Source organism: Aequorivita vitellina (genome assembly GCF_022008365.1).
Lineage (GTDB): Bacteria > Bacteroidota > Bacteroidia > Flavobacteriales > Flavobacteriaceae > Aequorivita > Aequorivita vitellina.
Genome location: NZ_JAIRBA010000032.1, coordinates 1 through 42,020, shown reverse-complemented (window position 1 = coordinate 42,020; position 42,020 = coordinate 1). Strand labels below are relative to the sequence as shown.

Annotated in this window: 26 protein-coding genes; 1 reads left to right on the top strand and 25 read right to left on the bottom strand. The window is 35.2% G+C overall.

Features of this window, described 5'->3' with window-relative positions; genetic code table 11:
- Window positions 1-221: 221 nt before the first annotated feature.
- The 7 genes from K8089_RS13790 to K8089_RS13760 form a co-directional block, all read right to left on the bottom strand.
- On the bottom strand, window positions 222-1,043 hold the full coding sequence (locus K8089_RS13790) for a CPBP family intramembrane glutamic endopeptidase (RefSeq protein ID WP_237603883.1): 822 nt from the start codon (window positions 1,041-1,043) through the stop codon (window positions 222-224).
- Between the two features lie 500 nt (window positions 1,044-1,543).
- Complete coding sequence (locus tag K8089_RS13785; RefSeq protein ID WP_237603882.1) at window positions 1,544-1,897, bottom strand: hypothetical protein; 354 nt, start codon at window positions 1,895-1,897, stop codon at window positions 1,544-1,546.
- A complete protein-coding gene (locus K8089_RS13780; RefSeq protein ID WP_237603881.1) occupies window positions 1,897-2,556 on the bottom strand; it encodes an 8-oxoguanine DNA glycosylase OGG fold protein in 660 nt (219 codons plus the stop codon). The genes K8089_RS13785 and K8089_RS13780 overlap by 1 nt, the downstream gene beginning before the upstream one ends.
- Window positions 2,557-2,729: 173 nt before the next feature.
- Complete coding sequence (locus K8089_RS13775) at window positions 2,730-3,491, bottom strand: HNH endonuclease (protein ID WP_237603880.1); 762 nt, start codon at window positions 3,489-3,491, stop codon at window positions 2,730-2,732.
- A 448-nt stretch (window positions 3,492-3,939) separates the two neighbouring features.
- Window positions 3,940-5,055, bottom strand: coding sequence for an FG-GAP repeat domain-containing protein (locus tag K8089_RS13770; RefSeq protein WP_237603879.1), 1,116 nt, complete (start codon window positions 5,053-5,055; stop codon window positions 3,940-3,942).
- 489 nt (window positions 5,056-5,544) lie between these two features.
- Entirely contained in the window at window positions 5,545-8,817 is a 3,273-nt protein-coding gene (locus tag K8089_RS13765; RefSeq protein WP_237603878.1) for an Eco57I restriction-modification methylase domain-containing protein, read from the bottom strand.
- Window positions 8,818-9,034: 217 nt separating this feature from the next.
- Window positions 9,035-10,246: an OmpH family outer membrane protein gene (locus tag K8089_RS13760; RefSeq protein WP_237603877.1), complete on the bottom strand. Its 1,212-nt coding sequence runs from the start codon at window positions 10,244-10,246 to the stop codon at window positions 9,035-9,037.
- Window positions 10,247-10,793: 547 nt separating this feature from the next.
- Between K8089_RS13760 and K8089_RS13755 the strand changes: the two genes are divergently transcribed.
- Complete coding sequence (locus K8089_RS13755; protein ID WP_237603876.1) at window positions 10,794-11,438, top strand: DUF6266 family protein; 645 nt, start codon at window positions 10,794-10,796, stop codon at window positions 11,436-11,438.
- A gap of 127 nt (window positions 11,439-11,565) precedes the next feature.
- Here the strand turns inward: K8089_RS13755 and K8089_RS13750 are convergent, their stop codons facing one another.
- The 18 genes from K8089_RS13750 to K8089_RS13665 form a co-directional block, all read right to left on the bottom strand.
- The gene (locus tag K8089_RS13750; protein WP_237603875.1) at window positions 11,566-11,802 is read right to left on the bottom strand and encodes a helix-turn-helix transcriptional regulator; all 237 of its coding nucleotides are present in this window, start codon (window positions 11,800-11,802) and stop codon (window positions 11,566-11,568) included.
- 249 nt (window positions 11,803-12,051) lie between these two features.
- A complete protein-coding gene (locus tag K8089_RS13745; protein WP_237603874.1) occupies window positions 12,052-12,750 on the bottom strand; it encodes a M48 family metallopeptidase in 699 nt (232 codons plus the stop codon).
- Window positions 12,750-15,881 carry a type I restriction endonuclease subunit R gene (locus K8089_RS13740; protein WP_237603873.1) on the bottom strand — a complete coding sequence of 1,044 codons (3,132 nt, stop codon included), beginning with the start codon at window positions 15,879-15,881 and terminating at the stop codon, window positions 12,750-12,752. The genes K8089_RS13745 and K8089_RS13740 overlap by 1 nt, the downstream gene beginning before the upstream one ends.
- A 146-nt stretch (window positions 15,882-16,027) precedes the next feature.
- Window positions 16,028-17,989, bottom strand: a complete 1,962-nt coding sequence (locus K8089_RS13735) for a hypothetical protein (protein WP_237603872.1) — start codon at window positions 17,987-17,989, stop codon at window positions 16,028-16,030.
- A gap of 305 nt (window positions 17,990-18,294) precedes the next feature.
- Window positions 18,295-19,662, bottom strand: a complete 1,368-nt coding sequence (locus K8089_RS13730; protein WP_237603871.1) for a restriction endonuclease subunit S — start codon at window positions 19,660-19,662, stop codon at window positions 18,295-18,297.
- Window positions 19,652-21,013: a Fic family protein gene (locus tag K8089_RS13725; RefSeq protein WP_237603870.1), complete on the bottom strand. Its 1,362-nt coding sequence runs from the start codon at window positions 21,011-21,013 to the stop codon at window positions 19,652-19,654. Before K8089_RS13725 ends, K8089_RS13730 begins: the two co-directional genes overlap by 11 nt.
- 81 nt (window positions 21,014-21,094) lie before the next feature.
- Window positions 21,095-22,636, bottom strand: coding sequence for a nucleotidyltransferase (locus K8089_RS13720; protein WP_237603869.1), 1,542 nt, complete (start codon window positions 22,634-22,636; stop codon window positions 21,095-21,097).
- Between the two features lie 12 nt (window positions 22,637-22,648).
- Window positions 22,649-23,797: an SAVED domain-containing protein gene (locus tag K8089_RS13715; RefSeq protein WP_237603868.1), complete on the bottom strand. Its 1,149-nt coding sequence runs from the start codon at window positions 23,795-23,797 to the stop codon at window positions 22,649-22,651.
- A complete protein-coding gene (locus tag K8089_RS13710; protein ID WP_237603867.1) occupies window positions 23,794-25,302 on the bottom strand; it encodes a type I restriction-modification system subunit M in 1,509 nt (502 codons plus the stop codon). Before K8089_RS13710 ends, K8089_RS13715 begins: the two co-directional genes overlap by 4 nt.
- An 11-nt stretch (window positions 25,303-25,313) precedes the next feature.
- Window positions 25,314-25,904: a restriction endonuclease subunit S gene (locus K8089_RS13705; protein ID WP_237603866.1), complete on the bottom strand. Its 591-nt coding sequence runs from the start codon at window positions 25,902-25,904 to the stop codon at window positions 25,314-25,316.
- 276 nt (window positions 25,905-26,180) lie between these two features.
- Complete coding sequence (locus K8089_RS13700) at window positions 26,181-27,902, bottom strand: T9SS type A sorting domain-containing protein (RefSeq protein WP_237603865.1); 1,722 nt, start codon at window positions 27,900-27,902, stop codon at window positions 26,181-26,183.
- A gap of 313 nt (window positions 27,903-28,215) precedes the next feature.
- Window positions 28,216-31,785: a T9SS type A sorting domain-containing protein gene (locus tag K8089_RS13695; protein WP_237603864.1), complete on the bottom strand. Its 3,570-nt coding sequence runs from the start codon at window positions 31,783-31,785 to the stop codon at window positions 28,216-28,218.
- 494 nt (window positions 31,786-32,279) lie between these two features.
- On the bottom strand, window positions 32,280-34,307 hold the full coding sequence (locus tag K8089_RS13690; protein ID WP_237603863.1) for a DUF3857 domain-containing protein: 2,028 nt from the start codon (window positions 34,305-34,307) through the stop codon (window positions 32,280-32,282).
- Window positions 34,273-36,102, bottom strand: coding sequence for a transglutaminase-like domain-containing protein (locus K8089_RS13685; protein WP_237603862.1), 1,830 nt, complete (start codon window positions 36,100-36,102; stop codon window positions 34,273-34,275). The genes K8089_RS13690 and K8089_RS13685 overlap by 35 nt, the downstream gene beginning before the upstream one ends.
- A gap of 326 nt (window positions 36,103-36,428) precedes the next feature.
- Window positions 36,429-38,195: an adenylate/guanylate cyclase domain-containing protein gene (locus K8089_RS13680; protein ID WP_237603861.1), complete on the bottom strand. Its 1,767-nt coding sequence runs from the start codon at window positions 38,193-38,195 to the stop codon at window positions 36,429-36,431.
- Window positions 38,196-38,205: 10 nt separating this feature from the next.
- Window positions 38,206-38,703, bottom strand: coding sequence for a hypothetical protein (locus tag K8089_RS13675; RefSeq protein ID WP_237603860.1), 498 nt, complete (start codon window positions 38,701-38,703; stop codon window positions 38,206-38,208).
- Window positions 38,704-39,410: 707 nt separating this feature from the next.
- On the bottom strand, window positions 39,411-40,040 hold the full coding sequence (locus K8089_RS13670; RefSeq protein ID WP_237603859.1) for a hypothetical protein: 630 nt from the start codon (window positions 40,038-40,040) through the stop codon (window positions 39,411-39,413).
- 645 nt (window positions 40,041-40,685) lie between these two features.
- A complete protein-coding gene (locus K8089_RS13665) occupies window positions 40,686-41,546 on the bottom strand; it encodes an alpha/beta fold hydrolase (RefSeq protein WP_237603858.1) in 861 nt (286 codons plus the stop codon).
- Window positions 41,547-42,020: the final 474 nt, after the last annotated feature.

Genomic DNA, 42,020 nt, shown 5'->3' with positions numbered 1-42,020 from the left:
AACTGTAAATTTGTCACGTTCTTATCTTTTTGACCAATAAATCTAAGGGGGGTCAATATGCCCGGAATGGGGGGTCAGTATCACCGGAATATCCACCCAGTGCAGATAAGGTTCCAATTATAAATTTTCTTCTTGTTGATTTTGCCATTTTCTAGGTTGTTTTTGGCTTGTGTACAACGTCCCATGTATCGTGTCGTAGCATCCCGCAGGCTTATGTACTGTTATCCATTGTTTGCACTCGTTTTTAATTTGTTTTTCGCAATTAATATTCCAGTAAATAATATCATTCCAATACTGGATAATAAATGTACTTTCTTAAAATCAACATTTAATTCAGGAAAAAACAACAAGGCTATTCCTGCATTAATGGACAAGTGAAATAAGATTGCAACTAGAACGCTTCCTTTAGAATTAATCACTAACCATGTTATTATTATTGATAAACACATGAGCATAATAAAATATGTAATCACGGGTAATAAAGAAATTGATTCTCCACTAACTAAAGTGCCAAATGGTGCCCACCAAAGTGGAATATGCCAAATAAACCATATAACTCCAATTATGATTGCACTTTTTAAGTTCGAATGTTTTTTTTGTAATTCGGGTAATAAAAATCCTCTCCATCCAATTTCCTCCCCTAAAGGTCCTGCATATAGCCCAGCCCCTAGTACAGTTGGAATTGAAAGAAAAGCTGCTATATTAAAACTCCCAATATCTCCAATAAATATTTTATATAATCCAATACCAATAAGTATAAAAAATATAGGCAATAGTATTATGTATAAATAGTTTTTAAAGGGGATGTTCCAAATAAACACTTTCTTAAATAAATTCAACACACCGTTCAGTCCGTCAAAAATAAGTGCTGTTACAATTGCGCTGATTGTAGGTCCATATAAGCCAGTAAAAAAGAATATTAAAAATCTTCCTATTGATTTTTGGTTAATTCCATCTGTAAGATAATTTAGACCGATAACCCAAAAAGTCCAAGACCAAATAATGGTAATTAATAAAAATATATAAGTCTTTTTATTATTCATATTTTTCTCACATAAGTGCCAACAAGTGAATATAAAACATAGCTATTACCATTGCCCGCACATATAGACCTCAGTTTTCCATGTTTTTTAAAAACAACCCCCAGCAAGCCATAGCCTGCGCAGCGGTTTAAATTAAGCGGGAAGAATAAAGCCGAGGCTTACTTTCAAATATAAAAATATAGATTATTTATTTAATATATTGAGCCTGACAAAATTAGACATTTATAAACTCAGCAAATTGTAGTCCGAACAATAGGCACTGCTACCCTAGCCCAAAGTCCGATTTTAAAAACTATCATAACCATTTACAGACTCAAACGAAAAGGCTATAAACCGCTAGGAGATTACATCGATAGCGCACAGACTTTAATCTGGTGAACCACCGTATACGAGACCCGCTGGGTTTATCCTGAGCGGAGCCGAAGGGTACGGTGGTGTGAGAGGCGCACCGTGGGCTTACTGCTTACGGGCGTCTACTCGATTGGCCTTCGTTTTTTTATTTAGGATTTAGAAAAATCCGAATAGTATTGTCCTATTGATGATAGATAATCCAATATCAAATCCACACACTCATCAACTTTATTTTGGGGAATATAAGTTTTTATTGTTTGCTTCTCAATTTCTTTTTCAATATAACGATAAACATCATTCTTAAATTCTGCATCTCCAACCAATTTTCCTGAATTCCTGTTCCACGACTCTCTGAAACCATTTTCAATTACAAAAAATTCAGTAAGTTCCATTTCGATTTTTTTATTTTTTACTACAAACTCGAAGAGGTCAAGATAATCAAAACTATTCTCCGAATCTTGGTTTAAAAAACCGTCTAAGTACGCAAACTCCTCATTTTCCATTAGTTAGCTGTGTTTTTTATTTCTGAAAGTGAACGCCCAAAAAGAAAAAGAAAATTTTCAATTTGGTCCGGTGTAGAGTTAATCTTTTTTGAAATTGTTCCAATAATTGATAAATACTCAGGATAATACTTAATAGCGTTATCATAATTTATTCTTTCGAGATTTTTGAATTCTTCAAAAACTCCTCGATTAATCGCGCTAATAATTTGTAAATCAAGTATAACTGCTTTATTTCCGTTAATAGTTGTGTTTAAAAAATTTGTGAATTTTGTCATTGTTGATAATCCTAAACCATCAATTTCTTTAATATCAGATTTTAATAGTTCGATAGATATATCACGGTCTGAATAATTTTGAAGTTTGGAAATTAAATTAGTTAAAGATTCTTTTGATAATAACTTGTCAATATTTTTTCCTCTTCCTTTTGTTGGATAGCCCCACATTAAAGTTTTGACGATAAATATGGGTAAATTATTCTTTGAATTTTCTATGTCAAATCGATTTATTGTGATTTTCTTATCCTTATCTGAATTTTTGAAGATTTCATTAATATTGTCTTCTTGTGATTCTACAAACCAATTTTTTCTGTAAATATCAAAACCTTGATTTTGACAAGGTAATTCTCGAATTAAATTTCCATAGTCTAAAATTTTCATCATAGATTGAATTTTGTGTTAAATGAAGGCTAACGTTGTTGTGTATGGTTAGTTGCGTGGTTAAGCAACTAATTTAGTAAACAAATACGAACCCGAGAAAATTCCGAAGGAATTTTCCAAATAAGCACTTGCCAAAGCAATGAATTATAGGACACGTTGTTCTACGCAGTTTTTTTTCAGCTGTTCATAATTCGCAAGCTTAAATCTACATCAGTTAATTTGTCTATTACTTTTGCTTCTTTAAAAAATCCTTGTTTTTCTTTTAATGACTTTTCTATATAATTGTCAAAATCCGATTTCGAGAATAGTGTAATCGGAAATCCGAAAACGTGTCCAAGAAATTCAATTTCCACAAACTGTTCATTAGAATACAAATATTTCATTCTGTCGAAATATAAAATTGGCGTTTCTGCTTCTCTCGCAAACATCATCATCATTCCAGCTACTCGGTTAAAATACAGAACAGTTGCAGTTCCTTTTCCATATCTCGCAAAACTTCTTATAACATCATATTTAGGTTCAAATCCTTTGTCAGTTTGTCTATTTAATTCCTCTAAATACATTTTGTAAAGACCTCTTTTAAAGTAATAACTTAATTCTCTTTGGTAAGTTGAGTTCAGACGAAAAGAGGGTTTTACTACAAGTCTTGGTTTTCCATTTCTTTCTCTAATATCAAAAAAGCGTGATTTAAATTTTCCGACTTGACGCTTTTGTTTGGTTCCCATCAACAATCTTCTCCGAGTAATGTTGAAAGTTTCCTTTAAAGCTTCTTCAATCGAATAATTTACTTCTTGTTTATTTCCAAAAAACGAATTGCATTCGTCACAAACATTTTTGTTGTAATTCTGTCCACCTAAAGATTTAGGAATAGTATGAGCTTTTTTCTCAAAGGTTACTTTCGGCTCTTCATTAAGACACCAAAGACATTTTAATTTCATTCAGTTTGTTGGTTTGGTCAAATTGCGTAGAACAAGTGAATATACAACATAGCTATTACATATCGCCCGCACAAATACACCTCAATTTTCTAAGTTTTTTAAAAATAACCCCCAGCAAGCCATAGCCTGCGCAGCGGTTTAAATTAAGAGGAGAGAATAAAGCCGAGGCTTAGTTTCAAATATAAAAATAAAGATTATTTATTTAATATATTGAGCCTGAAAAAATTAGACATTTATAAACTCAGCAAATTGTAGCCCGTACAAAAGGCACTGCTACCCTAGCTCAAAGTCCTATAGGAGATTATATCGATAAAGCTCAGACTTTAATCTGGTGAACCGGCATATACGTGACCCGCTGGGTTTATCCTGAGCGGAGCCGAAGGGTACGGTGGGGTGAGAGGCGCACCGTGGGCTTACTGCTCACGGCCGTCTACTCGATTGCCCACAGTTATTTCTTCCGAGTTCTGTAATATAGATTCCAAGTTCCAGAATTTGATTCCACAATATCGGGAAACCCATCGTTATTTACATCTCCTATTTCTATGTTATAAGTATCGTCTTTTAAGTCCTCTCGTAAACCTATTTCGACAAATTCGCCATTTTCTTGACCTAAATAAACATAATTTCGCTCTTCTGAATTTCCTTCAACAATGTCTAAATATCCGTCCATATTCAAGTCGGCTACTTTAATCGAAGAAGTTGAACGCTCTGTTTTGAAATAATAAACACTATTAAATTTCAAATCTTTGTCGCCATAATAAATACTGTTTTTCGAGCCTAAATTTCCAACTATTATATCTAAAAATCCGTCTTTGTCGAAATCTCCCAGGTCAATAGAACGAGATTCATCATCTTCATTACCAAATTCAATTACTTTTAAAAATTTCTGTTTACCGTCATTTATATAAACTTTATTTTCACTCTGTCTTTCTGCTGTAATCAAGTCCAAAAATCCGTCTTTGTTTATGTCTACAATTTTAGTTTGAATTGTTTGGTCAGATTGGTTACCATAATTTATGATATTTTTGAAGTTGCCCTTTCCATCGTTTAAGCAAATTTCGTTTTGAGCTTTTCTGTTTGAGATTATTAGGTCAAAATCTCCGTCATTGTCAATATCCGCAATTTCAAGATTTCGTGAAGGCGATATTGAACCAAAAGAAATTTCTTTATCAAAATTTTGATTGGCTGAACCAAAATATATTTTATTCTCAATATTGTCATTGGCTACTGCAATATCCATAAATCCATCATTGTTTAAATCGGCACTTTTCACAGAATAGGAAGCGTCAAGAAACTTTCCAATAGGTTGGGCTAATTTGAAACCCCCATTTCCGTCATTGTAGTAAATATAATTTTGTTCCGCCCAATGTCTTCCATTCGCTACAAGTGCATCTAAATCTCCGTCTTGGTCAACGTCTGATAACGTTATTGAAGCAGTTCGATTTGATTGTGTTCCGATTGAAAAAAATCCGTCAGCATTAAAAAATGACACTTCTTGAGCAAATCCATTTAACGAAATTGTCAAAAAAGCAAGGAATGTAAATTGTGTTCGGATTTTTTTCATAATTGTGGGCAACAAGTGTATATACATCATAACTATTGCATTAGCCCACACACATACACCTCAATTTTCTAAGTTTTTTAAAAACAACCCCCAGCAAGCCATAGTCTGCACAGCGGTTTAAATTAAGAGGGGAGAATAAAGCCGAGGCTTACTTTCAAATATAATAATAATGGTTATTTATTTAACATATTGAGCTTGAAAAAATTAAACATTTACAAACTCAGCAAATTGTAGTCTGTATAAAAAGCACTGCTGCCCTAGCTCAAAGTCCTATTTTTAAAAACTACCATAACCATTTACAGACTCAAACGAAGAGGCTACAAACCGCTAGGAGATTACATCGATAGCGCACAGACATTAATTTGGTGAACTGCCATATATGAGACCCGCTGGGTTTATCCTGAGCGGAGCCGAAGGGTACGGTGGTGTGAGAGGCGCACTCCGTTCCTAGTTAGGGGCGGAGCCGTCTACTCGATTGTGTGTAGTGTTTTATTCAGTTCCAAATATTTTCGGTGTTAATTTTTCAATTTTAACTTCCGTTGAATCAATATTTTTTTTGTCTTTTGCTATATAAAATTTATGAGCTTCTTTTGATAATTCAGACATTTTAATATGATCTTTATTAAATTCATCAAATTCAGGAATATTGATGTTTTTTACTATATCCACTCCTTTTTGTATATCTATTGTATATGCCTCAATTATTTCCCCAATCACTCTAGAATTTAAAATACCACATAAATAATGAGCTTCTTTTTCTGTTTCGAATGAAACATATAAAACTTTGGAATCAGATAAAACAAGTTTATTTCCTAAATATTCATCGTCAACTGAAGATACCACAGTAGCAGTCATTTCCTTGCTTTGTTCTCTCCATAATACTTTATAAGGCATATATGTGTAGTCGCCAACATTATCAAGTCTATACCAAGGAAACTGGTCTTTGTCGAAAAATTTCCCACTTCTTATTCTTGTTTCAAGTAATAAATCTTTAAAGTAAAATAACCAATCGTAGGTTTTTTTATACTTTACTTTTAAAACTTTATCATCAATGCCTCTATATTTTGACTTTCCCGTAGAATTATGAGGAACTACTATATATAAATAAGAATTTAAACCCCATTTATCTATGTTTCTTCCTCCAGCCATTGGATATATCAAATCTTTCTCTACAACACCAGGAAAGACACCTAAATCTTTTGCTTTTTGTAATCTTGATCTTTCAATTAAGTTTTCAATATGAATATTTTCGCCAACTGTTTTTTTAATATCAACTAGGTAAATACCTTTTGCACCACAAGGCTCTATGCCTTTTCTTCCTTTATAAGGCGACTTGCCTAAATACTTACCAAGTTTTACGAATAATGAATTTTTAATAGTCAGCCAAGGACTTCTTAAGTTATCATTGATTGGTTGTGCAGAAAGTTTTTCAAATCCCATTTTCCTTTTTACTGTTGAATAGCTATCTTCAAATGCAACCTTATCAGATGAAATATTATAGCATTCAAAATAGTTCTCCATAGGATATGTCATTTTTTTATTTTTTTCAAAAACATATACAGATGTTCTATTCGAAGCTTCACCTTTAAAAGGATTTACTTTGAGCATATCATAGACTTCTATAATTGAGAAAGGAATATTTAATCCATCTCTAGATATATTAAACTTTCTAAAACCTTCACCACCTTTTAGAGATTTGACAAATGTTTGCGGTAAAACAAATGAAGTTAAGCCATTATCTTTCAAATAGTGGTCTATACAAACATAAGTTACTGCCATTGCAAAATCATCGTGACTTGTGATTTTATCATAGGCACTTTTTTCGAATATACCGTAACTTAACCATATATCTAAAGTAGCTTTTCTATATGTGTCTGACATTGCCTTCCAAGTAATCCAAGGTGGATTTCCTATTATTACGTCAAATTTACTTTGTGAAAAAAGTGGTGCAAATGAGTTTTTTAAAATAATTGGCCAGAAACCGTTTTTACCGCTTAAATGTAAATTATATAATTTGTCGTAAAATACTTTCGCATATTCTATCTGCTCTGAATTTAAGTTGATTTTATTTTCTGAAACTAATAATTTATGAAATTCATCAAATGATGTGTAGTCTTTTAAAATACAAGAAGAAGTGGTTTTTAAAAAGTAATCATTTTCTTCTCGAGTATTAAAAACTGGAATTTCAAATTCTCCAACAACTGTATTAATGTCTATTGAGTGTTTCTTTTCTTTTTGTTTGGCGTGAACAGTAGGCACGAGAATAGAATCACACATATATACTGGAATTGTAATTTCCTTTTCTAGTTGTGTTATATCACCCAAAGCTAGAATGTAATTTGCTTTTGCTGAAATAACAGCTATCGGATTTATATCAAAGCCTACAATGTTCTTTGTGATATTATCTATTAAATCTGTTTGATTAACTTGTCCTTTGTGTTTTTCAGAAAATTGTTTTACTAAATGCGTTAGAAAAGCTCCTGAACCACAAGTTGGATCTAAAATAGATGTATTGAGTTCGCAATCGTATTTAGATTTCTCAATTGTAAAATCAACTAGCCAATCTGGTGTATAGTATTCTCCAAGTAAGTGTCTTAAACCTCTTGGTATTAAATCTGAATATATTTTTTTTAATACATCTCCAACTACTTCTGGTTTAATTACGGAAGCAGTAGTTTCAAAAGTATCTAACTCTGTTATTATATCATTTATAAAATCCATTTCTAAATCTTCTGCTAATGCAAACCATTCGAAAAAATGAATTTCAAAAAAATTGTCTATATAATAATTGGTATAATGATTTCCTGAAAATAAAGAAGTTAATTCGTTTTTATACTTTGGTTGTTTTGCTTTGCCAGTTGGATTAGTTAATGATTCAAGTAAATTATGTACTAAAAGTTTAATAACGATACTATAATATGTTTGTAAAACAAATAAAGTATGTCTGATTTCCATATTCTTTGGTAAAGAATACATTTTGATTAAATCATCCTTGTATTTAGTGAAATCTGTTTCTTCCTTACCATAAATGTCACCAAAAATCCTATTCCATTCCTGAAATAAAGTATCAATTCTTGTATTAGAATCTTTGTTATTATTCAGTAATTCATATAAATAAAGAATACTATTTTTTGAGATATCTGAACTCGATGAGAATGATTGCAAAAGATTTTCTGATGATAATCTTTTTCTTTTCGTAGATCTTATAAAAAGAAGTAGTTTTTTTACTCCTAAATCGAAATCAGTAATTTTTTCAATTTCGTAAGTAAGCTCCCTTTTATTTTGGATATGTTTTGGGAATTTCTTTGTCTTCTTGTTTACAAGTAAATCAATTAATTCAGAACCTTTTTTATATCTAAAAAAAATAAACGTTTTACCGTCAAAAGCAACACCTACTTTTGAAAGCAGTATTTGTTCAAAATATTCGTCATCTCCTTTTCCTAACTCGTCTAAACTAAAATTTACCAAATAAGAGTATAAACCTCTATCTTTTTCGTCTCTTCCATAAATAGCTTCATCTTCACCAACTTGGGACTTGAATTTTTTTGGCTTTTTAAATTCAAAAATAACATCTGAATAGATGCTATCAGCTCTACCTCCTTGAAGTGAAGAAACTTCGCTTGTAAACGTTTTGTTTAATCCATAAAAATCAGAAATACTGTCTAGAAAAATATTTGTATTTATTCTTACATCTTCTTCGTTTTGTGAACTTAAACTATTGTCTTTAAACTTGGTAATTATTTTATCTATGTCAATTTTCATTTATGGTCAATCTTAATTTGAGACAAAGATAAATTTTTAAATTCTGCTGTCTAATTTTAGTTCTGTTTTTCACATTACACACAACGTTTGGTATAAGCGCAGTAGCGGGATTTACGCAGTTACTTTTCAATTTATAACTGACCTTCAATTTATAAAATTAACTTTGGTTAAACACTAAATCCGCTATTGCGTTTATACTCGTGTTGTGCATAGTGCTTTATCCTTTAAGTTTAGAAATTGCACTCAATATTTTTTCAAAAGCAGGAATTGATAAACCTTCTTCTTTTGTGTCTAAAAAATCGTTATTCCTATTGTTTCCAAAGTATTTTTCTACTAACTTTTCCTTTATAATCTGCTTTTTGTCATCTGAAAGACCTTCAATAAATGGATTAATTGAGGCTAACTCTAGTTCTGCATTTCGGTTTATAGTTTCTAATTTCCGATGCTTGGATGACTCACGTGCTGCATAGGTGGCTGGATAAGATAATGCAGCTGCCGCAATAAGTCTTATAAGTGATTTGGTCCAATTAAATCCTTCTGAACTTAAATCAATAATGGTCCATACCAATAGAATGGAGAAAATTGACATAAATACAATTGCCGTAACTCGCCAAAAGTTAGCACTCTTTTTGTGACTGTTTGCTATATTCTGATAATTGCCTGTAATTCCAACGTTTCCAATTAGATTAACTAATTTTTTTGCCTCTGAAAGTTTGGTTTCCAATTTTGAAATTAAAGTTGAAGTATCTGTATCGATACTGTTTTTTAATTCGTCAATTTCTTTTTTAAATTGTTCTTTGGATTTATCTATTTCGGCACGATATGTTTTTTTGTCGTTTTCAAAATTTTGATTGTGTTCTGATTTGATGTTATTAAAATCAGTTTGAAAAGTAGAATTCAGATTTTGGATCTCTGTTTCTTTACCTTCAATAAGTTTAATCAATCTTTGAATTTCAGTTTCTTTGGTTGTTAAATCTGTTTTGAAATTAGTGAGTTCAGCTTGAAGTTCGTCTTTTTCTTTTTCTAAAGATTTGTATTTACTTTTAGCTATTTTTTCAAATTCCGCAATTTTACGTGAAAAATTAAAATCAGCTTTCGCTACTGGGATTGGAAAATTTTTAATTCTATTTATTGCAGCAATAAAATTATTTGTCGCATTTGTAAGATGTCCAGCATTAGTGTTCCCTAAAAAGCTATTGATTTGAGAAATTCCTGCGTCTAATTCTGTACTTAAAGAGTCTAATTCGGTCTGTTGTATTAAATCAGGAATTGTTAATTTAACTCGTTGATTTATATATGAAAATACAGTTTGAAAATAAGATAGCTTTTCAAGGTCAATTTTTTCTTTTACTTCCTCATTCTCCAAAATTTCTTTTAATGAATTCAGTCTGTCAAAAATAGTATGATTATCGAAATTTTCTGATGTCATTTTATTGATTTTGGTTAGTTTTTTGCATTTTGCACAACTAGTGAATATACAACATAACTATTACAATAGCCCACACATATACACCTCAGTTTTCTAAGTTTTTTAAAACAACCCCCAGCAAGCCATAGCCTGCGCAGCGGTTTAAATTAAGAGGGGAGAATAAAGCCGAAGCTTCAATCAAATATATTAAAACTTTTTATTTCTTTAACAAATTTCATATAGAAAAATTAACATTTACACTATAATCAATCCGAAAGCCTAATAAAATGGATCCACTTCACCACCCTTTCCCCAAATGCTACCCCCCTCCTACTCATCTTCGCAAAAACCCTCGTTTTGGAGAGCACAGCTGAACAGGAACAAAACAACACCCGAAGAAAACCTCATTAAAACTGCGTTAATGTGTTGATTGGTGTTAATTCGTTTTAATTGGGTTTAATTTGTGTTAATCTGTTTTGATTTGTGCTATCTATTTGGATAACAACGTATTACATAATACTTTAGCCTTGACGTTTTTAACTGAATATTAATTTAAATCTTTAAAACTATGGGAAGCTATAGAAAAGGTATCCTAGGTCCCTTTAGAGGGAAGGTTGGTAATGTAATCGGGTATTCCTGGAGAGGGAAAGACCTAATGCGAGGCCTACCAAAAGAGAGCTCAGTTGCTGCAACGGAAGCGCAACTGGAACAACGTGCAAAATTTAGCACGGTTATTAAATTTTTAAGACCTATTAAAAACATAGTAGGTACTTATTTTGGGAAGGAACAAGGCACAAAGTCGCCGTTTAACTTGGCAACGGGTTATCACCTTAAGGAGGCACTATTACCAGGTACAGATGACACTTGGTTAATAGACTACCCCAAAGTGTTGATAAGCCGTGGCGTGCTGCGCGGGGTTGACAACCCGGCTGTAGCCGCTGGCGGGGCAGGCGAAATTAACCTAAGCTGGACCGACAACAGCGGACAAGGCTCTGCAGACGCTACCGATAAAATGATAGCGGTAGTGTTTTGTACCGAAATGGCGGAGTTTGTGGAGTTTAATCCGCAAGGTACCCGTGCCGATGGCGCGGCTGTACTTAAAGTTCCGCTTTATTTAAGTGGCACTCTTGCAGAAGTCTGGATGACTTTTGTAACGGAAAATGGGAAGCAGGTTGCCATTAGCAGCTATGCCGGTTCAGTTACCGTGCCTTAAAGTTCGCTTTAAGCAATAAGCGACTTTCTTTAAGCTATAGGTATATAGTTTAAAGCGATGCCAAAAAACCGATTGTAGTGTTTCACACGCTATGGTTGGTTTTTTTTATGGAAGTTACTTTACAGTTTTATTCCGCACCATCAAGTTCTGGAAGCCTGCCCGCAGTACGGTATAGCATTTCTACAATTACTTCTTTGATGTAGAAATTGATACTTCCCATTTTTTTAAATGGAATTATACCCTTCTGGCGCCATCGATAGAGGCAAGATCTGCTGATCCCAAATAACTTCATAACATCTTCATCTCTTAATAAATGAATGTCCGCTAGGTCTTTTGACCTATTTTTCTTAGGTTTTTTAGACATTTTGGATAATTTAAAGGTTAAAGGTTACTGGGGAGATAATTTAGACTACTAATATAAAAAAACATTGAAAAAAATGAAACTTTTTTTTTGGGGGTAGTTGAAGTGGCGGGGTTTGGAGGGTTTCTTTTTAGTGAGGTGGATTATTGGCTGGACACGAGCGGAACGACCGCGTCAACGGGTGTAGTACAGACGATATAGCCTATGCCTCTTTTACAGAGCATTATTAGTTTTAATTTCTAAACGTTTACACTACGCCATCAACCTTTCTAACCGCTCCTTCCACCGTTCCCATCTAGGCATCTTCTCTGCCAGCAATTTGTAAAACTCCTTGTTATGGGCGGGAATAAGTAAATGACACAACTCATGGGTTATTACGTATTCAATACATTTGGTATTGGCTTTAATCAACTCTGGATTTAAGATAATCTTCCCTTCTGGGGTACAGCTCCCCCATCGTTTCTTCATTCGTTTTATTTCAAAAGAACTAGCTTCGATCTTTTCCTGTTTAAATTTTTGAACAGTCAACTCCATAAGCTGTTCAAATTTCCGTTTGGCGAGCCTGTAATACCAAGAAGCCAACATCTTTTTAACCTTGTCTTGACTAGGCGAAATAAGTGTAACCACTATTTTACCCCCCGTAAGCTTGACGGTGTTTTTAACACCTTGTTCAACCTTTAGCAAATAGCGTTTTCCAAGATAATAATGTGTTTCTCCAGATACATATTCCCGTATAGGAGTAGCGGGAAGGAAAGTCTCAAAATATGCCTGCTGTTTAACAATCCATTTACCACGGTGCACTACCCTACCCTTCAGCTCCTTTAAAGTGGAGTCTTTGGGGGCTATTAATTGAACACTGCTATCTGGATGGACTTCAATAGCCAAGGTTTTTCGAGTGGTCCTGGTTATTTTAAAGTTAATGGTCTTAGACCCGTATTCCACACTCTCCATTAAAAATTATTTTTAGCAACTTTTAAACATTTGGCGAGGATGCTATCTATTTCATCAAAATTAATGGAAACCCCTAAGTCTTTACGATGCTCCATTAAATAATCTTCTATTGCATTTTCCATTTTGTTCTGGATGTCTAAATTCTTTTTCCAATCCCGTATCGTCAATTTTTCAATAATCTTGGTGATATCGATTCCTGCAATTGCCAGTTTTTCCTGAATCCCATCAGTAACCTCCTTACCGTGTCTTTCATTTATTACTTGTGCAATAGCCCCAAAAATTGCTCTTGCTTCTGGGCGGTCTTTTACTAAGACCGGAATACCTTCTTGATAGCCTTTATCAAAATCATTGCGAATTTTATTGATACTTTCTAAGTAATCTTTTTCACTTAATCGGCCTTCATGGAAATCATTTATAGTCTGTTCAATAAGGTCTGAGAATTTTTTATAATACGCCTCGTCCTTTTCCATGTTTTCGGTAATCACCTTTTTCATGCGGTGGGCAATAAAATCTGCTTTTGATGCCGGGGTTTTACCATAGGTTTCCAAAGCTTCTTCAACCATATTCTTATCGAATATATTAACGTCTTTGGTAATTTCCATTATCTCATAGGCGTTTACGTAGTTGTCTAATAATTTCTTTACTCTAGGTTCGTACTCTCTATAAGAAACGGCTTCGGCATAGCGATACATTACTGAAACCCGCAAACTTTGCAGTTTTTTAAGCTCGGCTTTATAAAAGGCTATTTGTTGGGTAGTGAATTCTTCATAAAATGTATCTGAAGCCATAGCTACTTGTAGCGTTCTTGCAAATTGCGACAGGGCTTCATAAAATTGATCACGCACGTCTTTTTGTGCAATGCAACGTTCAAGTGCCTCTATATCTTCTTTATTTTTAACCTCTTTAAAAATATCCCAAACCTCAGCGTGGTGGATGGGTACTTTGCGCACCTCTTCGCTCATATCTTCCACGGCATTCAACAAATCATCTTCCTCAAAATCTTCCAAGGCGCTGTATTCGGTCAAGGCTTCGTCCAGTTTTCCCAATACGCCCACATAATCAATAATATAACCGTATTCCTTTCCTTTAAACAAACGGTTCACCCTCGCTATGGCCTGTAACAGATTATGGCCTTTTAGAGGTTTTGCCAAATAGAGCAAGGTGTTAACCGGTGCATCAAAACCAGTTAATAGTTTGCTTACCACAATAATCATTTCCACTTCGGTATCTTCGGGGTCGATAAACTTGTTCACTACATAATTTTCGTATGTATCTTGATCGCGGAACTGTTTCATCAGTCCCTCCCAATAATTTCTGGAATCTGAACTCGACTCCTGCCATACATCTTCGTTGTCCTTGCGGCTGTCCGGTGGGGTAAAAACCACACGAGTATTTATTTTTAACGCGGGATCTGTTTGGGTTTCAAAATACTTTTGGTATTTAATGGCTACATCAATCTTTGGCACTGCCAACTGTGCTTTTGCCATTGTGCCCTGCCAGTTTGCTGTGTAGTGTTTTGATATATCGTACCCTATTTCCTCTACTACGCTATCTGATTCATAGATTTTTGAGATGGAGGAGAACTTCCTTTTTAAATCTTTTTGCGCTTCTTCGCCCAATGGCTTTGCCAAACGCTCAAAACCTTTGTCTATTTGTTCTTTATTTATTTTCAATTTGGCGGAACGGCCTTCATATAACAATGGTAAAACCGCACCATCTTTTACAGCTTGGTCTATGGTGTATTTATGGATAAAGCCGCCAAACTTACGCGCGGTGCTTTTCTCGGTTTTCATCAACGGTGTACCCGTAAACCCAATGTAGGAGGCGTTGGGCAAAATCTTTTTCATACTGGCGTGGGCAGTTCCGTAATTGCTACGGTGACTTTCGTCCACCAGCACAAAGATGTTTTGGGAGTCTTTTAATTTTACCCTGTTTGAAGCAACCTGAAACTTATCTATAATAGTTGTTATTACTTCATTACCCCTGTCTTTTAAAAGTTCGGTTAAGTGGTTGCCGCTTTGGGCTTTTTGTACTTTTTTGCCGCAATTTTGAAAGGTTTTGTATATCTGCTTGTCCAAGCTTATTCTATCCGTAACTATTACTACACGCGGATTTGGTATTTCAGAGTCCAGTGCCAAGGCTTTTGAGAGCATTACCATAGTTAGGGACTTGCCGCTACCTGTGGTATGCCAGATTACTCCCCCTTTTCGGTTGTGGTTGCTGTCCTTTTGTTTTACCCGCTCCATAGTGTCCTGCACGGCAAAATACTGTTGGTACCTGCCTATTTTTTTTATGGGGCCATCAAAGACTATGTATTTATAGGCGAGTTCCATCACTCTTTTAGGGCTGCAAAGCGAAACCAAACTTTTATCTTGTTGGGTGGGTAATCTGTCTTCGGCAGGAAGGTTCTCTAATGCTGTTTTAAGTAGTTTTTTTACTTTTTTCTCATTGTCCTCTTTCCACACGCTCCAAAACTTGGCAGGGGTGCCCGTGGTGGCGTATTTTACTTCGTTTGGCTGAACTGCCATCAACAGTTGCGAAAAGTAAAACAAACGTGGAATACCGCCCTCCTTGCGTTGGTTGCGCAGCATTTGGGAGATAGCTTCGTCTATGGATTCGTTTTTGTCCCTGCGTTTGTTTTCAATGATTACAAAGGGAATGCCGTTTACAAACAGCACCAAGTCTGGGCGGCGTTTGCCTTTTATGCCCTCCACCTCAAACTCCTCGGTAACGTGGAAACTGTTGTTTTCTATATTTTCCCAATCAATGTATTTAAGTGTAAAACCTTTGCTGTCGCCTTGTATGGTTTCGGTAAAGCTTTTGCCTAAGGTGAGCAGGTCGTACACTTTTTCGTTGGTGCGGGAAAGGCCTTCGTCTGGCACCGACTTTAGGGCATTGATGGCCGCTTGTATGTTGCCCGTGGAAAATTTATAGTTGTCGCCTTTATATTCAAAACTGTTTATTTTGCTCAGTTGGTCTGCCAATATGTTTTCCAGCAACACCCCTGTAAACAGCCCATCCCGTTCCGCAATGGTTTGGTCTGGAGCAATATAATGCCAGCCCATTTTTTGGAGGAGGTTTAGGGCTGGGGTTTGGGAGTCTTGGGATTCGGTGTAGTTTGATACGGCCATGTGTTCTGTGTTATTTTTCGTTTTGGGATATTTAATATGTTTTTGAGGAAACTCTTATCCGCTCTGATTTCTTAAACTGGCACCGCACTTTTATTTATGTTTATTCTTTCGTTCCATTGGTTATAACCACGGTTAGCCGCTCGCTCTTAGTTTCTGTTTTTTATTGCATTCGAAATCTGTAAATCATCGTCTATTTTCAGCAAAGTCAAAACAACCAACTTTAAGTACGTGAAATACGCATACTCATGTTTCTGAATTTCCTCTGGGTCCGCTTGTGTTCCGTGTAAGTAACTGTTTCTTAAATCCAGTCCATTGGTAAACTCACTTTTGTTTAAAAAATAGTTGAAATAGGATTGTTCAGTTTTTGAAAATAATGAACTCTCAAAGAAAACTATATTTTCATTTGCCATTTGAAAAGCTTCTTTTTGAAACTCTAAAGGATAGCGATAGAAAGATGCAAATTCGTTGTCGTAAAGGTCTTTTAATATAAATAGTCGTGCTGGGTTTATAATTTGAATAAAGCCCTCATCATCAGTTTTAATAAATCCCCTATCAAATAAATAATTCAATTGTGATTTTTGGTGTTGCTCATAATTGTTGAAATCTACTTGTTCGTTTACAAGCAAGTCAAAAAAAGTATGGTATTTTTCTTCTTTAAATGGTTCAACAAAAGCGAGAAGCGTTTGGTCTGAAAAAAATAAATTCGAACAACCAACCATTTCTTGATTGTCATTATTAAAATAGATGTATTTATTTCGATTAAGGCTTGGAATACTTTTAATTGTGGTTGGTGATGATGATATCTGCAAAAGTTCAAAGTCTATTTCTCCATCTTCAACATAAAGTTTGAATTGTTTTAAAATTGATTCAAATTCAGGTGCCAACAATTTTACCTTTTCAAAGTTTGAATTATTTGCAGTAGAAATTAAAAAACGAGCGTTGTCTGCAAAACTGTATCTTTCTTGAAAAGCCTTAGTAAAAGCAAAATGTAAAATATTTTCTATGGAGGTGTTTAATTCATTAACAATTTTATTGTAACCATAAATCTGACCACGAGATGTCATTTCAGATAAGGAAAACCCGGAACCAACTTTATATTCATTTTGGGAATTAACACCCATAATTTTTTCAAATAAACCCAATTGGCTTTTCTTGCTCACAAGATTTATTCTATTTTGATTGTCAATAAATTCAAACAAAAATTTGAAATTTTGAAATAGCAGGTATGGGTGATTATTGTTTTTGATGAAGTCCAAACTATATGTATAGTTAACTACAAGATCATCGTCAATGCGACCATCTTTTATTTTACTTGCGTTTTCTGGAAAGCTAATAGAAACACCATAAGACATCCCTCCTTGGTCAGCAAAGAACTTTTCTGTTTCCTTTTTATGCAACCGTTTTGCTTTTAACCTTGTTTTTTCTGAAATTTTGAAATCGTTTCTGTTCCTTACATTTTCAATTAAGCCTATGTAATTTAAGTTAGTTTCTGCTGAATCTAAATATTTTGAAATTATATTTTCTTTGTCCGCAATATTCAGGCTTTTAGGAATAAACTTTTGATTTTTATTAAATTCATCTTCTGCTTCATAAACTGAAAGCAAAATCTCGGCAGATGTAGGATAGTTTAATAAAAAAAGTTTGAGTTCTTTATCATAATAATTAACTATTCCTTTGTGAGTTAAAATTTCGTGTATCAAGTGTGGTTCATCCTCTAAAATTTTGCTAAAATTTGGTTTTGAAATTCTTTTAAAAAGGGAATGAGAACTTACTATTTCCCAAAATGAATGAATATAACCGTGTAATGTTTGTCTATAAGTTTCAATGACATTTTCGTCGTTTATGGTTGAAAAGAACTTTCCAACTATTTTGCCATATTCTATCGCTTTTTCTTTGAAATCATCAGTTTCTTTTTGCGTCCAACTTCTTAAATACAACTCATTGTCAAAGTATTTTTTTAGGTTGTGAAGCTCTAAAACATCATTGATGTCAGTATAGTTAGATTTAATTTCAGTTTTTAAAATATGTTCTCCTTTTGACAGTTGATGTCCCCCTGCCATATCTTCTTTAGAATAAAAATGAACTCTATTTAAATCGTGTTTATGCATATTGCTATGTAGTTTTTTAGGATTATACTAAAAGTATTTCTACTAACACATCTATCGGACAAATAGGAGCTAATAACCATAACATGTCCAATAGAATGTCCAATAGGATGGGCTGTTTGTTTATCTCAAGGATTTTATAAGTTCTCCATATTCTTTTTTTACTGTTAAAAGCATTGTTTTTAGGGTGATTATTGCTAAATTTGTCATAGTAAAAAGGATTGGGCTTTTCCCGGTCGACAAGAAACCTAAGTGATATGCTTAGGTTTTTTGTTTTTTATGGAAATACCTTTATCATAAATTATTTTTTATATTTTAACCCGCACCGCCCCAGTCAACAACCGCTGCATCAACCCCCGCTTCTGCCCTTGCAGCTGTGCAAGTTCACTTTGCAATAAGCCTATCTCTTTATCCGCAGCGCTTAAAACGGAAGCTATTTTTTGTTGTTCTATCAATGAAGGATATGTCATTTTGAAAGTCGCAATTTGTTTTTGCGAAATCATCGGAACTCCTGTGCTTCCAGTTTCGGACATAATTAGATTTTGGCTAAAATCTGAACATAAAAAATAATAAATATACTTTACGGATATATTATCATTTTTAGGTCTTAAGATTGCCATGCTTGGATTAATAGTAGCTTTGCCTATTTCCTCCTCAATCAGTGCTATTTTACCAAGTGAACCTCTTTGTACAATAAGCAAGTCATTAATTTTTATCATTATTTCAGGTGATTCTTCATATTTTTCAATTGATAGATATGTTGGATCACTTAAATTTAATAACTGATTATTTACATGTTTGGCACCAATTACAATTGGCCCTTCTTCTCGCAAGTCTTCTTTTTTGTATCCTTTCCATCCAACTCTTCCCTGAATTGTAAATATGTCGCCTAATTTCGACGTTTTAAAATCCCCCTCAAACCCTTCAAACCGTTTCTTCCCCGTCAACAACAATTGCATCAAACCTTTTTTAAACTTTTGCTTTGCGACAATAAGTTGTTGTTGTTTTGCAATTGCGTTATCCCAGGTGGAAAGGATGGTGGCTATTTTTTGTTGTTCGGGGAGGGGTGGCAAGACTATTCTAAATTTCTGGATATTCCCTTTTGAGATACCGTAAACTTTACTTCCTGTTGCAATTGTTTTGAGCGCTTTCTTAACTAAGAGGTTTCTAAAAATATAGACCCTAAAATCTTCGGCAGTCTTATTGGTTTTATCCCTAAAAGCAAAAGTGTGTAAACCGCTTGTTACCTTTTTGCCGTTTATATTTTTGAGCTCAATAGCTTCACCCACACCTTCATAATCCTCCGAAGCATCTGCAATAACCAAATCGCCGTCTTTTAAGAAATCTGTATTTACTGATAAAACAATATCCTTGTTTATCTTCGGAACTCGGTTTTCATTATCAAAATCTAAAATGGGTTGTTTATAGGTTGCATGAATGTCGCCGTAGTGGATATTAAAAACACCTTCTTCATCTTCATAATTTAATTGATTTCTTGATAGCGAATTCGTACTTAAAAAATCAAACACTTCATCGATTCGTGGGGTTTCCCACTTCTCAGGTATCCAGCCAAGTTTGGTGTTTTTATAGCCCGAGCGCTCCTCCATTTTAATAGGGTCGCAAGTTTGAGTACTGGCAAGGCTGCTGTTTATCTCAACGTTCTGTCTATCGGTCATTATTAAGATTTTCGAGATTATATTCTATTTTATCCAGTACATATTTAAAATAGTTTTTTGCAATTTGCTTTATATCGGTTTTGGAAAGCGCCTGATGATAAAGCTTGCCAATCAAATTTTTATCATTGCTTCCTTCATAAGTAATAATATATTTACTATCCTCAAATTTTAAAACCAATTCCCAATAAACATCAAATGCTTTTAATCCCGCTTTTTTATATTGAAGGTGACTCATAGTTAGCCGAAATTCCTTTCGGTTTTTTGAAGTTGGTTCTGCAAAAACATTCATAATAGTATTGCCAATAGCAATCGGGGGTTTTTGTTTAACACCTGTTTGGTCTACGCGCGTTTCTATATAATTATCCGCAAAAAGTGGCTCCAATTTTATAAACTGGTCATAAATAGCGTGTGCCAAAGCATTAATTACTGAAGAAACAAAACTATTTATGTTTATATCTTTTTTGTGCAAACGCACAATATTTTCCGCATCGGTTTCGGAGATTCTTTTTAGCATTTCTAAACGTTTATCAAGATCATCTTCTTCCTCGATGTCCTCTCCTTTTGCAGCCTTAAGCAAAAGCATTAAAGACCTATGTTCCAAACCTACCATATGGAAATACATCAATTCTTTATCACCTCCATAGGCTTGTATGTCTGCCAAATATTGATAGTAAGCCTGTTTGCTATTATCGGTTATTATTATTGGCGGATACCCACAAGCAATTAAAATAAGATTCATTAAGATACGGGCTGTACGACCATTACCGTCAAAAAACGGGTGTATGGTTACAAAGCCTAAGTGAAAATCGGCCGCAATAATAAGTGGGTGCTGTGCTTCCTTTTTCCCTGCAAAATAAGCATCCAACTGTGCATTGGTTTTATTTAAAAGCTCGTGCATTTCATCTGCCACATCTGCTGGGGCGGTGAAGCTTATTTTTTCGCCTTTATAATTGATGATTTCATTGGGTGCAGTTTTCCATTTGCCTATTTGTTTGTTTTTGCCGGCATCGTCGGTTTCCTTAAGTATGGCCTTATGGATTTCCTTGATTCTTTTTTCGGAAATACGCACTTCGCCTTTGCCCATTCTTAATATCTCGCGCACCACTTCATCGTGGCCGTTCATTTCCATAACGTCTTTAATAGGTTTTCCGTCAACGGTTATGTTACCCACCATCACGCTACGGGTTTCTTCGCGTGTAAGAGTGCCACCTTCCATACGGTTGCTATAGTAGTTCCAGTCTAGCCGGAACTTATAGTTTATCTTTTGAAGCACCTCTTTTGGGAGTTTGCCCAGGTCGCCTATTTCGGACTTTAGTTCCGTGAGTCTTTCTAAAATTTGTTTTAGTTCCATCTTTCAATGTTCTATTAAATTATTTATACAAAATTTTTCTTTAGATAGTGTATTATCATTTTTTCTTCACACAAAGTAATCTCATTTTATATTCACAAAAAACTCCGAACTTCTAGCTACACAAAAACCATCTTTCACAATAAAACATTCAATCCAATGTAAACCTTCGTACATAGTATCTTCCCAATGCCTTAGTCCCCCTACCCCAAAGTTTACTGATGGAAAAATGTTACCTCTTAATTGTCCCCGAACCTTAGCTTCTTCCCCATTGTTCACTACTTGCCAATAAACATTAAATGGTTTTTTAACATCAGTTATAGCATTAAAGAAGATTTTGCACCCTTTTGGGACAACAGTATTTCCCGTAACTGTAATTCTTGCTCCGTTTAATGGGTTTTTGTAATAAGCATGAATTTGGCAATTATATTGTTTATATATTGGCCAAAGAGGTTTCTGTCTATGCGTTACCGACAATAATGATGAATTATAATTTACAGGTTTATAATTTTCTGAAATAATCATTTCAAACCCTAATTCCTTAACAGCTTCATTTACCGCGCGGGTTCCTAAAACTTCTTTTAAGTAATTATAGGCCCTTGTTAAATCCATATCCTTAATACTTCCAAAATCGGTCTTTGCTTTTTCCAGCCAATCATAAAATTTTGTTTGCTTTTCAGGTTCAAGTGGCCATCTGTCAGCAAAATTCTCCTCTTCATAATTAACAGGATTTCCAATCCATTTTATTTCTTTTTGATGTTCTTGGCTGTAAACATCTTCTATAAAATTTTCCATTTTGTCAAGGACATTTAAAAGTCCTTGCAAAATATCAGTTTCCTTTTCATAGGCCTTCGCTGCCAATGTTGTAATTATTATGGATATAGGTTTTTCACAATCGTCTTCCCCAAACATAATGTCTCTATGTCTTTTTAAGATTTGGACAATTCGAATTAAAGGTTCCTTATCTTTTGAATATTCAGGTAATGGCTCAACATTTTCACTTAAAACAACATTCTTTAAAAAAGCGAGACTTGCCCTATTCTTCAACCATTTTGCATAGCCAAAAGGGTTTGATTTAGGCCAATTTTGCGTATTCGGATCCCATTTATAATTAATCCGATTTCTATCCGTCATTCTTATTGCAAGTTCATCCACTTGTGCTACTGCCAGCCCTGTATAGCTTTTTTCAAACAAAGTATAATGCTCCTGCCCTACAAGGGCGGGAAGTATGTCTAAATGAAATGCGCCACTGTAAACAATTGTCCAACAACGATTACCTTCTTCATCAAGCATTGGTTCATAAACTTTGCTTTCCTTTATTCGGTCACCGACAGCTTGTTTAAGATGTACTTGTGCCCAACTATCCATTTTACCCTTCAATCGGCAAACTAAATCTACATCGAGTTCATCTGTTTCAAAAATAGGGCGAATCATTGTCCCATAAAGAAAAGAACCTTGCGGTTTAATATCGGGTTTAAATTTACTTAAGGGTGAATCATCTGCCGCTAAATGATTCGATACTGCCGTATATCGGTCAACAACTTCTTTATATTGAGCTTCCGTAATATCAAGAACGGTGGCTATTTGTTCTAAAAAAAGTTGTAAATGTTTGGTGGTTGTAATCATATTTAAAAATTATTAAATTGTCAGGGCTTTATAGAATCCATTCCTGTTATTATTCTGGTCATAAATTATAAGTGGTAAATCTACTTTGGGCATCCATACTCTTCCAGCTTCTATTGCACAGGAATTAGGCATCACAGGAAATAAGTGGATTTCTGAATCTTGGCCATAAATCTTTCTTATATTACTGAACGCATTCCTTACTTGGTTTTTAAATTTCTCCAAGGTTTCTTTATTTTTTAAGATATTTCGGTTTGGTTCGGGAACTGTGATTTCCCATATAGAAACATCCGCCCCAAGTACTTTATGTATCCTCTCATAATTAACCTTATCACTCAAACTAATTATTAATGCCACTTTGGTTTTTATAGCTTGCGGCTCCAATAATTTTACGTCAATATTATACATATCATTTTGCCATTTCCATGTTTGCTTAGGCTCTCTATGTGATTGATATATTTCAGCAACAGCAAGTTCTGATAAAAGCGTGCCTAACTTAATAAGAAGTGGTTGAGGAGCGATTCCGAAAACTGAGAAGTGATTTACTCCTTTATCCAAAAGTGGGCGTACTTTTTGATTAAAGGCTTCTTCAAGTTGTTGATTTTGAAATATCCAGAAATCATCCATATCATCCGAAATTGTATTAAATCCCATACCAATTTCAATGGGGTTGTCTGATACTGGAAAATATTCTGGTATTATTGCTGCTGAAGCTTCTTTAAATGTAATTGTGGGCAGAAAAGCTCCAATTTTACAGGTATAGAACAATAAATGACTTTTCTTTTCTTCTTGAAGACCTGTTAATAACTCAATACGTAGCTCATGGTCTTTTTTCATCTTTATGAGTATTTGCTTCGGATGCCCATTTAATTGTGCTTTATCAATTCTATTATGACATTCATCACAGAGTAAAAGGAGATTATCAAAACTTAATTCTAACTTTTCAGAAAGCACCTTTTCTCCACGAGGACCGTCATCCTTAGCAGCAATTATATGGGAAATATACGCTTTGTTCATATCGCGCTGCATAAGTTCATCCTTCCATAGAGGTTTATTACAATCTGTATATTGGCAGCGTCCTCCAGATTTTACCCATAATTTCCTCGCAATACCTCTGGGAACAGCTTTTCTAACTCTTTCAATGTTTTTTTTCGCTACACTCATAGCCCCAACTCTTTTAAATATCCTTCCATTTCTGCTTTTACAGCAACCAACTCCTGCTCCAACTGCTCAATTTCCTTTTTGGCGGCCTCCATATCAACAGGCTCCTCTTCTTCAAAGGTGTCCACATAGCGCGGAATGTTGAGGTTATAGTCGTTCTCTTTTATCTCATCCAGTGCCGCTATATGGCTATACTTAGGTATTTCTTTAAAACCTTGGTAGGCTGTTACTATTTTTTCTATGTCTTTTTTGCGCAGTCGGTTTTGTTTTTTGCCATCGTCAAATTCCTTACTGGCGTCAATAAACAAGGTATCGGTATTGGTTTTTGTTTTGTTGAAAATTAGGATGGCCGCAGGAATGCCCGTGCCAAAGAAAAGGTTGGGCGGTAAACCCACAACGGCTTCCAATAGATTTTCCTCAATAAGTGCCTGCCGTATTCTACCCTCACTACCTCCCCTAAACAATACGCCGTGGGGCACAATTACGCCCACGCGACCATCGGGCAAAGTGGTTTCAATCATATGCAGTATAAAGGCATAATCACCTTTAGATTTTGGAGGTATGCCTCGCAAATACCTTCTATGCCTATCAGCTTCCGCATTTTCATGCCCCCACTTATCCAATGAGAAAGGCGGATTTGCGACAACTACATCAAACTTCATTAAGCCATTGCCTTCCAATAATTGAGGGTTGTTTAAAGTGTCGCACCACTCTATACGTGCGGCATCCATTCCGTGGATAAAACAGTTCATCTTGCTCAAGGCCCAAGTGTCGCCATTGCTCTCTTGTCCATAAATTGCAAAGTCTTTCGATGGGTTGCCGTCTTTATCTTTTACTTCTTCTGCAACCTGTACCAAAAGTGAGGCTGATCCCGCGGTTGGGTCGAAGATACGAGCCCCTGCTTTGGGTGCAACCAACTTGGCTAAGAGTTGTGAAACTTCTTTTGGTGTAAAAAACTCACCGCCTTTTTTGCCAGCTCCTGATGCGAACTTTTCTAATAGATACATATAGGCTTCTCCCAAAACGTCTTGTTTGCCATCCCATAAGGAAGGACGAAAATCGAGCTCTGGCTTTGCAAAATCGTTAATTAGGTTAAGCAATCGGCGGTTTCGGTCTTTGGTCTGCCCCAATTTCTCAGAATTGAAACTGATGTTTCTAAAAACGCCGTCCAATTTTTCAATGTTCTTTTCCTCAATCTTGGAGAGTATCTTGTCTATTTTTTCACCAATATCAGAGTCATTTCTATGGTCGTATATATAATCATAGGTACAGTTATCAGGCAGCACAAAACGCTCGCGGTTTAGTTTGCGTTTTATTAATTCTTCATCATCTCCGTACTGTTTTTTGTATTCGTTATAATGATCTTTCCATACATCGCTCAAGTATTTAACGAACATAAAAACCAAGATATAGTTTTTGTATTCCGATGAATCAAAGGCACCTCGGAAGGTATCACACGCATTCCAAAGCATCTTATTTATCTGATCTTGACTGGGTCTTTCTTGCATTATTATATTTTTTAATTTATTGATTCTAAAAGCTGCGCTTCTAATAGTTGATTTCTTTTTTCTTTAAGTGACTTGTAAATATATTGTTCTTTTTGAGCAAGCATTGCCACTTTTGCGATCTTTATCTGGATTTCTAAAGGCGGTAACTGCAATGGAATATTTTCAACCACTTCTTTGTTGATACTTAAAGAATAGGTTCCTACAGCATATTCTTGAAAATACTGTTGAACCTTGCTTTTATTAATATACCAAGCCACAAAATTTGGCTCTGCCTTTAAGGCATCTACTTTAATTACATAAAACACCGAACTTGCAACTGACGGCAATACATCATCAAGTTCAAAAACAGTTGCAAAATTGTTAGCACCCTTTGAAATAAAAAGGATATCACCTTTTTCCAGATAGTATTTTTCCTTAACTTCAGCTGCGTCTATGAAAGTACAATCATTACCTATGGAAGTATATTCATTTTCCATATCTTTTAACTGCACAACACGCAAGTTACCTTTAGGAGAACCATTTATTTTTCCCCTAAAAGAATAACCGGAAGCAATGCCACCAGGCTTTATTATTGATTTTAATACAGTTTTCTTACTAGTCATACTATTACACACATAATTACTACGATGCAAATATAGTAGTATTTTGGGAGTAATTGCCATTAATTACAACATAATCGTTATACTGTATGTTTAACACGCTGTAATACCCAATATCTTAAAACATAATGGATTAATTTAATGCATTTGAAGATCAAAGTTTTACTGGATTTTGCATTTGTGGCAAATTAATCAGGGGTGGAATCTCTACCCATTTATTCCAACAAACATTTAAAAAGAGCATAAATGTCAGGTTGCAATTCCAGCTAAGCTGTGCTGCTATTGTTTTATAAATTTCTGGGAGCTCGTAGCATTTTCACTTTCTACATTAAGAAGGTAAACACCACTAGGTAAATGGCCTACATAAATAGGGTTTGATGTAAGCGAAATAGCTTTTACTAACTTTCCTGTAAGATCAGTTATGCTTATTGCTGCTTTTTGATCATTGTTTGGAAAAAGGAGATACAGGTTTTCGGTAACTGGATTGGGATAAAGCATGAAGTTTTTAATTTTTTCGGCGTCTTCAATGCCAGCGGTGTCTGAATTCAGTTTGGCAAGAAACAGATCGCAAGTATAGCCACCACTAAAGGAATTTGTTAAGGTAATAGCGTCAAAATTGATGGCAGGACTGAAAAAGGCGCCCGTCATAAATAGTTCCCCAGATGTATTAAGCGTTAAGGAAAGACCATAATCATCTCCTGTGCCCAGTATTTGTTTTGCCCAAACAAAGTTTCCTGTATTGTTTAGCTTTGAAACAAAGATTTCATCATTTCCCGGGGCATTTAAAAAATAGGTTGCTGAAGGGTCGGGATTAAAATCACAATTGCCTCTAAAATAGCCCGTGGTATATATATTTCCGAGAAGGTCCAGCGCTATGGAAAAGCCGTATTGGTAACTTGGGCCTCCCATTGCTTTTGCCCAAACAAAATTTCCTGAACTGTTTAATTTAGCTATAAAAATATCAAAGTCTCCTGCCGAATGCAGGTTGAAGATAGCAGCACCTGGGTCAAAATCAACGGTTTGTTGAAATGCGCCCGTTAAATAAATATCGCCAGTTCCCGTGGGGTCCAGCGCTATGGCCATGCCTTTGTTAAAACCTGGTCCGCCCAATTGCTTTGCCCATATAAAATCTCCCGAACTGTTTAATTTAGCTATAAAAACATCGTAATTGGCTACAGACGTTAAGTTGAAATTGGTTGTTGTGTCTGGATCAAAATCCACGGTACCGTCAAACCAGCCAACGGTGTAAATAGCGCCATTTTCATCTGGGTCTATAATTATTTGGCGGGTACTTTTTAGTCCTGTCCCCCCTATTTGCTTTGCCCAAACAAAGGCTCCATTAGTATCCAGTTTAAACACGAAGATATCTGTTTTATCACCAACAGAGCTTAGGTTAAAGACACCAACGTTGGGATTAAAGTCCACAGTGCCAATAAAATTCCCAGTAATGTAAACAGCTTCATTTGCAGATTGGTCTAGGGCTATTGACAGGCCGCTACAATAGCCTTGGCCGCCAATTTGTTTTGCCCAAACAAAATTCCCCAAAGCATCTAATTTGCACACAAATGCATTGTTGTTTTCTCCGATAGCAGTGAGATTGTAAACGCCACTTCCAGGATCAAAATCAGTTGTGCCTTTAAAACTACCTGAAATGTAAACACTTCCGGTTTCGCCAAGCACTAGGGTGTTTCCTTGTGTGGAATACGTACCGGTAAGCGCTTTTGCCCAAACAAGATTTCCCAAAGGGTCTATTTTGGAAACGAAGGCGCCAGTGCGACCCGTTGTTAGATTAAATACACCCGGACCTGGATCAAAATCTACCGTACCCTGAAAATAACCCGTAGTAAAAACATTTCCGGAGCCATCTACCGCAACATCATAACAATAATCGTAATTTATTGCACCCATAGATTTTGCCCATTCAAAAGTGGGGGTTTGCGCTAGCGCTCCGTAAAACGATGACACTAATACTGCGACTATATAAAGTGCATTTTTTATCATAAATAAATTTATAACTTTCAAAATGGGTGTAATAAAAATAATGTTTCCTATGGTATAAGTAGCCTTAGATGTATAGCTAATTTACCATGTTAGCTATAAACTTACGGCAATACTTTGGTTTACTATTAGTTACAATGGGCAAAGTGGGGAGAATAAAGCATAAGACTTCATTCCAAATTTACAAAAAAATGGAGTCGCGCGTTTCTTTTTTCACAACAATTCGATTAACGGAACCGAATAACCCATAAGCTAGCTTATGGCTACACCTCCACCAAATGCTGGGCTCGCAACATGAAGGGTTATGTGTTACTTTTTAATTCTTTATAAACTTTTTAACGGATTTTTGTCCTTCGGCCACTATTTCTAAAAAGTACAGACCATTTGATAAGTTGGAAACATCTAAACTGTAGGCGGTATTAGAAACTTTTTTGGTGCGAAGTAGCCTTCCATTAATGTCTGTAATTGCAATTTTATCAATCAACGCCTTTGAAGCTATATTTACAACGTTTTTTACAGGGTTTGGATATACGGTTATTAAATTCACAGGGAATTCATCTACGCTTAACGGCTCCATAATTTCGGTATGGACGGTGTTTGTGATGATGGCTGGATTAAAATCAAAATAGATATTGGCAAGGCCGCTTATTACATCTCCTATTTCCACATTGGTTTTTGGTTTAATCTTAAAGGCAATAAACCCATGCGAACCTTCTTCATCTGAAGTGCTATCGGGCAAATTGATGTTGTTAAACACAAAGTTTACATTGCTCCCTTCTGTAATTTCTACTGTGGCGGAATGGCTTAAACTTTCTAACTGCATGGTAGTCCAATCTAATTTTTCGTCTAAAACAGTCGTTACATTTACATTTATGGCACTTGCGGTACCTGTATTTTGAAATCTGATTAGGTAGTTGAGGTAGTTGGTTGCTTCATCAATAAAAATTTCTTCACCTTGTAACACCATCATATCATTAGGATCATAAGAGCCAACAACTATTTCTTCAAAGCGCAATACATTGTCTGCTTCTGTTATATCGCCAGGGATGGGGTTTACCGTGACCGTAGTAACCAACACATCGTCAATATTGGTTGTTGGGGGCGGAAACACATTGAATTCTATATCGATGGTTTTTACTTCAAACGGATTTAAATCTTCAAAATTGAAAGTTAAGGCGTTTGCCGTTTGAGAACTCAAGGGGGCTGTAGCGCTCAAAAAGTTTAATTTTGAACCATCAAATTCAAAAATTACGGAACCTGATAATTGTGTTGTGCCCACGTTTTTATAAACTAATCTATAAGAGGTATTAAAACCGGGTCTGGGGGCATTAAACATAGGGTACGCACTAATATTTAAATCGTTAATAGCAGCGGTAGGTTCAATGCAAAAGTTTGCTACATCAACATTTCCAAAACCCGTAAAGTCTGATTGAAAAACTGCAGGATTTGCTTGATAATAGTTTGGTAACTGCGAAGTGATTTGGGTATTAACAACGCCATCTTCGGTAGTAAACAAACTGAACGTTCCATTTTCTTGCGTAAAGGTTGCTTGGGTTGTTGTGCTACCTTCAGCAATAATCATTAAGCCACTAAGCAATTCGTCATCGGGTGTACAACCATCGGCAAGTAGATCGAGACGCACAGTACCTGTAATTTGGTTTACTAATGTTGTTTGGTTATTGCCATACCAGATAATTTGGTTGTTGACATTATTTATAGAAACAAGGTCTATGGCATTATCTTGGTTTATATGCGCCTTGATTAAATCAAATTCAAAACCGCCGGGTGTGGTGGTAATAATTTGTTGTGTATTACTGAAATCGCCTAGACCATCTGTGTTTTCGTACCACGCAATTATTCCGGTACCTGTACCTTGATACGAAGACGAAACTACATCTACATCGCCATCATTATCTACATCGAACACGCTTAAATCTTTTGGGTTTGAAACAATAGTTGTTATTAGCTGAATAGCACCAAAAGTGCCCAAGCCATCGGTATTTTCTGCCCATCCAACGTAATCTGTTGTTGAATTTGTACCCGTATATACAATATCGTTATCACCATCGCCATCTATATCGGTGATTTTGGTTGAAACAGCTTCCCAATTATAATCCTCAATAATTTGTCGTGGACCAAATGTGCCTTGCCCGTCTAAGTTTATAAAGTATAACAAGCCATAGCTTGAGGCTGCAGCGATATCAATAGTTCCATCGCCATTCAAATCTCCAAGATCAATAGATTCTATGTAAAAATTATTAATGGATTCAATCTGTTGTAAAGGCGCGAAATTTCCTTGTCCATCAACATTTTCGTACCATACGATTTTACCGCGAGCGATACAGATTATATCTATGTCGCCATCATTATCAATATCAGAAACATAGGTTTTATTCACGCTATACAAGTCATTTTCTATTACTATAGGTTCGCTAAAAGTTGCGTTTCCATCTGTATTTTTAAACCATACAACATCATCATCTAACGACGATGTTGCTATAACATCCATATCGCCATCTCCGTCTAAATCTGCCGCAACTACGGAAGAAGCTCCATTTACAGTTTCTGAAATTATTCTTTGCGAATCGTGGAATTCTCCTTGAGTGTCCTTGTTTTCGTACCACGCAATTTTATCGTCCCAATGCGATGCCGAAAGCAAGTCTAAGTCGCCATCACCATCTAAATCTGCAGCAGAAACAACCTTACCCCCATTTATATGTTTTGTTATTGTATAAGCCGAAAAATTGCCTTGGCCATCCGTATTATTATACCATTTAATATTATTGTCTCCATCTGTAACCGCAACAATGTCTGGATTGTTATCATCATTTATATCAGCAATTTCCAGACTACGCATAGCGCCAAGAAAAGAATCTATAATGATTTCACTACTGAAATTTCCTGCACCGTCTAAGTTTTCGAACCAAGTAATTTCACCAGTACCATTTGCCGCCGAAATAACGTCTAAGTCGCCATCACTGTCCATATCAAACAGGCGTACTTGAAAAGCTCCAGCCGCATTATTAGATAAAACCTGTTCTGTGCCGAAGCTGCCGAGACCATCGAGATTTTCGTACCATACAATTTTTTCATCCCCAGCCAATGCTGCAGCAACGTCTATATCCCCATCGCCATCTAGATCGCCAGCATACACCGAAGTAACATTTGAAACATCATTGGATATTACCAATCTATTGCCAAAGGGACCCCCATTTGGATTTTTATACCAAGATACACCTTGGGAACCTCCTTGGATAGACCAAGATGAGACCACATCAACTGCTCCATCGCCATCTATATCGGCTAAATGAAAATTCGGAATACTGGATACATTGCTTTCTATGTTAAAGCTGCTAACAAATGTTCCTAAACCATCTGTGTTTAGGGTATATTTTAGCGTACCATCCAACCGTGAAGACCAAACAATATCTAAATCAGAATCGCCATCAATGTCAACTGTTTTTATAAACTCAACTTCTGTGGCGGGAATAACCTGTTTTTCTACAAAATTTGCATTGCCATCGGTATTTTCATACCAAATAATATGATTTCCAGATAGGGATGCTGCTAAGACATCTAAATCTCCATCGCCGTCTAAATCGGCAGCATGAACACCCCAAGGATTTGCGATGGTGGAAGAAATAAGGTGTTTTATATAATCGGTACCTATACCGTTTACATTCTCGAACCATACAAGTCTATCACCATTATAGGATGATGAGAGGATATCTATATCGCCATCGCCATCTAAATCGGCGGGAAAAGCACCGCGGGGTTGTTGTACATTTAGGGAAAAATCAATCACAATATTTTCTGTAAACCCAATTTGGGCCGTAGCGCCCAAAACGCTAACTATTGAAATTATTAAAAGAAGTATTGATCGCATAGCTTTGTTTAATTTTCGCAAAAGTAATGTATAAGAATGTAGAATGAATAATATATAAGAATGTTTAATGAAGAATGTTTAATGAAGAATGTTTAATGAAGAATGTATAATGTATAATGAATATTGAGCATTGAAAATTGAACTCTAAACTCTGAGGATTGAGTATTGAATATTGAGCATTGAACATTGAAAATTAAAATTGAACTCCACCCCTTCCGTCCGCCGGGAGATGTGCGTAGTAATTAATTGAAATTTTGCGCCGGCGGCCACCTTCCCCTCTATTAACTTAGCTACTTTAATTCATATTTTTTCTAAGGGGAAGGAGCTTTCGTGATGTGGATATTGTATTTTAAACCATTTAAATTGCGCCTCTAAATGGTTTGTTTAGTATTGAGTATTGAACATTGAGTATTGAATATTGAGCATTGAACATTGAGCATTGAAAATTGAGTATTGAGCATTGAACATTGAACATTGAGCATTGAAAATTCAAATCAGCTCTTTTTTAATTTAATGATCAAGCGTTTTCCTTTTGTATTTTTTACGTGGTCATTTAGCACCTTCAATTCTTTGAGCTTTTCCTTGGGGATTAAATTCTTTAAAATTGTATAATTAGACTGCAATATAAGTTGATTCTCCTTACTCTGTTTTGCTTCAAAAATATATTCACCCAAATCATTTTTAAAAGCTACACTTCCATTTTCAAGGCCTAAAACTTCTATATTACTGGGGAAGTTTAGATAAAATGTAAAATAGTCTGAGTAATTATAGTCAAGATAATAATTTAATTCGGGCGCGTCTTCACTGTTTTCTAACTGAAAATGTTGAATTAATTTATCTAAGGAAACACTTACCAGACTATCATTTATAAATGTAATAGCATTGTTTAATGTACCCTCGGCGCTCATGAGATAAACAAAGGGTTTATAGCCTTTTTGAAGTCTGCTTGTCACCGTATCAATCTGTAAGCTGTTATCGCTACCTTCAAATTCTGATAGCGCATTGTAGAAATTGCTAGCGTCTTCATCCTGGCTTAACATATTAAAAAAGCTTCTCATTTCGGTTGACAATCCACCAGAAACTTCCAACCTATACCTAAAAGTGGTTTTCTTTTCTTGAGTATCTACATCGCTAGAAATCATCTGATTTATATAATTGTAATTTGAATCCATTCCCGGTAAATTAATTGTTGCAATTGCTACCGAATCAACCCGCGCCAATTGTAAATCTCCGTCAATAAAACTGTCTTTTTTCTTCTTTTTGTCGGTTGCTTTTGGTTTTACTAAGACGGCCTTTGTACTGTATAAAGATGTGGGGATTTCATCTATTAAATACATATAAGACTCTTCATGGGGATATAAAAACTGCAGGGTGCCTTTTTCATTTACATAAGCAAAGAATACGTGGTCAAACTCACCTTTTCTAATATAATCGGTATCAATGGTACCAGATTGTTTACTTCTGCCAAATACGGCCCAATAGTCTATTTCCAAATCTTCCAATAGTTGCCTATAAAACCTGCGGATACTAACGGGATCAAATCTTTCTTCCTTTAAGAAATACCCGGTAGACTTTATAAATTCATCTACTAGCACTGGCGACATTTTGAAATTGGCGACCACTTCATTGTGCAATAACTGCAATTGATGGTATTTAGTGCTATCCTTGGCGGTTCCAATTACCCTGCGTTTCCACCTTTTGTAATACGATGAATTTTCTTTGTCTAACGCCATTGGTTGGGTTAAAAAATTAAACTCTTCGTTGTAAACATCGCGCCATGATCTTAGTTCACTATCCTTTTTTTCTAAGGAATAATACAAATAGGGTTTTTCACAAGGCAAACAACTATGCTCATTTTCTACCAGTCCTTTTACGTTATCCATAGAAAACTGTAAATATACTATGGTGTCATTGGCAATAATATCTGGCTTTGGAAAATGGTTATAGCCTTTGTAACGCACCGTGAGGTCTGGAGCGGTTTTTATAGTGTACTGCGAATTTACACTTGGTAAATTAGAGTATAAATTTACATAGCTCGTTAAATTAGATTGTTCTAAACGCTCATAGTAAACGTAGTTTGTTTCAATAGTATCGCCCGGTTCTACTGCCGGAATGGGATAATTTATAACTCCAAATTTTTCACGTTGGGAATTTCGCCGAAAAACCAAACTGGAATCCAGTTCAACGATAGATCCATTGGCCTTAAGGGTTCTTATTTTAAAGCTTTCTATATTATTGCTCTCAAACTCATCCAGAATTAAAAAAGCATACTTCTCAACCCCCGCTGGCGTGTTTACCACCAATTTATTATTTATTGAAATATGTTTTCTATAGCTTCCCCAGTATTTTTCGTAGGTAACATCTCTATAGGAATGCGTGTAATAGGCGTCTGCATTTTTACAAATTGTTAAAAATGGGTCTTCTGTTGTTTCGTTAACAGTAGCTTTAAAACTGAAAAAGAGCCCGCCTATAATTATAATGGCAAGGCTAGCTCTTTTGGATTTTGAGAACAATTGGTGCATTGATTATTTTTTTAAATGATTCCAATATTTCATTTGTTTTACTAATATTTTCCTTGTCTATAAAAATATGATCAAAAATAAAATCGTAAGAGATTTCAATTTCTAAGTTAGACAGTGCTCTTTGGGTTACGTTTAACGATATCCCCTCCCCTTCAAATGTATGTTCAATAGGGTTAAAGGTTTCAACGGGCTGGTCTAATTTTATATTTACAAGTACTTTTTTGTTATAGGGATTGTGTAAATAAGTGCCGTCAATTAATGTTTCCCTACGCTCTGTTTCTATAAGCCTTGGTAAAAAATCAATGAATAAATACTTGTTTGTGTCGTCATTAAAAGTTTTCCCATTGATAGCAATATTCCCTTGTAGATGGAGCTTATTGGCTTGGTTTAGTATTGTTAAATCTGAGATTAATTGATTGCCAAAAATTTCATCGTAAAAAGTCTCTGCATAATTAGCAAACTCCTTTTCTCCTTCACTTTTAAGGATGCGGCGTAAATAATTACTTGAGAGTCCGTTATAATCTACATTAAACGTTCCTTTAATATTCATATCATTGGAATCTATTTTTAAATCCAAGGCGTAGAATATTTCATTTTGTTGCGGACTGAATCCCTTCACTTTGTAAAATGAACCTCCTTTAGAGCTAACAATTAAAACAGTGCGATCTTGTAAACTTTGTACAGGCGTTCCTGCCACATGGATAGGGTCTGTAGGGTCTAGTAATACGGTTTCGTCATTTATATAGGCAATGGCAATAACGTGATTGGCCGAGCTTAAGGATGGAAAATCGCAATCGCTAATATGGTCGAAAGTAGCAGCTAAAGCAATATGGCTATCAATACCTTTGTATTTTAGTGCTTCCGATAATAAATTTGAAAGGTCTTTGCAATCGCCTTGTTTGTTTAGGTAAACTTCATTGACATGCGAAGGGATAAAAGCGCCCATACCAATTTCAATTGCAACATATTTAAAATTACTTTTTACGTAATTATAAATAATGTTCACTATCTGTGAGGGGTCCGTAGTATTAGCCGTTAACGCATCAATTTTCTCTTTTACCGAAACACTTAAACCTTGCTTTGGCGCTACTTGCTTAAAATACCAATCGTTCATATAGTTAATCGGTTGGTTGTTATAGGAACTCGGCATAACAAGGGTTCGCATAAATGGAACTTTCATATTCTTATATATTCCAAAAAACTGCAGTGGATCTGGTTCTACTTTTTTTGGGGCCACTTTAATATTCCACATAGAACCAGTGTTGGTACTAATTGAGTCTATCGCAAAAAATGACAAGGAATCTTGGTATATTGTATTGTGGGTGAATTTAAATTCTAACGGAACGTTTATTTCATAATTTAAGGTGTCTATTTGGTCATAGGAAAAGAATTGTAAACTTGAGAAATACATCAATTCCTTACAGGAAATTAAATATGTTAGCTTCACCTCTATATCTGCCGGAATCTCAACAATTTTAATCTTCTTGCTAGTTATGTAATCTAGTTTAGCAGCTTCCTCATACATATTTTTTACAGACAGCTCTTTTAGGCGCCTTCCCTTTTGTTCAAAAAGCTGCACATTGGTAAGTTGTTCTAATTCTGTGTCGTAGATTATTGGATAAAGCCGCGGTACATCACTTTTCTTAAATACAATTGCAATTTCTTTTACAAAAGAAGAGTCCGCTTGAATTTCGATTCTTTCCAGCTTCGATTTTAGTTGGAAATCCTGTGCAAATCCAATAAAATTGAAAAAAGCAAAAAACAATAAAATCAATGCGTTACTAAAACTCTTCATAAAAAGACTTGGGTGCTAAAGGGAGATAAATTAATCTACTGCAATATATACTTTCAATTGTATTTTTTAAAAATATTGAAAGAAAATTGCGGATTTTGTTTGAATTTTTTATTGTGAGGTCGGAAGCGTTTTATGTTGTTATATGTAATTCTTGCTAAGGGTTGTACTGGGCTTTTTTCAGCTATCAGTTTATTCTAATAGCTTCATCGCTTTTTTAAATTGCTCCCATTTCAATTCATTTCCGTCAATGGAGTAGCTATCCGATTTTTTGAAGATAGCGGTAATACCGCCAACAAATGACCCAAAGACGCCACCCCAAATTATTTTTATTTTGTCTCCACAAAGTACATTTTCATTTCTCCTTTGCCTTTTGCAAGTATTCGTCCACGGCTTTTAAAGAGGAAGGAGGGCTCATCTTTCAGCAATTTATAGGTTGAATGACTAATATTTATTTTTTCTGGCTTGCCGTTGCTTTCCATTCTGGCCGCCGTATTCACAGTGTCTCCAAATAAATCATAAGCAAATTTGGTTTTACCAACAACGCCCGCTACAACTGGGCCTGAATGAATACCCACCCTCATATTCCATTGAATATCATTGGTTAAATTTCTTGCAATAAGAAAATCGATCATTTTTTGAGCAGCTTGTACGCATCTTTGCGCGTGATGTTCATTTTCTTCTGGTAATCCACAGGCAGCCATATAAGCATCGCCTATGGTTTCAATTTTCTCTATTTGATATTCGTCCATAATATCATCAAATCGACCAAATATATGATTTAGCTCTTCAATTAATTTGGTTGCGGAAATGGTAGCAACCAATGCCGTAAATCCTTGAAAATCTGTGAAAAGAATTGATACATTATCATACTTTTTACTTGTTGCTTTTCCTGTATTTTTTAGTTCTTTCGCCACTTTTTTAGGAAGGATATTCAACAGTAATTTTTCCGATTTCTTCTTTTCTTTGGAAATTGTTCGGTAATTATAGAATAAGGTGAGTAATAATAAAGAGGTAAATCCAATAATGATAAGTTGATTTCTTTTTTGCTGATTCAGAAGATCTACTTCCACCTGCTTCTGTGATACTTCATAAGCGGTACGTAAATCTGCCATCTTCGCAACGCCTTCCAAATTTGTTACACTATCTCGGTAGGCAATATGCTTTTTATATAAGGCATAAGAGGCAGGTATATTTTTATGCTGTTCGTAAAGTTCAGAAAGTTTAAGACTGGATTCGCTTATTTGCTTTTTTAAACCGTATTTTAGCGCTAAATTATAACTGCGTTGTGCGTAGGTGAGCGCAGTGGCGCTATTTTTCTGCTTCATATATATATCAGACATATATGTAAGGTATTCGGAAATAGCATAGTAATCTTCCAACTCTTCCAAAACTGCAATAGCGTCATTAATATATGTTTTGGCGAGTGAATCTTTACCCTGTTCGGCATAAACCATCCCTACGTTTCCTAGGTTATAGGCCGTTCCAATTTTATAATTTGCTTTTTTAAAGATGAGACCGGATTCTTCAAAATATTGCAGCGCCAAAGCGTACTTTTCACTGTTAAAATATTCGTCCCCGGCATTTAATAAGGTAGTGGCTAAAGCAATTGAATCGTTTGTTTTTCTCAATATTTGAATTGCCTTGGCGTAATAAATTTCAGCATTTTTTGAATTGCCAATCTCTGAGTAGGTGTCGGCTATAGCAGTATAAGTACTGCCTTCGCCTTCAAGATAATTAGCTTTAATGGATGCTTGGGTACTTTTGAAAAAGGCGTTTAAAGCCGCATTTAAATCACCCGCAAGTCTATGCGAATTGCCCTTCTGAATATATCCTCTATGAAGGTATAAATAGTTGTCTTCTTGCTTAGCTAAGTTGATAAGTTCCTCGGCATATCCAATGGCCGCATCCAGATTATGTATCTCGTTAAAAGATAAGTTCCGAAGCAGTTCCAATTTTTCTATACCTTTAAGTTCGTCTTCTTGATAAATGATTAATAGACTATCTGCCTTTTTTTGATCTTGAGCAGAGACTATAGTTAAAACGAAACACAATAAGCCAATTGCAAAATAATATGCTTTTCTATTTAAAAACATATAGTGGATATCAAGAATTGATTTTAAGTTTTGGATCTATGGTGTACTTACGGGTCACTCCATTGTGCGAAATAGTAAATTTGATAATATAGACGTAGCTTTGGTTCACTTGCGAATTGTCTTTGATGGTGGCTTTAACCTTTCCATCAGATGCAGCATTTAAATCCTCTTTATCGAAAAAATTCGGACTCCCCCCTGTTGGTACGTGATGTACACTTATAAGTTTGGCCTCATATCCAGGATCTGCTGTATTGTGAAGTCGTTGCGGAAGCGTCCATTGCATTGTATGATTTTTAAATACAAGAAGTTCAAAATCCTTGTGACTCTTCCAATTATTTTCTAAAACACCAGAAATAGTTTCGCTATGTTGATTACTCCTTAGGGAAGTGCGGTTATCAATTTGATCTTCGGTTGGACGTTCCCCAAGTTCAAAAAGTTGTTTGGTTTTTACATATATCTCTACGCGCCTATTCTTTTCTAATGCGCCTTCTTCATTGTTTGTATTCATAATTAAATATTTAAATTGGTTATATAATTAAAGAGGAACTAGTTCTGAATTGAACAGAACAAATGAAGTTTATATGAAAAGAGATGAGGAAATAATTAGAAAGGTAAGCTTTATTAAAATTCTAAACAAATTTGGATTGATGTTTCTATTTGGTTATCAATGCCTTATACACTTTCACTTATGAAGTTGTGTTTTGGGTTGATGAAATGGTTTTCCGGTTTTGTGAAACCAGTAGTTATAGGGCTTAAATTATTGTTTTCTGGATAAGCACTCACGGTAGTAATTACACAAGGGATTGATTGCAGTGGAATCTGCTGACTTGCGTGTAGTGAACTGGTGAAGCAAATTGCGGTTAGCATCTATAAAAAAGCAGCGAGTCTGGTATCTTTAAAGTTCACTAAAAGTATTCTGGGAATAGACGGAATCGTGGCCAGCGGTATCAACTGCGAGCTTGGCAATCTGCGCCGTTTCGAATTTCGAACAAGCTCGAACAAAGTTTTTTATAAAAACGCAGTAGCAGGGCTGGAATTTGAGCCTTTTTTACACTTCTAAAAATTAAACAAATGTTGGTGATTTTAGGTTGGTATTTCAACTGGCACCGCTTGTAATTTGTTGCGTTTGGTAATATCGACTTGCAAGGTTCTAAAGCTGAATGTATTCTTGATATTTGTAGGTTGCCACACGTCTGCTGGGTTGCTGTTGGTATTTCAATCGGTTACTAATCGGAATTCCTTATTGTTTTGCGAATCGTCAAATCCAATTATGCCGTAATCCATATCGTAATAAACTTTATCGACTTGGGAGTCTGTATATAATGTAAAGTAGTTGTTGGTAGAAATTATTTTTACCTTGTTGTATGTTTTGTTATTTATTACCATTTGCGTTAAACCTTCAAAGGGCTCAAATTCCGTGAATCCTCCCCCAGTACAAGACTGTCCAGAATAAGTTGGTATCAATAATTTTACATATAAGCCTTTATATGGAGATTTATTGATGTTAATAGAAATGCTTTCGCAATATCCCTCTGGTTTATCCGGTATTTCTATGCTCATCAGGTCAATTTCTATCCACAAATTATCGTAATAATAGCTGTCGCCACGAGGTTGCCCAAAGCCAATTCCGCTTTCAAATTCTTTTTTTAAAGAGTAGTATAATGGTTTAATTTTTACTTCGTCATTTTCGGCATTTTTAAAAACAAATATTTTACCAATATCTCGATATTCTTCTGGAATGGATTGGTAATCTAAATTGCTGAAATTGTAATAAGGCCCAGAATCAGACGGCTGACAAGAAGCTAGAAGCAAAAATAGTATCGATAAAATAACAGGCCGTTTCATAAATTTGGTTTTTATGGCAATGACAACTTTTGGATAAATATGTTGAATGCTTTACCTACTAAGATAGTAAATAATCCAGAACCGCGAGAAAACGCTGCGGGCCGTCAGATAATTTGTGGGGTTTAATATTAATTATGAGTTGTGAGCGAATTAATGGTTGTTGTTCGTTTTGTAGGGTGTGTTTTTATAACTTTTGTCTTTTCTTTTATAAAATTGGATTTTTCATTGAAGTTTTACCGTTCGATGGTTTTCCTGTTTTATGACAATAATTTTCAGGAAAATTGACATTGCCATATTCCTTCCAAATTCTCCAAGATTCTTTAGTCATTGGTTGATTTGGATTGAATTTTATTTTTTTTCCCGACCTAATACAAAACCCGTGGGTTTGAAACCTTTAATTTATTGTTCCACACAACATATACTATCTCTGTAAACACCTATATTATATGGCCTCCCTACGGGACTGGGCAAGACGGGGGTTTATTTTTCTACCGATGTTATATGCCTAACGGCATCGTGAGTCATTGGGATGGAATATTGGTAAATAAGAGTTATAAATGAAGTTGATTTTTAATTGGGAGAATTTGCTTTAAAAGGAAGAGTGGGCTGTTTACAATCCAAAAGACGTTTGTTACAATTTTTATGTCACTTAGTATTTTTTTTTAGAAATGATAGAACCGTTGTATTGTAATTTGAAACATTGTCCTCGTGCATTATATGTGATGCTTCCGGAATTATTTTTAATTCGGAATTTGGGATTAATTTATTAAGTTCAACGAGCAAATCTTGCCATAATTTTGGACTGTTCTCACCTGAAATCAAAAATGTTGGAAGTGTAATATTTCGTATTTTGTTTTTATCCAAGGGTAAAAAACCTGAACCAAGTAGTTCTGCTTTAAAAAGATTGGATCGTGCTTGTTCAAGCCTTGATTTTGATAAATTAAGAAATGCCTTAACTCCTAATGTCGTTTTTCCGAAAATATCCAACGCTTTATCCATATCATTTTGTTTAAACGCCTTAGTTGTGGGTGCGATACCTTTTGCTCCGAATTTAATGATACCTAGAGCCAATTGTGGTTTTGAAAACAGAAGTGTAAGTATTTCCTTCGGCTTAGGAGTATTGCTAACATATAAAGCAACAGCAGGAGGTTCTGCTAAAGTTAGAGTGCGAATTAATTGAGGTTTTTTTATAGCAAGTAGAATACAAAGTAGCGCACCATACGAATGGGCGACAAGATGAATTGGCTGATTCTCAATAAATTTGAGGAATTCTTCTAAATCTGCTACGTGTTTTGCCATAGAATAGTCCTCATTATCCTGGATTTGTTCATTTGGCCAATGATGCCGTCTGCTGTATGCTATAGTATGAAAATATTTGCCAAAGTATTCCAACTGTTTGTCCCAAGTTCGGTAATCGCTTGCAGAACCGTGAACAAATACAAGACTGTCTCCTTTGCCATTTTCAACATAGTTGAAGTTGTAGTTGTTTAAATTTACTTGTAACATAGTTGAAATTGTTTTTGATTAATAATTCAACATTTTCAGTATTAACGAGATTTTTTTCGTAAGCCGTATAAAATGGAGCTATAAAATTACAATCACCCGTCCCCTACGCTCGTACCGCGTTGTTATTATTTTAAAATTTAATACATGTCAATCCCCAAGCAAACTAAGTTCTGCGCATGGGGCTATATAATAAGGGAAGTAAAGCCAGTGCTTCCTTTCAAATATAATAATAATGCGAAAACTTTTAACCTATTTCGTTTTAAAGATGGAAGAAATAAACAGGATATGTAAAAAAACATTGGGGTCCCACACAACACGGACTATCACTGTGAACACCTATATTTATATGGCGTCCCTACGGGACTGGACAAGGTCGGGATTTATTTTTCTACCGATATTTTATGCCTAACGGCATAGTGCGTCATTGGGACAAAATATTGGTAAATAAGAGTTATAAATGAAGTTGATTTTTAA

Bases quoted from the DNA above. Each gene is read 5' to 3' on its own strand.
- K8089_RS13790 (WP_237603883.1), bottom strand. From the start codon at position 1,043: ATGAATAATAAAAAGACTTATATATTTTTATTAATTACCATTATTTGG.
- K8089_RS13785 (WP_237603882.1), bottom strand. From the start codon at position 1,897: ATGGAAAATGAGGAGTTTGCGTACTTAGACGGTTTTTTAAACCAAGAT.
- K8089_RS13780 (WP_237603881.1), bottom strand. From the start codon at position 2,556: ATGATGAAAATTTTAGACTATGGAAATTTAATTCGAGAATTACCTTGT.
- K8089_RS13775 (WP_237603880.1), bottom strand. From the start codon at position 3,491: ATGAAATTAAAATGTCTTTGGTGTCTTAATGAAGAGCCGAAAGTAACC.
- K8089_RS13770 (WP_237603879.1), bottom strand. From the start codon at position 5,055: ATGAAAAAAATCCGAACACAATTTACATTCCTTGCTTTTTTGACAATT.
- K8089_RS13765 (WP_237603878.1), bottom strand. From the start codon at position 8,817: ATGAAAATTGACATAGATAAAATAATTACCAAGTTTAAAGACAATAGT.
- K8089_RS13760 (WP_237603877.1), bottom strand. From the start codon at position 10,246: ATGACATCAGAAAATTTCGATAATCATACTATTTTTGACAGACTGAAT.
- K8089_RS13755 (WP_237603876.1), top strand. From the start codon at position 10,794: ATGGGAAGCTATAGAAAAGGTATCCTAGGTCCCTTTAGAGGGAAGGTT.
- K8089_RS13750 (WP_237603875.1), bottom strand. From the start codon at position 11,802: ATGTCTAAAAAACCTAAGAAAAATAGGTCAAAAGACCTAGCGGACATT.
- K8089_RS13745 (WP_237603874.1), bottom strand. From the start codon at position 12,750: ATGGAGAGTGTGGAATACGGGTCTAAGACCATTAACTTTAAAATAACC.
- K8089_RS13740 (WP_237603873.1), bottom strand. From the start codon at position 15,881: ATGGCCGTATCAAACTACACCGAATCCCAAGACTCCCAAACCCCAGCC.
- K8089_RS13735 (WP_237603872.1), bottom strand. From the start codon at position 17,989: ATGCATAAACACGATTTAAATAGAGTTCATTTTTATTCTAAAGAAGAT.
- K8089_RS13730 (WP_237603871.1), bottom strand. From the start codon at position 19,662: ATGACCGATAGACAGAACGTTGAGATAAACAGCAGCCTTGCCAGTACT.
- K8089_RS13725 (WP_237603870.1), bottom strand. From the start codon at position 21,013: ATGGAACTAAAACAAATTTTAGAAAGACTCACGGAACTAAAGTCCGAA.
- K8089_RS13720 (WP_237603869.1), bottom strand. From the start codon at position 22,636: ATGATTACAACCACCAAACATTTACAACTTTTTTTAGAACAAATAGCC.
- K8089_RS13715 (WP_237603868.1), bottom strand. From the start codon at position 23,797: ATGAGTGTAGCGAAAAAAAACATTGAAAGAGTTAGAAAAGCTGTTCCC.
- K8089_RS13710 (WP_237603867.1), bottom strand. From the start codon at position 25,302: ATGCAAGAAAGACCCAGTCAAGATCAGATAAATAAGATGCTTTGGAAT.
- K8089_RS13705 (WP_237603866.1), bottom strand. From the start codon at position 25,904: ATGACTAGTAAGAAAACTGTATTAAAATCAATAATAAAGCCTGGTGGC.
- K8089_RS13700 (WP_237603865.1), bottom strand. From the start codon at position 27,902: ATGATAAAAAATGCACTTTATATAGTCGCAGTATTAGTGTCATCGTTT.
- K8089_RS13695 (WP_237603864.1), bottom strand. From the start codon at position 31,785: ATGCGATCAATACTTCTTTTAATAATTTCAATAGTTAGCGTTTTGGGC.
- K8089_RS13690 (WP_237603863.1), bottom strand. From the start codon at position 34,307: ATGCACCAATTGTTCTCAAAATCCAAAAGAGCTAGCCTTGCCATTATA.
- K8089_RS13685 (WP_237603862.1), bottom strand. From the start codon at position 36,102: ATGAAGAGTTTTAGTAACGCATTGATTTTATTGTTTTTTGCTTTTTTC.
- K8089_RS13680 (WP_237603861.1), bottom strand. From the start codon at position 38,195: ATGTTTTTAAATAGAAAAGCATATTATTTTGCAATTGGCTTATTGTGT.
- K8089_RS13675 (WP_237603860.1), bottom strand. From the start codon at position 38,703: ATGAATACAAACAATGAAGAAGGCGCATTAGAAAAGAATAGGCGCGTA.
- K8089_RS13670 (WP_237603859.1), bottom strand. From the start codon at position 40,040: ATGAAACGGCCTGTTATTTTATCGATACTATTTTTGCTTCTAGCTTCT.
- K8089_RS13665 (WP_237603858.1), bottom strand. From the start codon at position 41,546: ATGTTACAAGTAAATTTAAACAACTACAACTTCAACTATGTTGAAAAT.